The 56,357-nt window shown below is 50.7% G+C and carries 58 protein-coding genes and 2 pseudogenes (1 of these 60 running past the window's edge); 30 read left to right on the plus strand and 30 right to left on the minus strand.

Features of this window, described 5'->3' with window-relative positions:
* A protein-coding gene (gene wecB, locus R6H26_RS06540) for a non-hydrolyzing UDP-N-acetylglucosamine 2-epimerase (protein WP_404789362.1) crosses the window boundary here: on the minus strand, nt 1–981 show its 5' portion. 135 nt of this gene lie to the left of the window's left edge; 981 of the gene's 1,116 nt are visible here — the first part of the coding sequence; it begins with the start codon at nt 979–981; its stop codon lies beyond the left edge, outside the window.
* A 187-nt stretch (nt 982–1,168) separates the two neighbouring features.
* The gene (locus tag R6H26_RS06545; RefSeq protein WP_404789364.1) at nt 1,169–1,546 is read right to left on the minus strand and encodes a hypothetical protein; all 378 of its coding nucleotides are present in this window, start codon (nt 1,544–1,546) and stop codon (nt 1,169–1,171) included.
* Between the two features lie 688 nt (nt 1,547–2,234).
* On the opposite strand from R6H26_RS06545, the gene R6H26_RS06550 reads away from it, so the two are divergent.
* The 3 genes from R6H26_RS06550 to R6H26_RS06560 all read left to right on the plus strand — a co-directional run bounded on the left by R6H26_RS06550 (nt 2,235) and on the right by R6H26_RS06560 (nt 3,937).
* On the plus strand, nt 2,235–2,891 hold the full coding sequence (locus R6H26_RS06550) for a cytochrome b/b6 domain-containing protein (protein WP_404789366.1): 657 nt from the start codon (nt 2,235–2,237) through the stop codon (nt 2,889–2,891).
* Nucleotides 2,851–3,585 (plus strand): molybdopterin-dependent oxidoreductase, encoded by a 735-nt coding sequence (locus R6H26_RS06555; RefSeq protein ID WP_404789367.1) that lies wholly within the window; start codon nt 2,851–2,853, stop codon nt 3,583–3,585. The genes R6H26_RS06550 and R6H26_RS06555 overlap by 41 nt, the downstream gene beginning before the upstream one ends.
* 124 nt (nt 3,586–3,709) lie before the next feature.
* On the plus strand, nt 3,710–3,937 hold the full coding sequence (locus R6H26_RS06560) for a hypothetical protein (protein ID WP_404789369.1): 228 nt from the start codon (nt 3,710–3,712) through the stop codon (nt 3,935–3,937).
* Between the two features lie 29 nt (nt 3,938–3,966).
* On the opposite strand, the gene R6H26_RS06565 is transcribed toward R6H26_RS06560, so the two are convergent.
* From R6H26_RS06565 to R6H26_RS06580, 4 genes are all read right to left on the minus strand, one after another.
* The gene (locus R6H26_RS06565; RefSeq protein ID WP_404789371.1) at nt 3,967–4,749 is read right to left on the minus strand and encodes a transglutaminase domain-containing protein; all 783 of its coding nucleotides are present in this window, start codon (nt 4,747–4,749) and stop codon (nt 3,967–3,969) included.
* Between the two features lie 124 nt (nt 4,750–4,873).
* A complete protein-coding gene (locus R6H26_RS06570) occupies nt 4,874–5,386 on the minus strand; it encodes an Npun_F5560 family protein (RefSeq protein ID WP_404789373.1) in 513 nt (170 codons plus the stop codon).
* 111 nt (nt 5,387–5,497) lie between these two features.
* Nucleotides 5,498–5,815, minus strand: coding sequence for a 30S ribosomal protein S6 (gene rpsF / locus R6H26_RS06575; protein WP_404789375.1), 318 nt, complete (start codon nt 5,813–5,815; stop codon nt 5,498–5,500).
* A gap of 175 nt (nt 5,816–5,990) precedes the next feature.
* Nucleotides 5,991–6,470, minus strand: coding sequence for a Tic20 family protein (locus R6H26_RS06580; RefSeq protein WP_404789376.1), 480 nt, complete (start codon nt 6,468–6,470; stop codon nt 5,991–5,993).
* Nucleotides 6,471–6,768: 298 nt separating this feature from the next.
* On the opposite strand from R6H26_RS06580, the gene glyA reads away from it, so the two are divergent.
* The 6 genes from glyA (at nt 6,769) to R6H26_RS06610 (ending at nt 14,633) form a co-directional block, all read left to right on the plus strand.
* Nucleotides 6,769–8,052, plus strand: coding sequence for a serine hydroxymethyltransferase (gene glyA / locus R6H26_RS06585; RefSeq protein WP_404789377.1), 1,284 nt, complete (start codon nt 6,769–6,771; stop codon nt 8,050–8,052).
* A gap of 337 nt (nt 8,053–8,389) precedes the next feature.
* Nucleotides 8,390–9,970 carry a phosphoglycerate dehydrogenase gene (gene serA / locus R6H26_RS06590; RefSeq protein WP_404789379.1) on the plus strand — a complete coding sequence of 527 codons (1,581 nt, stop codon included), beginning with the start codon at nt 8,390–8,392 and terminating at the stop codon, nt 9,968–9,970.
* Between the two features lie 177 nt (nt 9,971–10,147).
* The gene (locus R6H26_RS06595; RefSeq protein ID WP_404789381.1) at nt 10,148–10,735 is read left to right on the plus strand and encodes a chromophore lyase CpcT/CpeT; all 588 of its coding nucleotides are present in this window, start codon (nt 10,148–10,150) and stop codon (nt 10,733–10,735) included.
* A gap of 97 nt (nt 10,736–10,832) precedes the next feature.
* Nucleotides 10,833–11,984 carry an NAD-dependent epimerase/dehydratase family protein gene (locus R6H26_RS06600; protein ID WP_404789382.1) on the plus strand — a complete coding sequence of 384 codons (1,152 nt, stop codon included), beginning with the start codon at nt 10,833–10,835 and terminating at the stop codon, nt 11,982–11,984.
* A 73-nt stretch (nt 11,985–12,057) separates the two neighbouring features.
* Nucleotides 12,058–13,227 (plus strand): glycosyltransferase family 4 protein, encoded by a 1,170-nt coding sequence (locus R6H26_RS06605; RefSeq protein WP_404789384.1) that lies wholly within the window; start codon nt 12,058–12,060, stop codon nt 13,225–13,227.
* A gap of 2 nt (nt 13,228–13,229) precedes the next feature.
* Complete coding sequence (locus R6H26_RS06610) at nt 13,230–14,633, plus strand: D-alanyl-D-alanine carboxypeptidase (RefSeq protein WP_404789386.1); 1,404 nt, start codon at nt 13,230–13,232, stop codon at nt 14,631–14,633.
* A gap of 47 nt (nt 14,634–14,680) precedes the next feature.
* Here the strand turns inward: R6H26_RS06610 and R6H26_RS06615 are convergent, their stop codons facing one another.
* From R6H26_RS06615 to lepA, 5 genes are all read right to left on the minus strand, one after another.
* Nucleotides 14,681–16,435, minus strand: coding sequence for an ABC transporter ATP-binding protein/permease (locus R6H26_RS06615; RefSeq protein WP_404789387.1), 1,755 nt, complete (start codon nt 16,433–16,435; stop codon nt 14,681–14,683).
* A 45-nt stretch (nt 16,436–16,480) separates the two neighbouring features.
* Nucleotides 16,481–17,011, minus strand: a complete 531-nt coding sequence (locus tag R6H26_RS06620) for a hypothetical protein (RefSeq protein WP_404789389.1) — start codon at nt 17,009–17,011, stop codon at nt 16,481–16,483.
* Between the two features lie 232 nt (nt 17,012–17,243).
* Entirely contained in the window at nt 17,244–17,543 is a 300-nt protein-coding gene (locus R6H26_RS06625) for a YkvA family protein (RefSeq protein WP_404789391.1), read from the minus strand.
* A gap of 142 nt (nt 17,544–17,685) precedes the next feature.
* Nucleotides 17,686–18,549, minus strand: a complete 864-nt coding sequence (locus R6H26_RS06630) for an SH3 domain-containing protein (protein WP_404789392.1) — start codon at nt 18,547–18,549, stop codon at nt 17,686–17,688.
* Between the two features lie 133 nt (nt 18,550–18,682).
* Entirely contained in the window at nt 18,683–20,494 is a 1,812-nt protein-coding gene (lepA, locus tag R6H26_RS06635; RefSeq protein WP_404789394.1) for a translation elongation factor 4, read from the minus strand.
* Nucleotides 20,495–20,724: 230 nt separating this feature from the next.
* Between lepA and R6H26_RS06640 the strand changes: the two genes are divergently transcribed.
* Together R6H26_RS06640 and R6H26_RS06645 are read left to right on the plus strand one after the other, a co-directional pair.
* Nucleotides 20,725–21,066, plus strand: a complete 342-nt coding sequence (locus R6H26_RS06640) for a metal-sensing transcriptional repressor (protein ID WP_404789395.1) — start codon at nt 20,725–20,727, stop codon at nt 21,064–21,066.
* 22 nt (nt 21,067–21,088) lie between these two features.
* On the plus strand, nt 21,089–21,379 hold the full coding sequence (locus R6H26_RS06645) for a hypothetical protein (RefSeq protein WP_404789397.1): 291 nt from the start codon (nt 21,089–21,091) through the stop codon (nt 21,377–21,379).
* 105 nt (nt 21,380–21,484) lie between these two features.
* Here the strand turns inward: R6H26_RS06645 and R6H26_RS06650 are convergent, their stop codons facing one another.
* The 4 genes from R6H26_RS06650 to R6H26_RS06665 all read right to left on the minus strand — a co-directional run bounded on the left by R6H26_RS06650 (nt 21,485) and on the right by R6H26_RS06665 (nt 26,188).
* Nucleotides 21,485–23,296 carry a type II secretion system protein J gene (locus R6H26_RS06650; protein WP_404789398.1) on the minus strand — a complete coding sequence of 604 codons (1,812 nt, stop codon included), beginning with the start codon at nt 23,294–23,296 and terminating at the stop codon, nt 21,485–21,487.
* A 610-nt stretch (nt 23,297–23,906) separates the two neighbouring features.
* Nucleotides 23,907–24,491 carry a Tfp pilus assembly protein FimT/FimU gene (locus R6H26_RS06655; RefSeq protein ID WP_404789400.1) on the minus strand — a complete coding sequence of 195 codons (585 nt, stop codon included), beginning with the start codon at nt 24,489–24,491 and terminating at the stop codon, nt 23,907–23,909.
* A gap of 266 nt (nt 24,492–24,757) precedes the next feature.
* Nucleotides 24,758–25,333 (minus strand): prepilin-type N-terminal cleavage/methylation domain-containing protein, encoded by a 576-nt coding sequence (locus R6H26_RS06660; RefSeq protein ID WP_404789401.1) that lies wholly within the window; start codon nt 25,331–25,333, stop codon nt 24,758–24,760.
* 63 nt (nt 25,334–25,396) lie between these two features.
* Complete coding sequence (locus tag R6H26_RS06665) at nt 25,397–26,188, minus strand: hypothetical protein (RefSeq protein ID WP_404789402.1); 792 nt, start codon at nt 26,186–26,188, stop codon at nt 25,397–25,399.
* Nucleotides 26,189–27,332: 1,144 nt separating this feature from the next.
* Between R6H26_RS06665 and R6H26_RS06670 the strand changes: the two genes are divergently transcribed.
* Nucleotides 27,333–28,523, plus strand: coding sequence for a GNAT family N-acetyltransferase (locus R6H26_RS06670; protein WP_404789404.1), 1,191 nt, complete (start codon nt 27,333–27,335; stop codon nt 28,521–28,523).
* Here R6H26_RS06670 and R6H26_RS06675 read toward each other — a convergent pair.
* Entirely contained in the window at nt 28,520–29,047 is a 528-nt protein-coding gene (locus R6H26_RS06675) for a DUF4330 domain-containing protein (RefSeq protein ID WP_404789406.1), read from the minus strand. The two genes, R6H26_RS06670 and R6H26_RS06675, sit on opposite strands and share 4 nt — an antisense overlap.
* Before the next feature lie 309 nt (nt 29,048–29,356).
* Here R6H26_RS06675 and R6H26_RS06680 point away from each other — a divergent pair, with 309 nt between their 5' ends.
* The 3 genes from R6H26_RS06680 to R6H26_RS06690 all read left to right on the plus strand — a co-directional run bounded on the left by R6H26_RS06680 (nt 29,357) and on the right by R6H26_RS06690 (nt 32,947).
* Nucleotides 29,357–30,490, plus strand: a complete 1,134-nt coding sequence (locus R6H26_RS06680; protein ID WP_404789408.1) for a GNAT family N-acetyltransferase — start codon at nt 29,357–29,359, stop codon at nt 30,488–30,490.
* Nucleotides 30,487–31,470 carry an NAD-dependent epimerase/dehydratase family protein gene (locus R6H26_RS06685; protein ID WP_404789409.1) on the plus strand — a complete coding sequence of 328 codons (984 nt, stop codon included), beginning with the start codon at nt 30,487–30,489 and terminating at the stop codon, nt 31,468–31,470. Before R6H26_RS06680 ends, R6H26_RS06685 begins: the two co-directional genes overlap by 4 nt.
* A 571-nt stretch (nt 31,471–32,041) precedes the next feature.
* Nucleotides 32,042–32,947, plus strand: coding sequence for a D-hexose-6-phosphate mutarotase (locus tag R6H26_RS06690; protein WP_404789411.1), 906 nt, complete (start codon nt 32,042–32,044; stop codon nt 32,945–32,947).
* A 41-nt stretch (nt 32,948–32,988) separates the two neighbouring features.
* Here R6H26_RS06690 and argF read toward each other — a convergent pair whose 3' ends face one another.
* Complete coding sequence (argF, locus tag R6H26_RS06695; RefSeq protein WP_404789412.1) at nt 32,989–33,915, minus strand: ornithine carbamoyltransferase; 927 nt, start codon at nt 33,913–33,915, stop codon at nt 32,989–32,991.
* A 168-nt stretch (nt 33,916–34,083) separates the two neighbouring features.
* Between argF and R6H26_RS06700 the strand changes: the two genes are divergently transcribed.
* Both R6H26_RS06700 and R6H26_RS06705 read left to right on the plus strand, forming a co-directional pair.
* Nucleotides 34,084–34,416, plus strand: coding sequence for a hypothetical protein (locus R6H26_RS06700; RefSeq protein ID WP_404789414.1), 333 nt, complete (start codon nt 34,084–34,086; stop codon nt 34,414–34,416).
* A gap of 70 nt (nt 34,417–34,486) precedes the next feature.
* Nucleotides 34,487–34,747: a YggT family protein gene (locus R6H26_RS06705; protein ID WP_404789416.1), complete on the plus strand. Its 261-nt coding sequence runs from the start codon at nt 34,487–34,489 to the stop codon at nt 34,745–34,747.
* 32 nt (nt 34,748–34,779) lie between these two features.
* On the opposite strand, the gene R6H26_RS06710 is transcribed toward R6H26_RS06705, so the two are convergent.
* Nucleotides 34,780–37,008: an AAA family ATPase gene (locus R6H26_RS06710; RefSeq protein ID WP_404789417.1), complete on the minus strand. Its 2,229-nt coding sequence runs from the start codon at nt 37,006–37,008 to the stop codon at nt 34,780–34,782.
* A 235-nt stretch (nt 37,009–37,243) separates the two neighbouring features.
* Between R6H26_RS06710 and R6H26_RS06715 the strand changes: the two are divergent.
* Nucleotides 37,244–37,441 (plus strand): annotated as a pseudogene (locus R6H26_RS06715) (photosystem I reaction center subunit IV); the annotation flags it as partial.
* 332 nt (nt 37,442–37,773) lie between these two features.
* Here the strand turns inward: R6H26_RS06715 and R6H26_RS06720 are convergent.
* From R6H26_RS06720 to sufR, 5 genes and pseudogenes are all read right to left on the minus strand, one after another.
* Nucleotides 37,774–38,214, minus strand: a complete 441-nt coding sequence (locus R6H26_RS06720) for a pentapeptide repeat-containing protein (RefSeq protein ID WP_404789418.1) — start codon at nt 38,212–38,214, stop codon at nt 37,774–37,776.
* A gap of 370 nt (nt 38,215–38,584) precedes the next feature.
* A pseudogene (locus tag R6H26_RS06725) lies at nt 38,585–39,574 on the minus strand (IS1 family transposase).
* 51 nt (nt 39,575–39,625) lie between these two features.
* Nucleotides 39,626–39,751 carry a type II toxin-antitoxin system HicB family antitoxin gene (locus tag R6H26_RS06730; protein WP_404789420.1) on the minus strand — a complete coding sequence of 42 codons (126 nt, stop codon included), beginning with the start codon at nt 39,749–39,751 and terminating at the stop codon, nt 39,626–39,628.
* A gap of 69 nt (nt 39,752–39,820) precedes the next feature.
* Entirely contained in the window at nt 39,821–40,888 is a 1,068-nt protein-coding gene (locus R6H26_RS06735; RefSeq protein ID WP_404789422.1) for a lecithin retinol acyltransferase family protein, read from the minus strand.
* A gap of 114 nt (nt 40,889–41,002) precedes the next feature.
* Nucleotides 41,003–41,650: an iron-sulfur cluster biosynthesis transcriptional regulator SufR gene (gene sufR, locus R6H26_RS06740; RefSeq protein ID WP_404789424.1), complete on the minus strand. Its 648-nt coding sequence runs from the start codon at nt 41,648–41,650 to the stop codon at nt 41,003–41,005.
* 233 nt (nt 41,651–41,883) lie between these two features.
* On the opposite strand from sufR, the gene sufB reads away from it, so the two are divergent.
* The 8 genes from sufB (at nt 41,884) to R6H26_RS06780 (ending at nt 48,662) form a co-directional block, all read left to right on the plus strand.
* Nucleotides 41,884–43,320, plus strand: coding sequence for a Fe-S cluster assembly protein SufB (sufB, locus tag R6H26_RS06745; protein ID WP_404789425.1), 1,437 nt, complete (start codon nt 41,884–41,886; stop codon nt 43,318–43,320).
* 12 nt (nt 43,321–43,332) lie between these two features.
* A complete protein-coding gene (locus R6H26_RS06750; RefSeq protein WP_404789426.1) occupies nt 43,333–43,923 on the plus strand; it encodes a Uma2 family endonuclease in 591 nt (196 codons plus the stop codon).
* A gap of 10 nt (nt 43,924–43,933) precedes the next feature.
* On the plus strand, nt 43,934–44,725 hold the full coding sequence (sufC, locus tag R6H26_RS06755; RefSeq protein WP_404789428.1) for a Fe-S cluster assembly ATPase SufC: 792 nt from the start codon (nt 43,934–43,936) through the stop codon (nt 44,723–44,725).
* Complete coding sequence (sufD, locus tag R6H26_RS06760) at nt 44,722–46,095, plus strand: Fe-S cluster assembly protein SufD (RefSeq protein ID WP_404789429.1); 1,374 nt, start codon at nt 44,722–44,724, stop codon at nt 46,093–46,095. Before sufC ends, sufD begins: the two co-directional genes overlap by 4 nt.
* Before the next feature lie 52 nt (nt 46,096–46,147).
* Nucleotides 46,148–46,378 carry an addiction module protein gene (locus R6H26_RS06765; protein WP_404789430.1) on the plus strand — a complete coding sequence of 77 codons (231 nt, stop codon included), beginning with the start codon at nt 46,148–46,150 and terminating at the stop codon, nt 46,376–46,378.
* The gene (locus R6H26_RS06770) at nt 46,375–46,677 is read left to right on the plus strand and encodes a type II toxin-antitoxin system RelE/ParE family toxin (RefSeq protein WP_404789432.1); all 303 of its coding nucleotides are present in this window, start codon (nt 46,375–46,377) and stop codon (nt 46,675–46,677) included. Before R6H26_RS06765 ends, R6H26_RS06770 begins: the two co-directional genes overlap by 4 nt.
* A gap of 18 nt (nt 46,678–46,695) precedes the next feature.
* Nucleotides 46,696–47,349 (plus strand): peptidase M15, encoded by a 654-nt coding sequence (locus R6H26_RS06775; RefSeq protein WP_404789434.1) that lies wholly within the window; start codon nt 46,696–46,698, stop codon nt 47,347–47,349.
* Nucleotides 47,350–47,411: 62 nt separating this feature from the next.
* Nucleotides 47,412–48,662 (plus strand): SufS family cysteine desulfurase, encoded by a 1,251-nt coding sequence (locus tag R6H26_RS06780; RefSeq protein WP_404789435.1) that lies wholly within the window; start codon nt 47,412–47,414, stop codon nt 48,660–48,662.
* A 25-nt stretch (nt 48,663–48,687) separates the two neighbouring features.
* On the opposite strand, the gene R6H26_RS06785 is transcribed toward R6H26_RS06780, so the two are convergent.
* The 6 genes from R6H26_RS06785 to R6H26_RS06810 all read right to left on the minus strand — a co-directional run bounded on the left by R6H26_RS06785 (nt 48,688) and on the right by R6H26_RS06810 (nt 52,901).
* Nucleotides 48,688–49,020, minus strand: a complete 333-nt coding sequence (locus R6H26_RS06785) for a DUF5615 family PIN-like protein (protein WP_404789437.1) — start codon at nt 49,018–49,020, stop codon at nt 48,688–48,690.
* Nucleotides 48,992–49,330, minus strand: a complete 339-nt coding sequence (locus tag R6H26_RS06790; RefSeq protein ID WP_404789439.1) for a DUF433 domain-containing protein — start codon at nt 49,328–49,330, stop codon at nt 48,992–48,994. Before R6H26_RS06790 ends, R6H26_RS06785 begins: the two co-directional genes overlap by 29 nt.
* Before the next feature lie 159 nt (nt 49,331–49,489).
* Entirely contained in the window at nt 49,490–49,828 is a 339-nt protein-coding gene (locus tag R6H26_RS06795; protein WP_404789440.1) for a DUF86 domain-containing protein, read from the minus strand.
* A complete protein-coding gene (locus tag R6H26_RS06800) occupies nt 49,818–50,108 on the minus strand; it encodes a nucleotidyltransferase family protein (protein ID WP_404789442.1) in 291 nt (96 codons plus the stop codon). Before R6H26_RS06800 ends, R6H26_RS06795 begins: the two co-directional genes overlap by 11 nt.
* A gap of 38 nt (nt 50,109–50,146) precedes the next feature.
* Entirely contained in the window at nt 50,147–52,507 is a 2,361-nt protein-coding gene (locus R6H26_RS06805; protein ID WP_404789444.1) for an NACHT domain-containing protein, read from the minus strand.
* Nucleotides 52,508–52,769: 262 nt separating this feature from the next.
* Nucleotides 52,770–52,901: a hypothetical protein gene (locus tag R6H26_RS06810; protein WP_404789445.1), complete on the minus strand. Its 132-nt coding sequence runs from the start codon at nt 52,899–52,901 to the stop codon at nt 52,770–52,772.
* A 31-nt stretch (nt 52,902–52,932) separates the two neighbouring features.
* On the opposite strand from R6H26_RS06810, the gene R6H26_RS06815 reads away from it, so the two are divergent.
* On the plus strand, nt 52,933–53,211 hold the full coding sequence (locus R6H26_RS06815) for a UPF0175 family protein (protein ID WP_404789447.1): 279 nt from the start codon (nt 52,933–52,935) through the stop codon (nt 53,209–53,211).
* Nucleotides 53,212–53,220: 9 nt separating this feature from the next.
* Here the strand turns inward: R6H26_RS06815 and R6H26_RS06820 are convergent, their stop codons facing one another.
* On the minus strand, nt 53,221–53,496 hold the full coding sequence (locus tag R6H26_RS06820; protein ID WP_404789449.1) for a GlsB/YeaQ/YmgE family stress response membrane protein: 276 nt from the start codon (nt 53,494–53,496) through the stop codon (nt 53,221–53,223).
* Between the two features lie 221 nt (nt 53,497–53,717).
* On the opposite strand from R6H26_RS06820, the gene R6H26_RS06825 reads away from it, so the two are divergent.
* From R6H26_RS06825 to R6H26_RS06835, 3 genes are all read left to right on the plus strand, one after another.
* On the plus strand, nt 53,718–54,113 hold the full coding sequence (locus R6H26_RS06825; RefSeq protein ID WP_404789450.1) for a Rieske (2Fe-2S) protein: 396 nt from the start codon (nt 53,718–53,720) through the stop codon (nt 54,111–54,113).
* Between the two features lie 169 nt (nt 54,114–54,282).
* On the plus strand, nt 54,283–55,563 hold the full coding sequence (locus tag R6H26_RS06830; RefSeq protein WP_404789451.1) for a site-2 protease family protein: 1,281 nt from the start codon (nt 54,283–54,285) through the stop codon (nt 55,561–55,563).
* A gap of 149 nt (nt 55,564–55,712) precedes the next feature.
* Nucleotides 55,713–55,997 (plus strand): type II toxin-antitoxin system VapC family toxin, encoded by a 285-nt coding sequence (locus R6H26_RS06835; protein WP_404789453.1) that lies wholly within the window; start codon nt 55,713–55,715, stop codon nt 55,995–55,997.
* The last annotated feature ends 360 nt before the right edge of the window (nt 55,998–56,357 follow it).

The raw sequence follows: 56,357 nt of genomic DNA on the forward strand, positions 1-56,357 counted from the left end.
GCGTTCTGCATTCGTACCGATCAGCTTTGCAGTGCCAGCGTAGACGGCCTCCGGGCGCTCGGTCGTGTCTCGTAACACCAAGACGGGTTTGCCCAAGCTGGGTGCTTCTTCTTGAAGACCGCCGGAGTCGGTCATGAGCAAGTAGCTGCGTTGGATCGCTCCCACGAGATCCGTATAGTCCAGGGGCTCGGTTAAAAAGACGCGCGGGTGATTCCCCAAAAGCTGCGTCAAGGGATCTCGAACGGTGGGGTTGCGATGGAGGGGTAAGACCAGGGCCGTATCGGGAAATTGCTCTAGAATTTGCAAGAACCCTTTTCCAATTTCTTGGAGGGGCTCGCCCCAGTTTTCCCGGCGGTGGACGGTGGCTAAAATGGTGCGGTATCGAGTCCAGTCAAAGTTGGGAATGGGGCACTCGGGTTCGGTTGCGGCTACCATCAGCAGCGTATCGATGACCGTATTGCCAGTCTGGTGAATGCCTGTCGCGATGCCAGAGCGCTTGACATTGTCTGCGGACAGCGTTGTCGGCGCAAAATGAAGCTGGGCAATCTGGGAAATAAGACGGCGGTTGGCTTCTTCTGGATAGGGATTGAATAAGTCGTCCGTTCTCAACCCTGCCTCGACGTGGCCGACTGGGATGAGTTGGTAAAAAGCGGCAAGGGCGGCGGCAAAGGCTGTAGTGGTGTCCCCCTGAACCAGAACTAGGTCCGGGCGATTTTCTTTGAAATAAACTTCTAACCCATCCAAACTGCGGCAGGTGATTTGAGTTAAGGTTTGACCGTGCTGCATGATTGCCAAGTCGCGATCGGCTTTTAGGTGGAAAAAATCCATGACTTGGGCCACCATCTCTCGATGTTGACCCGTCAGAACGATCTGGGTAGTGCAAAAGTCCGCGTCTTGAAACGCTTTAATGACGGGTACCAGCTTGATGGCTTCGGGGCGGGTACCCAAAACAATTGCAATACGAATTGGGACGGTTGCCATGAAATGCTCCAGGCTTAACAAATAACGATGACGGGCCGATCTTGCGTTTGCTAATTCTCGCGCGCTAATGTTGCTCGTACTAAATTGTCTCGCATTTTGCCATGAAAAAACCCGGTCGAGACCGGGCTGGGAAAACTATTGAGGCATGATAACGTTCGTACGTTAGCTTGCTAAATCATTTGACGAGCTATACGGGAGGGCGATCGCAGGTTAGCGGGCAGGATGCAAATACAGCCCCATGACTGGGATTGGCTTGCCCGTTGAGCCAGCGCAGCCACTGCACTTCGTGGGGATGAATGCCTTTGAGCGTTAACAGTGCTGCTCCGAACAAGATTACCAAAACATTAACTGAAAGAATAGCTCCTGCAACCACCAAAACCGCACTCGTCGGCAAAATTGCCTGAAGCGAAATGGCAAACAAAGAGCCGACGGTCAAAATTAAGAAAACTAGCGGAAACCCGACAACTAACCAACAAACGGTTAATGTAAAAGTCCAAATTAAGAAACTTCTAACCATCTTTACAGCTTGATTTTTAGGTAATTCTTGCGCTTGTGCCACTGTCATCGTTCAGCCTCCCGCTAGTTTTTAAGGGTTAATTTGAAACTATCTTTCGAATCAATTTTTCTTAGTATATGCAGTGCTTCTCAGAAAATGAATGGCTTGTTGTTAAAGTTTACATAAAAGGTGGCGATCTCTTAAGGCGGCAGCGGGTTCCGCAAGCTCGGGGATCGATGCGCGAACGGAAAACTTTATTATTTTTTTATACCTGGCGTTCGCTCGGGTTTTGAGATTGAGATACTAAGCAAAAATACTCATTTTTTAGGGTGGCTTAATTTTCCCCGATTTGCGTACAAAACTTAATCAAAAATTCTCAGAATCGAGTTGAAAAGAATCGGCTGATTTTGACGTGCCATTTTTGTCGCAGGATCTAAGTCCGTTTTCCCTCAGCGGTTTCTCATCTTCTGCTAAGGATTCTTCTAGCTTGTTTTAAGGAAGGTTTTCTAAGGTAAGGGGGCACCCAGCTTGAAAGGATATCCCTACGAACGCCGCTCAACGCATCTTCAAATCAACGATTATTGGTGCATCCCTTTTAGGGATCGGGCTTTTGGGTTCTGCTCCAGCCACGTTGGCGGAGTCTTAAATGCTACCTGTATGTACTCTGAGCAAAACACAGCTCAAAGGTCAATACTGTTACCGTCACAACAATGAGGTAAATCTTTACTGCTTATGATTCAGCTTTAGGATAGGACCGATGAGTTCAGATGCTTCTGTCCGTAAAAAAGGGCGATCGCTACCCAGTCAATCCTTTTGGGCCAAAACGTTTCACTGGTTGAATATCGTCAGCCTGTTGCTGATGATAACCAGCGGCCTGCAAATTTATAATGCCAACCCCGTCTTTGGCGGGCGCGGCGGGTGGACCTTTCCGTCCCCGTTTACTCTAGGCGGGTGGCTGGCAGGTGGCAGAAGCTGGCACTTTGCAACCATGTGGCTCTATTCGCTCAATTTGTTGGCCTATGGTCTTTATATTGTCCTGACGCGGCGTTGGCAGCGTCGGTTTGCAGATCGTCAAGATCTCAAGGCGCTCAAGGTCAGCCACAATGCCAAACGGAAGAACTACGCGCGGCATCGATTGGTCTATACCGCCATTATTCCGGTGCTGGTTTTGGCGATCGCCAGCGGCCTTGCCATGTACAAACCCGCCCAGTTTGCTTGGCTCGCCAGTCTGTTTGGAACCTGGCAAACCCTGCGAACGGTGCATTTCATTACGGTGCCGATCGTTGTGTCGTTCGCGTTTCTTCATTCTTTTTTGGCCTTGAAAGTGGGTGGGCTTCGCTTGGTTCGCTCTATGTTTTTAGGAGGTGCGAGTCGTGTTCGATCGGCAACGGGTCGCTTATCTGAAGATGCATAATCTATCGCGGCGTCAAATGCTTCAATGGTCCGGCCTATCCGGGATGGGGATGCTGTTGGGAAGCTGCGGTACGACCCTCTTGTCGGAACCGATCGGCCAAGCTTTCGACCCCTTTAATGCCCGCATCAATGCCTTGATGCAAAGCCAAAAGCCCGTACCGGAGTTTCCGGCCAGTGCCATCGAACCCGATGACAAGCTGCTGATCAATACCTTCGACATCACGCCTCAGATCGATCCCCTCAAGTTTCAGCTCGCGGTGAATGGCGATGTTGACAATCCCTTGGTGTTGAAGCTGGCGGACCTTCAGAAACTGCCCCTCACATCCATGACGATCCGCCACGTCTGCGTTGAGGGTTGGGCGGCGATCGTGCAGTGGGGCGGGGTGCGGCTATCCGAGTTGGCAAGGCTCGCGCAACCGAAGGCGACGGTGAAGTACGTTTACTTCAAATCCGCCGATGGCTACTACGAAAGTTGGGATCTGGCTTCTGCACTCCACCCTCAAACGCTGATGGTCTACCAGCGGAACGGTCGCCCGCTTGCAGTTGAGAACGGAGCGCCTTTGCGACTGGCCTCTCCGATCAAGCTGGGGTACAAGCAAAGCAAGTGGGTGACGCAAATTACCTTCGTCGAGCGGCTGATGCCAGCGAAAGGCTATTGGGAAGATTTGGGATACGAATGGTTTGGTGGACTGTAGGCGTTCGGCAACTCTTTAGCATTTCGTAGGGGCGCGAGGCTTCGCGCCCTTGCATCGTGTAGGCTTTTCAATGACACAATAGTTTTGGGCCGACGAATCCCCCTAACCAATTGAGTCTATAAATATGTGGAAAGTGACGATTCAATGCTCCGCAGAGGGCTGGCGCGACCATGCCGCTGCGTTTAAGGCGATCGCCGTCAAATATGCGGGCATTCCGCTCTCATCCAAAAAAATGCAGGGCGACGAGCGGCGCATTATGGAATATCAGCTCGAAAACGTCAGCGATGCGGAGGAATTTATCGAGGCCTGTGCGGCATTTCCGGGCTTTGTTGGCGTTTTCGAGTCGCTTTAGGGGGGAGCGCTGCGACGACTCGCTCGCGCCTAAGACGCTAAGTCAACCCACACATCCATTTCAAGGAGGTTTAAAACGCCGAACTGGGTTACAAATGCCACATCTGTCGCATCTCGACCGTAGGCGAGCGCAATTCGGTTGCCCTTGGGTTGCCCCTGGGTGGCATCGAAGGTATACCACCGATCGCCGACAAAGGCTTCAAACCAAGCGTGCAGGTCCATCGGTTTGAGATCGTAAAGATAGCCGACCACCATTCGCGCTGGAATATTGAGCGATCGACACAGTGCAATGCCCAAGTGAGTAAAATCGCGGCAAACGCCGATACGGGTTTCAGCCGTTTCCACTGCCGAAGTCGAAGCATCGCTAGTGCCGTAGCAGTATTCGACGTTGTTAAAAATCCAGTTTCGGATGGCTTCGACCTGCGCGTACCCTAAAGGGACCCCCTCTACGACCTGACCGGCCAGCACACCAGTCCGATCCGATTGGCAGTAGCGACTGGGGAGCAAAAATTGCAGCACGTCGCTAGGCAGCGCCTCGACTGGGATAAAAGGTGCCTCAAAGGCCGTATCGATTTCGTCAGCAGCTTCCGCCATAACACTGGTATGAAGCGAGAAATTACCTTCCGGCACGACCAATCTCTGACATAAATTGCCGTAAATGTCAGTGTATTCGGTCACGGGGATGCTGGGCTCCGTAATGTATTCCTCGCTCACGATCCACTGACCGTCCCCACTTCGGGGCCTCAACATAAATGTAGCCGCAGTGGGGCGATCGGTCTCAAACGAAAACTTACATCCTGCGTGAAGGCGCATTGTTTCTTCTCTTTCGGTAGGAGGCTATCCCATAGGATGCCCAACCGCAATCGATGGAGATCTGTCTGGATCTCTATGTTCGGCTGGATTTCGCTCGAACAAAATCTGTTGAAGAGAGGATGTTCTAGTTTTTTCGGCTCGTCCCTTTGGATTCGGGCAGCGATCGCGCGTTCGCCTGTTGCTGGAGTTCGCTGTGGAGTCGGCGGTTTTCAGTTTGGAGCGACTGAAATTTAGACTTGACCGCATCCAGACGGTCTGAAAATTTTTGCCGATACACTTCTGGTAGCTCTTGAATGATGCGCTCTAGCATCTGATTGCGATCGCTCAACGTTTGGCAAGATTTCTGCAAGCGGCTAATTTCCAGATCGCGCTTGTCGATTTGAGATTGATAGAACTCGATCTGCTGCTCCAGCCGCTTCAGATCCGTCCGTAAAACCTCTTCAGTTGTCGGCAGCGCCAGAGCAGAGGATGATTTAGAGGTTGCCGACGAACTGGGCGGCAAAGCAGGGGGATGGGTTTTTACCATCCGAAACAATTCCGTCGAAAGTTGGTCGATCAATCGATCGCGAAGCTGAAGCTGGTGACGGAGTTGAGCTACTTCTGGCTCAACCGCCTGAGGGAGATTGGCGTCGTTCACGCTGAGATGACTCCAGTACCATTGCCGTTAATTTACCATTTCACGACAAAACCCGGCAGTGCAGTTACTGAACCGGGCTTTGTTCCTCGATCGAGAGATCGGACGTCAGCGTTAAATAGCGGCCTCTTCTTCCGCAGGAGCAGCTTCCTCTGGTTTGACGGTTAGATAGCGAATGACATCGTCTCCGAGGCGCATTCCCCGCTCCATCACCGCTACAGCAGGGCCAGCAGCCTCGTAATTCATTTGAATGTAGACGCCTTCGCGGAATTTGCGAATTTCATAGGCGAGGCGACGTTTGCCCCGGTGCTGAACTTCAATATTCTCGGCTCCCTGCTCCTTGAGGAGGTTCTGATACTTCGCAATGGCTTGATCGACCGACTCTTCGCCCATGTCGGGACGCAAGATGTAGATCGTTTCGTAAGTGGTCATGAATTTGGCTTTCCTTATGGACAATATGGCTTTGTAACACGGGTTGCTATTTGCCAAGGACGCATTGACGCGAGACAAATAAAACCGTGCTAAAAGCAAGGCTTTACAATTTTAGACCAAACAAGAGACATTCTGCCGTCGCGTTCTTAAGAATGTTTGACGCGCGTCCGCGACCTCAGCGAACCTGCATGTAGACCGCTTCCGATAAGGTTGGGATTTCGGCATACAATCCCCGCAAAGATTGCACGACTGAGAAGACGACAATAGCCAACACCCCAAGGAACACCGAACTGGATAGCGCGACGACGAGCAAATTAGAGCTATCGGCCCGGCCCAAGATGGGTAGGATCAGGTCAAACACGAACATCAAAATATCGACCAACAGTGCCTGCATTGTATTAAAGCGAATAAAGTGCGGTACCTTCTCATTTCGCACGACCAGAAAAAACAGCGCAAAAAAGACAATGAGGCTGGCAAAAGGGACAGTGCGATAAACCAACACCACCGGAAATAATAGAGGTGCGAGCACGTTGCCTAATGCAGGGAATTCCTGAAGAACAGAGCCTGCAAAGGCTACACTACTGGTGAGAGGCAGTAAATAGGGCAAACTTGCGAAAATTCGATCTTGGATTGTTGTCGAACCGCGCCAAGACATGGCTATTGCTCCTAGGCTGAAGGGACACAGAGTCGTTAGTATTTCAATATGTTAGTTGGATTTTCACCTGCTGCGGCAGAAAGCTTGTGGTCTTGCTGTTTTGAGCGCTGCTGCGATCTTCAAAAGCCCTGCTAGGAGTCCATCATAACTTTATCCAAGGGAGTAAGCTATGATGTTTTAGCGCGACTTTTGAGACGCTGCAAACGATACCAAAGCCACTGCGTCAGCGAGCTAGTCCCAAGCCCTAAGGTTGCAGAACGCTACGGATGTGTCGATCGAGTAAAGAGGATTTTTTTCTGTGACGAAGACAAACCTTGACTTTTTAGCCAGTACAGACCCAAAGGTTGCCGAAATACTCCAGCAAGAGCTGCAGCGCCAGCGCGATCACCTCGAGCTTATTGCCAGCGAGAACTTCACCTCGGCAGCGGTGATGGCGGCTCAAGGTTCGACGCTCACCAATAAATATGCCGAAGGTTTGCCGGGTAAGCGCTACTATGGCGGCTGCGAGTTTGTAGATGCGGTGGAGCAGATCGCCATCGATCGCGCTAAGGCGCTTTTTGGCGCGGCCCACGCGAACGTACAGCCCCATTCCGGCGCGCAGGCAAATTTTGCAGTTTTTTTAGCCCTCTTGCAGCCCGGCGATACGATTCTGGGCATGGATCTATCCCACGGCGGACACCTCACCCACGGCTCTCCCGTTAACGTTTCGGGGAGGTGGTTTAAGGTCGTTCAGTACGGCGTCGATCCAGACACCGAGCAATTGAATTACGAAACCGTCCGTCAGATTGCTTTGGAGCATCGACCCAAGCTCATGATCTGCGGTTACTCGGCCTATCCCCGCACGATTCACTTTGATAAATTCCGCGAAATTGCCGATGAAGTGGGTGCCTATCTTCTCGCGGATATCGCTCACATTGCGGGGCTAGTGGCGGCTGGCTTGCACCCCAATCCCCTCCCGCTCTGCGATGTCGTGACGACCACTACCCACAAAACCTTGCGAGGCCCGCGGGGCGGCTTGATTTTGACTCGCGATGCCGAGCTGGGCAAAAAGCTCGATAAAGCCGTTTTTCCCGGTACTCAAGGGGGACCGCTAGAGCACGTTATTGCGGCAAAGGCAGTGGCCTTTGGCGAAGCCTTGCAGCCGGAATTTAAGACCTATTCCGCTCAGGTAATTGAAAACGCCCAAACTTTAGCCGCGCAGCTCCAACAGCGCGGGTTCAAGATCGTATCGGATGGAACGGATAACCATTTGTTGCTGGTCGATCTGCGCTCCATCGGAATGACGGGAAAAGTTGCAGACCAGCTTGTCAGTCAGGTCAACATTACCGCCAATAAAAACACCGTTCCATTCGATCCAGAATCGCCGTTTGTGACGAGCGGATTGCGGCTGGGATCGGCAGCCATGACAACTCGAGGGATGGGCGCTTCAGAGTTTGTTGAAATTGCCAATATCATTGCGGACTGCCTGCTCGGACCCGAAGATGAGGCGGTCAAGCGGGACTGCCGCCAGCGGGTGGCGGCGCTGTGCGATCGCTTTCCGCTCTATCCGCATTTGAGCGCGCCGATTCCTACATTGGTCTGAGGCCGCGCCTGCCCAACAACCTGTATTGCCCCTTGGATTCAACCCCAAGGGGATTTTTAGTGGTTTTGGCCTAGCGCGATCCGCTCGCGGAGGCAGCGTTTGTGCGGGGGCTTTGATAAAGGCGGTGAATTTCCCCTGGGCGATCGCAGTAAACTTAAAGCTTCAGTGATAAGGTTATTGGTTGTGGCAATTTGACCATTACAACTTGCCAGTAATCCTTGCAGCCTAGGGCTGAACCTGAAGAACTTTATAGCCTCGCTCGTTTGCGGGCGAAGATTGAATTCAAAGGTTTTTAGACTTGTCACTATAAACATGCCGTCGCTGCAATCTGCTAACTATGCCTAAGGTTCTTGTCTCAGATCCCATCGATCGAGTTGGTCTCCAATTACTAGAACAGGTCGCACAGGTAGATGTGCGCACTGACTTATCCCCCGACGAACTCATTCAAGTCATCCCCGATTACGATGCTTTGATGATTCGTTCCGGTACCCGCGTTACTAAAGATGTCATCGAGGCAGGGGCGAAGCTCAAAATTATTGGCCGCGCTGGCGTGGGCGTCGATAACGTCGATGTTCCTGCCGCAACCCGTAAGGGGATCGTGGTGGTCAATTCTCCAGAAGGTAATACGATTGCAGCCGCAGAGCACACCTTGGCACTGTTGATGGCCATCTCTCGCCATATTCCCGATGCGAATCAGTCCGTGAAAGCGGGCAAATGGGAGCGCAAGAAATTTACCGGGGTCGAGCTTTACAAGAAAACCCTCGGCATTGTGGGCTTGGGCAAGATCGGTTCCCACGTTGCAGCAGTGGCGCGGGCTATGGGCATGAAGCTACTGGCCTACGATCCCTATCTCTCCAACGAGCGGGCGGAGCAAATTGGCTGCCGTTTGGTCGAGCTAGATTTCTTGTTTCGGGAAGCGGACTACATTACGCTGCATTTGCCTAAAACCCCCGAAACCCAGCACCTGATCAATGCTGAAACCTTGGCGAAGATGAAGCCCACGGCTCGCATCGTCAATTGCGCGCGGGGCGGCATTATCGACGAAGCGGCGATCGCCGAAGCCTTAGAAAAGGGCGTCATTGCTGGCGCTGCCCTGGATGTATTCGAGAGCGAACCGTTGGGCGAGTCCCCCTTACTGCACGTCAAGGGAGATCTGATTCTCACCCCTCACTTGGGAGCCTCCACAGAAGAAGCTCAGACCAACGTGGCGATCGACGTGGCGGAGCAAATCCGAGACGTGTTGCTGGGCCTGACGGCTCGGTCTGCGGTCAATATCCCCGGCCTGCGCCCTGAAGTGATGGAGCAACTCAAGCCATCCCTGATGCTGGCCGAAACCTTAGGAAACCTGGTGGGTCAACTGGCGGGCGGGCGCATTGAATCCTTGGAAATTCGGCTTCAGGGCGAAGTGGCATCCTTCGATGCCCAGCCGATCGTCGTGGCCGCCCTCAAAGGGTTGCTGACCCCTGCCTTACAAGAGCGCGTAAACTACGTCAACGCTGCCATCGAAGCCAAGGATCGCGGCATTCGGGTCATCGAAACCCGCGATGCTTCGGTGCGGGACTATTCTGGGTCGATTCATTTAATGGCGAAGGGTCCGCGGGAAACGCGTTCGGTCACGGGAGCGCTGCTCAACCAAGAGGAACTCCGCATCACCAACATTGACGATTTCCCGATCAACGTACCGCCGACTCGCCACATGCTGATTACCCAGCATAGAGATATGCCAGGCATCATCGGTCAGATTGGCTCGCTGTTGGGGCAATTTAACGTCAATATTGCCAGCATGCAGGTGGGCCGCAAGCTCGTCCGCGGGAATGCAGTGATGGTGCTGAGTCTTGACGATCCCCTGCCGGAGGGCGTGTTGGCTGAAATTGTCAAGGCCAATGGCATCACCGATGCTTATATTGTGAATCTCTAGCGGTTCTCAGTCGGATTGAATACGACATTTTGTAGGGGCGCGAGACCTCGCGCACCTACAGGGCATGATGGCTCAGCTTTTGCAGCAGGGTATGTTTTGACATCGATCGAGCGGGTAGCTCAAGGCGTACAATAAATTCCGGAATGAATCCTAACGCGCGAGTAGCCAATACTCCCCATGACTCACACGACAGACATCAGTACCCTGGTTCGCTGGATGGCAGGCGATTTTTCCAATCAGGCCCAAGCCATTGACAACCCTCCGTTTTTCGCCCACATTCGGGTTTGCATGCGGCCACTGCCCGCAGATTTTCTGACGGGAACTTGTTTGTTTCTAGAGCAGGCTTACGACTTTGCTTTGGACCAACCCTACCGCCTGCGAGTACTTGAATTCTTGTCCCTTGAAGACAAAATTCTGCTGCATAACCATTCCTTAAAGGAAGGCGAGCGGTTCTTTGGTGCGGCCCGAAATCGAGAACGACTTTGCGAAATTCAGCCGGACGACATTGTGGAAATGCCGGGATGCAGCATGGATGTGGAATGGACTGGCCATAGCTTTATCGGGCGGATTCAGGGGAAAGGTTGTAAGGTGAACTGGAAAGGTCAAGATACTTACCTGGACAACGAATTCGAAATCAGCGCAGATCGACTTTTGAGCCTCGATCGAGGTCGAGATCCCGTTACCGACGAACGCGTCTGGGGTTCGATCGCAGGGCCGTTTCAGTTTAGTCGGCGCGCGAGTTTTGCCGATGAGGTTTCGATTTAAAATCAATCTTTGACCGGGATGTCAACTGGCCCCAATCCTGGTACTTTGAGTAGAAGGCTGTTATGCCGATAGAAAACACCTAACAAAAAGTGGCAACATGAAGGTCCTCGTAATTGGTGGTGATGGCTACTGCGGTTGGGCAACGGCTCTATACTTGTCGAACCGAGGCTACGACGTTGGTATTTTAGATAGCTTGGTGCGGCGGCATTGGGATAATACGCTTTGCTTGGATACCCTAACGCCCATTGCCCCAATTCAGCAGCGCATTCAGCGGTGGAAAGACCTGACTGGAAAGTCGATCGATCTCTTCGTCGGGGATATTACCAACTATGCGTTTTTGAGCGGCGCGATGCATCAGTTCGAGCCGCAGGCTGTGGTGCACTTTGGGGAACAGCGCTCGGCTCCTTTTTCGATGATCGACCGCGAGCATGCGGTGCTGACCCAAACCAACAACGTGGTCGGTACCCTCAATTTGCTCTACTGCATCCACGAAGATTTTCCCGATTGTCACCTCGTGAAGCTCGGTACGATGGGCGAGTACGGTACGCCTAATATCGATATCGAAGAGGGTTACATCACCATCGAGCACAATGGCCGCAAAGACACCCTGCCCTATCCCAAACAACCTGGCTCGTTCTATCACCTGAGTAAGGTTCACGATAGCCACAATATTAGCTTCGCTTGTAAAATCTGGGGGCTTAAAGCTACGGATCTCAATCAAGGGGTCGTGTACGGTGTGCTCACGGAAGAGACGGGGATGGACGAGCTGCTGATCAATCGGTTGGACTACGATGGCGTATTTGGAACGGCGCTCAATCGGTTTTGCATTCAGGCGGCCATCGAGCATCCTTTGACGGTTTACGGTTCCGGCGGTCAAACCCGCAGTTTCTTGGATATTCGCGATACGGTGCGCTGCGTGGAACTGGCGATCGCCACGCCCGCTGAGTCTGGGGAGTTCCGCGTTTTCAACCAGTTCACCGAAATGTTCAGCGTGGGCGACTTGGCCCAGATGGTGAAGAAAGCGGGTTCTGCTTTAGGGGTCAATGTCGAGATCGATCGCATTGAAAACCCTCGCGTCGAGAAAGAAGAGCATTACTTTAATGCCAAAAACACCAACCTGCTCGATCTGGGATTGCAGCCCCATTATTTGTCCGATTCCTTGCTCGACTCGCTGCTCAACTTTGCGGTTAAATACAAGCACCGCGTCGATAACGCGCAAATTCTGCCTAAAGTTCGCTGGAAGGGCTAAGTTTTGACATGCAATTCATTAAAGCTTTATCCCTGCTGCTGACCTCAGTGTTGCTTAGCATTTGATGGACTGTATGCGGATTGCCCTTTTTACCGAAACTTTCCTTCCCAAGATCGATGGCATCGTCACCCGGCTGTGTCAAACCATTACCCATCTCCAGAGCGAAGGGCATCAGGTATTGGTCGTCTGTCCCGAAGGCGCGCCGACAGAGTACAAAGGGGCGCAAGTGCATGGGGTTTCTGGATTTCCCCTACCGCTCTATCCAGAGCTGAAAATGTCCCTGCCGCGTCCCTCTATTACCTATGCTCTGGATCGGTTTAAGCCGGATTTGGTGCACGCAGCCAATCCGGCTGTGTTGGGTCTGTCGGGGATTTTTTATTGCAAGTGGCGCAATGTGCCGCTCGTCGCTTCTTATCACACCCATCTGCCGCAGTACCTTCAGTATTACGGCCTGGGGATGCTAGAGGGATTGCTGTGGGAACTACTCAAGTTGGGGCACAATCAGGCCCACCTCAATCTCTGTACCTCCTCCGTGATGGTTGAAGAATTGGCATCCCACGGCATCCAACGGCTGGCGCTCTGGCAGCGCGGCGTCGATATCGAGACGTTCCAGCCCAGCCGCGCGACGGCTGCTACGCGGGAGCGCTTGAGCCAAGGTCATCCTGAAGATCCGTTGCTGCTCTACGTCGGACGGCTTTCAGCCGAAAAAGCCATTCACGAAATCAAACCCGTTCTAGAAGCCATTCCCAACGCTCGCTTGGCTTTAGTGGGAGATGGGCCGCATCGGAAGGAGTTGGAGCAGCTTTTTGCGGGAACCCATACGTACTTTGCCGGCTATATGAGCGGCATTTCCCTCGGCGATGCGTTTGCGAGCGCCGACGCGTTTGTGTTTCCTTCGCGCACGGAAACCCTGGGTTTGGTGCTGTTGGAGGCGATGGCGGCGGGCTGTCCGGTAGTGGCGGCAGCTTCGGGTGGGATTCCAGATATCGTGCAGGATGGGGTGAACGGTTATTTGTTCGACCCCCATGACGAGTTGGGGGCGATCGCCGCAACCCAACGCCTCCTGAGCCAAACCGAAGAGCGCGAAACCCTCCGGCGCAATGCCCGTGCCGAAGCCGAACGCTGGAGCTGGTCGGCAGCGACGCAACAACTGACGCAGTACTATCAAGGCGTCTTGGCGCAGGCTCGGACGACGGTGCCTTCAGCCCAGGCCTACTGGTCTAAAGACAATCCGGATCGATAAAAATGCCGCTTTTCCCGGACGCACCCTCAACCCAACGACAGATCGCCCGCACCCGTGCGAGGGCAGACCGACACTCGGGGGCGATCGCCCATCGGTTCCGGCGGATCGCGATCGCCGTTTGCTGCGTAGCGCTTTCCAGCGGCTGCCAAAACCCGTCGCCCTCAACCGTCGCGCCTGCCGTTCCATCGCCATCGCAGCCGCCGCCCTCTCCCCTGCCGCCGCTTCTGGCGACCGCCCTAATACCCTCCGCTGCCGAACTCAAGCCCGCGATCGCTACCTTTATCGAAGGGACGGCTGCAAGCAGCACGCTTGCTAATGCTCAAGGCGTGTGGCTCCAAGACGATCGGGGGTTGCTAGCCGACTATCAAGGCACCGTGCCCTTATCGGCAGCGTCTCTCACGAAGGCAGCGACTTCTCTGGCCGCGCTACAAACCCTCGGGGCGGGCTATCGCTACGAGACCCAAGTGGGGTTTACGGGTGCCGTCCAGAATGGGTTGCTGAAGGGAGATTTGATCGTTCGAGGCGGGCAGAATCCTTTTTTTGTCTGGGAAGATGCGATCGCCCTTGGAAATTTCCTGACGCGGCAGGGTATCCGTCAGATTGACGGAAATCTCGTCATCCAAGGCCCGTTTTATATGAATTTTGAAACCCAGACGGCAGCGGTGGGAGCCGCGCTGCGGCAGGGGCTAGACGCAAACCTATGGCCCCAGGAGGCGCTCCAACAGTACCAAACGTTGCCTGCAACGACGCCAAAGCCGCAGGTAACCATTAAGGGTGGCATTGTCGCCGTCGAAAGCGCCCCAGCCCAAACCCAATGGATGCTCCAGCACCGCTCTCTGCCGCTGGCGAGCTTGCTGAAAAAAATGAATCGCTACAGCAACAACCCGATGGCCGATACGATCGCCAATAGCATAGGCGGCCCGAAGATTGTGGCGCAACAGGCGATCGCCGCAACGGGCGTCGGCCCTTCGGAAATTCAGCTCGTCAATGGTTCCGGCTTGGCGGTCGAAAACCGGATGTCGCCCCGCGCCGTCTGCGGCATTTTTAGAGCCATCGATCGGCTGGTGCAGGCTCAAGGGATGACCGTTGCCGATATTTTTACAGTGATGGGTCAAGATGAGAGCGTCCTAGACCAGCGCCCGCTGCCCGTGCAGTCGGTCCTGAAGTCGGGCACGCTCGATACTGTGAGTGCCTTGGCGGGTGCCCTGCCCACCCGGCAGGGGGTTGTGTGGTTTGCCCTCATGAATAATGAGGGCGACGTGGAGGCGTTTCGGAAGCAGCAAGAAACGCTGCTCAGCGCGCTCGACCGCACTTTAGGCCCATCTAAACTCCCTTTGCCCGCGCTCAAATCTACGATTCCAGAACCGCCTGCTAGTGTTTTCGAGCAGCTTTGGGTGAAACTTTGACGGAAGGTAAAGCTCGCAATTAAAGGCCCGCAATTAAAGACCCGCAATTAAATGCGAGTGACTGCACCTTCAGCGATCGCGGTCTCCGCCTGACCCTCTGCCGATTCGGGACCCTCTACTGGCTTGATTTGACGGGTGGAAAAATCTAGAATCCCTTGGTGATAGCGATCCAGACTTTCTCGGTGTCCCACGCTCAAGAAGGTGATGCCGGAGTCTTGCAATTGTTGGTAAAGATGGGCTTCGTTGGTGGGGTCGAGGGCGCTGGTGGCTTCGTCTAGCATTGCATAGGTCGGCGTGTTGAGTAGGAGCCGCGCAAAAATGAGGCGCTGCTGCTCGCCGAGGGACAGAACTTCAGCCCAATCCCGTTCGGCGTGGAATCCTCCTTGTCGCGCTTCGAGTTCCGGCAGGTTCACCCGAATCAGCACTTCTCTGAGCTGTTCTTCTGTAACGTCGGCATCCGTGTTGGGGTAGAGGAGCTGGTCCCGCAATGTGCCCAAAATCATGTAGGGACGCTGGGGTAAGAACAGCATTCGTTCGAGCGGGGGACGCAGAATTTTGCCGCTCCCGGCATCCCACAGACCGGCGATCGCCCTGAGCAAAGAACTTTTCCCGCAGCCGCTCGGGCCCTTAACCAAAAGTCCCGCACCGCTCGGCAACTCAACGGATAGGTTTTCGATGAGCGTTCGTTTCCGATTGGGGGTTTGGAGCGTCAGGTTCTGCAACGCCAGCCCTTCAGTTATTTCGGTTGCGATGGTGGGTCGATCGGGTTGTCGGACCGTTTGCGCGCCTTCAGTTGGCGGTTCTATGCTTTCTGCAAACGTATAGAGGCGTTCCACTCCAGCTCCAAAGGTCGCAAGGGACTGAAATCGCGCCACGATTAAGTTGAGGGAGAAAAAGACGCGAATAAACGCTCCTTGGGCTTCGGATACCTTGCCAACTTCTAGTTCGCCTGCAAAAATGCCGGGGGCTACTACAATGGCGGGCAAGATGAAGGGAATAAACTCGTAGGCATTGGTGAGGATATTGAGGTTCAGCTCCCAAAAAATCAGGCGTTTGAAGTTTTCGAAAGCTTCCCCAAACCGACCCTTGACCTGCTCCGCTTCGCGCGATTCTCCTTGGTAAAAGGCGATCGCCTCGGCGTTCTCTCGCACGCGCACCAAGCTGAAGCGGAAGTCTGCTTCTTTTCGCAACTGTTCGAAATTCAGCCGCACTAAAGATCGACCGAAGACGCCGACCGTCGTGAGGGTGCCGATCGACGCGTAAAGCACCAAAAAGGCAATGAGCGGTTTGGAAATATTCCACAGCACGCCGCTAAAGGCAGCGATCGCCAAAAGCGAATCGACGCCTGCCAGTAAAAGCGTCAGCGATTCTTGCGTAAAGCTTTTGACGTCTTCGGCAATGCGCTGGTCGGGGTTGTCGATGTCGGCGTCGGAATGGCTGAGGTTGTAAAAAGCGCGGTTCGCAAAGTAGCGATCTACAAAGCGATCGGTCAACCAGCGCCGCCACTGGAGGCCGAGGCGATCGCGCAGGTAAACATAGCCTGCAAACAGCGGCGCGTACACCACCAGCGTCCCGGCAAAAACCAAAATCGTCTGCCAAAACCGAGCTTCATCTTGAGCGGACAGGGCCGAAATCAGCGCGCCGCGCTTGTTGTTGAGCAGGACGCTCAGCCCCGTGTAACCCAAAGACATCAGCACCACCAGCAACAGCAAGCCCCGCGCCTGCCATTTTTCTTCGCTGGTCCAGTAGGATTTGGCAATGGTCCAAAATCGCTTGACGACGCTGAGGTTGAAGCGCTCCATTGGGTTCCTCGCTGTAGTGATGACTCCTAAGACTTCAATCGAACCCTATCCTTCCGCAGGTTCCACGTAACCCTGAATGTTTTCGAGGTTGTATCGGCGCAGCAGCCCCGTCGCCTCCCCCACGAAGGTATCGGTTCCCCGCGCGACGATCAGGTATTTACCCGCGTTGAGGCGGTTGCGATAGGCGATCGCATCGCCGCTGCCTGCGGTCCAACCCGTCAGCGTGCCCGTCAAAAAAGCGCCTAAGGCGGCAGCTGCAGCTGCAAACACCCCGCCCAAAATGTGATTTCCAACCGCGCCGATCCAGCTAATCAGCTCAATCCCCGTCAACATATTAAAGAGATAGCCCGCCACAAAACCAAAGGGCACCACCCAGTTGGCTAGGCGATCGACCTGCGTTTGGGCGACCCGATCGGGATCGATGAGGCCAAACTCGTCGGCGCTCTTGTAGCCACGGCCCAAAATATCCAAGCGATCGATCGGTAAATTTGCGTCTTTCAGATCCAGATAGGCGGACTCTGCCTCCATCCGGTTTGGCAATACGGCAACGAGATAACGGGTGGCTGACGGAATCATATCGGCATCCTTACAACGGCTGGGGCGATCGGGGCATCGTTCGGGGCCTAAACCGCCCGCGACGCGCGATCTATTCCCAATGTAACAATATATTAAGGAGCCTGCCTAAATTCTCAGACTATTTCGGCCCCGTTCAAAAAAACGGCCAACCTGCAAAGGCTGACCGCAGAACGTTTTATTGAGCCCGACCGACTGCTACCGCTCGCAAGCCGGGCGATCGAGCGATCCGATGCTAGTCGATTTCAACGGCTTGAACGTCTACAGAACCAACTGTTTCGGCGACTTCTTGCGGCGATCGTTTTTGTTTGAATTTAGCGCTGCGTTCCTTGAGAACTTGAGCTAATTCCGTCGCCAACAACGTCACGACAATCGCATCGTCAATTTGACCGATAAAGGGAATAAAATCTGGTGCAATATCAAACGGACTGAAGAGATAGAGCATGGTGCCCGCAATGACCCACCATCGATACTTAGGATTGGCAACTAAACCGCGATACCAGCCGTAAACCGATTCGAGAGAGAAGGTTGTCATTGATGTCGTCCTGTGTTCGACTGCTTACCTTTCTATGGTGCCAAAACCCTCTTTGCAAATCGAGCCTTTCAATTGCGGTTAACCGTAGCAGTTTTGGGAGAGAAAACCTCACTGGGGTCTGCAACAATTTGCCATTCTTCCCTTATTTTGGAGCTTCTTCTGGCGCATCTGGAGGCGCTGAAGCAGTTTCAGGTTGTTCTTCCAGCGTATTGCCAAGGGCGGCGGTGGTTAAGGTGGGCGTTCCTTCGGTCGGCACGACAACGGTAACTTTTAAGTCCCTGCCATAGCTGTAGGTTGTCTGTTCGCCAGAGTTTTTACTCTCTACTGGCACCGAATCTAAGGCAAGTTGCTGGCTCTTGCGGTTGAATAAGTTTAAACGCAGATGGCCGGCTTTGCTAAAGATCCGCACGGCATAGGTTGGCGTTTGAAACGACACGATGTCCGATTGGGAGGCCGCTTCAGTCTGCGTCGATGCGGGTTCGGGTGCGGGGGGTGCGGGTTCGGCTGCGGGGGATTTTGTCTGCTCTGCGGGTTTGGGCGCTGCTGTTGCGGGGGCGGCTTTCTGAGGTGCGGCGGCAGATTTTGGCGGCTTGAGCGGGATGGGTGCGGTTGGTTTGGTCGGAGGGGCAGTCTTACTTTGTTTTGCGACGACCTTAGCCGTACTTTGAGAGGCAGGTTTCTGAGTTGCTGCAGTCTTAGATTTTTCCAGCACTTTAATTAAATCGCCGCGCACCCAGCCCAGTTGGCCCGATCGCAGGACTTTGACGCGATACCAAACAACCCCGTCGGTCGCTTTGCTGGTGCCGAGGATCTGAACGCGATCGCCCGGTTTTCCTTCTGCTGCAATATCAGACTGGGTACTGGCCGCAGACCGCAAATTAATTTGGGCGTTTGCCTCTTTCGCGGCGAGTTCGCCTTCCTCTGCCTGCACTGGAGAGCTATAAATAGACAACCCCGCGAGACTGAGCGCGGCTGTTCCTAACGCTATGGATCGACGCAAGTCCATCGGATCCTCCCTACAATGTTTTACTCATGCCCATTTTGACCTACGCCGGAGACAAGGGAGTGCCTCGTTCCCTTAAGAATCATTGCTCTTCGATCGGTAAACGCGCGGGTTTGTTCCGCTCCGGCTGCGGGTTTTATTCGTCTTTCAGGCGCAGCACCGCCATAAACGCCTCTTGAGGCACATCTACGCGCCCCACAGACTTCATGCGTTTTTTGCCCGCCTTTTGCTTCTCCAGCAGCTTTTTCTTCCGGGAAATATCGCCGCCGTAGCACTTCGCCAGCACGTCTTTGCGCAACGCCGGGATGCTTTCGCTGGCAATGATCTTAGACCCGATGGCCGCCTGAATGGGGATCTTAAACTGGTGGCGCGGAATCAGTTCTTTGAGCTTGCTGACCAACGCGCGACCCATATAGTAAGCTTTGTCGCGATGCACGATCGCCGCGAGGGAATCGACCGGGTCGCCGTTGATCAAAATGTCCATCTTCACCAGCGTATTTTCGCGATAGCCGATGACGTGGTATTCCATGCTGGCATACCCCCGCGATCGCGATTTCATTTGGTCGAAAAAGTCTGTGACCACTTCGGCGAGGGGTAGCTCGTAGGTGACGGTGGTGCGTCCTTGGGCGAGGTACTTCATGTCCTTAAATTCCCCGCGTCGGCTTTGAGCCAGCTCCATCAAGGACCCCACGTACTCTTCCGGGGTAATCATGTCCACCTGGACGTACGGCTCCTCCATTTTTTCGCGGGCTTGGGGTTCGGGGAGCTTGCTGGGGTTGTCGATCAGTTCTATGTCGCCCTTGAGGGTTGTAACCCGATACACCACGGACGGAGCGGTAATGATGAGGTCGAGGTTGTACTCTCGCTCGAGGCGCTCCTGCACGATTTCCATGTGTAAAAGTCCCAAGAACCCGCAGCGGAAGCCGAAGCCCATCGCGCTGGAGGTTTCCGGTTCGTAGCGCAGGGCGGCATCGTTGAGGCTGAGGCGCTCTAACGCTTCTCTGAGTTCGGGAAACTGCGCTGCATCGATGGGAAACATGCCGCAAAACACCATCGGTTTGGCTTCGACGTACCCTGGCAACGGTTCCGCTGCGGGTTTGGCCGCGAGGGTGATGGTGTCGCCGACGCGAGCATCGGCAACGGCTTTAATGGCGGCGGCAAAGTAGCCCACTTCTCCTGCGTGGAGTTCGTCGACGGGTTTCTGGGTGGGGGACAGGACGCCCAGTTCGTCGATCTCGTATTCCTTGCCCGAAACCATCAAACGGACGCGATCGCCCTTCTTGACATTTCCATCCATGACGCGGAAATACACCACCACGCCCCGATACAGGTCGTAGTAACTGTCAAAAATGAGGGCGCGCAGGGGCTGGTCTACCGTATCGGCAGGGGGCGGCACCTTTTGGACGATCGCCTCTAAAATTTCGGAGATGCCAATGCCCTCTTTGGCGGAGGCTAAAATCGCATCGCTGCAATCTAAGCCGATAATTTCCTCGACTTCTCCCGCCACGCGATCGGGTTCTGCCCCAGGCAGGTCGATTTTGTTGAGAACGGGGATGATTTCGAGGTTGTTTTCTAAAGCCAGATATACGTTGGCGAGGGTTTGCGCCTCGACCCCTTGGGAGGCATCCACGACGAGCAAGGCTCCTTCACAGGCGGCAAGGGAGCGAGACACTTCGTAGGTAAAGTCAACGTGACCCGGCGTGTCGATGAGGTTGAGGACGTAGATTTGGCCGTCGGCAGCCGTGTAGTTCATCCGCGCGGCCTGGAGCTTGATGGTAATACCGCGTTCGCGTTCCAGCTCCATGTTGTCGAGGAACTGCTCTTTCATGTCTCGCGAGCTGACGGTTCCGGTGGCCTGGAGGAGGCGATCGGCCAGGGTGGACTTGCCGTGGTCGATGTGAGCGATGATCGAAAAATTGCGAATCCGAGAAACGGGAACCTCAGTCATAAGCCTGCATGCCAACCACCACAAAGAATCGGCGCAATGTTGCCGCAAATTACATTCTGACAAACTTTAGCGCTTCATGACGATTTTCCCCTAAAGTCTTATTCGAGGGAGGGATGCTGGGGGTTGCAGCGCGGGGCGCTTGAAGGGCGAGGCGTTAAATGTGCAAGCACTGTACTGTATGAATTTCAGCTATATTGGTAAAGCATCCCAGCCGTTTTTGCTCAAAGTTTTTGGATAAATCAGCCGCCCGTTCATCGAGTCATTCCCACGCATTGCCCTCAACCGACAGCAGTCATACTCACGTCCATAGCGAGGAGTCGCTGCGGGGCATCATCAATCGGCTTTCGCGGGTTGAGGGGCATGTGCGCGGCATTAAGACAATGGTGCAGGAGAGCCGCCCTTGTCCAGATGTGTTGGTGCAAATTGCGGCGGTGCGCGGTGCCTTAGACCGGGTGGCGCGCATCATTTTGGACGAGCATTTGACGGAATGCGTGGCCAGAGCTGCTGGGGCAGGCAACATCGATGCAGAAATCGCTCAGCTTAAGGCAGCGCTCGATCGGTTTTTGGACTAATTTGATGTAGGAAAATGGAAAGATGACGACTGAACGGTGGACAGATGAGATGCTCGATCGGTTAGTGGGCAGCATTAGCACCTTGGCCGAAGTGTCTGAGCGGAATACCTGTGACATCTCAGACTTAACATCTTCGGTTGAGAGTTTGGCTAATATAGCTCAGATTAACCAACAAAACTTTGAGGTCATCTTTACCGAGCTGCAACGTCAGAGTGCAGACATCCGAGAAATGCAGGCTGAAGTAAGAGGACTTCAGGCTGAAAATTGCCGTATTTTGGATCGGCTGATTAATCGCAATGGTGAAGATAGTTGATAAAAGAAAACAGTAGGGAAGATGTTCCTCCCTACTGTTTTTTATGTTGTCTCAATTGAATAAGTTTTATTCAATTCGATCGACGAACGACTTGTATTGGCAATGTTAACTCTTGGCTGTCACAGGAGCAACAAGTTTCCAAGCAGGGACATTAACAGTGGTTTCTTTACAAGGAGTGCCTGGAACAGGGGTGCAGACAAGCACTCCTGTATTTTTGTTATAGAGCTTCTCGTCATTTGCTGTAGAGTTGCCAGGGGTGCAACCATCAGACCCATTGCCGAGACCATTATTGCACTTACCCTTATCTGTACTAGTCGTCGTTGACGAACTTGAAGTTGACGAACCTGAAGTTGACGAACCTGAAGTTGACGAACCTGAAGTTGACGAACTTGAAGTTGACGAAGTCGTAGTAGGTGTGATTTCAGCCAATACAATCAGATCTTGCATATCGTAAGTCGATTGAGTTTTATTTGTCGTATAGAACTCGTACAGATAAATAACCTGATTAGACGGAAGCGTAATTTTGCCATTAGAGACAAGATTATTGTTCTTTAGAACATCTGCTACAGAGGTCTGTGCAGCGTATGGACTGACACTAGGAACATCATCGCCATTCTTTAAGACTGCAACCGTAGGACTATAAGTGGTAGTAGTTACGACAGGTGTTTGAACCGCCTTTTGCTCATAGCCTTTGAGTGTGCCATTTTTTTTGTAAATCGGCTTGGTGAGGTCATCTACATATGTAGTATTGTATGTGGTAGTAGTCTCCGTGCGCGTATTTAAGTCATTTGAATTGGTAGAAGTGGGGCAGTAACGAATACCTTGTGAAGAACTGGTGTTGTAGGTATTGGGGCTACTAGCAAGATGGCTACATCCAGTGATTGAGAGACTAGTATCGCCTGTAACAGTGAAGGTCTGGCTTTGATTCACTGCTGGTAGCGCTGAACTTGTGACGGTACCGCCGCTAAGGTTTATGGTTCCAGAAACTTGATCGGCTTTATAATATTCAATGGCAAGCGTTTTGATTGTTATGGTTGACTGTGTAGGAACTTCAACATTGCCATTCGAAATCGTGAAGATAGGGGGTGCGGGAGGCGTTACGGTTGGGGTGTCAGTAGGAGTGTCCGTAGGGGTGTCGGTTGGGGTAGTTGAAAAAGCAGAAAGATCGGCAGTAGCACCGCTGTTGGGGGCATAGGATGAAGCGATGACTGTTGTTTTTCTGGATGAAGCATCCATTCCAATCTTGAAATTCTCCGCACCATTTAGAACCTTAGCAATCTTTCCATTCTGGAAAATCTGTGCGGATTTTCCTGACGAATCTACGCAAACTTTAAAGCCATAATCTCCAATTCCAGTTTCCCCACTCGCACATGATGGTGCAGTTCCAGCATCAGCAGACTGAATCTGGTCGACAACAGCTTCAGCAATCCAGGTGTCGGGGGTATTTGCATCTGCATAGCTTCCATTAGCGTTATAGGCAGGACCCCAGCGATAGATTACCCTTGGCCCTTTCCACTTGCCTGCTGCAGGCTTTGCAGCAAAGTATACGATAGGCGTTGAAGAACCGCTGGGAAGATTAATCATCAAAACTTTTGTAATGCTTCCATCGACCTTGCCAGCATAAGCTGCTTCAAAGGAAGCAGGAAGCGTAACGGAGTCGATGTCACTCACAACCCCATTGCCCTGTCTGATTTCAGCAGCCATAAAATCGCTAGAGCGGTTTAATTCTGTTCTTCGATCGCTTCTTGCATTGGTTGCCGTGCTCGTACTAATCATGCTGGCAACTCCATAACCAGCACCTGCAACAACAATGGTAGTCAGAGCGCCGCCAATCATCAAATCCATCAGTGCAAAGCCACGGTTAGAAGACTTTTTGAAGGTCTTACGCTGCAACCTGTTCGCTAAGTTAATTCGCATAATGCGTTTGTTCCTCTCAAGAGTAGTAGTAATCGTGATTAAAGTGGGGTCGAGTAAGCGGTATTGATTAAGCCAGAATGCGATATGGAATGGTACGGGTTACAACGCCATCCCCTGACCGTAAAGCCAAGGTTCCAAAAAGGAAATAAAAAAAGATTGATGCATAACTCGCCACCTTAGTTGAGTATAAAAATCTGTTTCGTCCCCCCAAAATGCTGCTTTTAGCTCAAAGTTAATTCAAAAAGCAACATTGCTATTGCAAGTCAGTTGTTATCAGAAGTACTTCACCTCAACAAGGTCTTGCTATATTTATTCTATTTTCAGAGAAAAATATCTTTATGGCATTCGTAAAAACACGGATCTTTTCGATCTGAAACACTTTTAAAGTATGCATAAATGTTATTGCTATTTATCTATCTATTTATGCATCTATTATTTTAGATAATACTTCTAAATAAAATTAAGTGGAGCATTCATGCAACATAAAATCTTAGAATCTTAGATAGAGGTTAAAAAGGTTCGTGGACATTACACTAGACGATCTCTTCGCCCCTATTTCTTGTAGCTCAATAAGGCTTTGTTCTGGGGTTAAACGTGTAAATTGCTACAACTATGTTGCAATACATTGATTTGCTACAGCTTCTAACTCAGCATCTGTAGAATCACTGTCTACAGTCAACGGCAACGTACCCGTATAATTACCATTTTTGATATCAGCCATTCCCTTAGAAACAGCTATGCACTTCTTGATGCCGTTCGTTGTGTTATCATTCCGGTAAACTATAATGGTTGCCGTTTCCGGGGTTATGTTTACAGTTCCTACGGCAAGAAACGTTATGGTTGTGCCAGTACTCCCACCAGTTCCGGCAAGTTGAAGATTGCTATTTGAAATGCCAACATCTTGATTTTCTTGAATATTTCTAGTTCCTTTAGGCAAGCATCCTGCATCTGGAGAACTCACTTGAGTTTCTGTAATCAAGACACTGCAGGATTTATTTTTTCTGGCTGCTGTTGACTTCGCTTCCTCTAAGGCTCCTTCAATTTTGGTGGCTATATCAGTAATTTTCTTGTTATTAACCCATGTCATAAAACTGGGTAGAGCTATTGAAGCAACAATGCCAGTAATTAATATCGTGACCAACGCTTCAATCAAAGTAAATCCTAGGTTTTGATTTTTGCTCGTTCTGCTCTTCACTTTTGCCTCTGTATAATCAAGATAATGAATTAAAGATTTTGCTTTTAAAAAAGTTGCTTTTACTCATGGAACTTAATTCATAAATTATGACTATGATTATTTTGCTGTTTTTTTATGAAAATTGAATTCAAGACTTGCTTTAAAGATATTTTTAATATTATTTCAAATCGTAAGTTCATAAACTATTGTATCAATCTTCCCTTTAAGTGATGGAGGTGGCTAGATCGATCGTTATTACTTGAAATAATCCAGATAGAGTTCATCTTTTATCTACAATAAAAAGAGGCTCCAGGAATAATCTCCGTATAGAAAGTCGAGATCGGATCTGTTGTCGTCGTCCCTCGGAATAATTGGTAATTAATCTGAAGGATATTGTAGGGCACAGTACTATTCACAGTCGCAGTTCTGACTAAGCTATAGGTTTTAGTGCCTGAAAGGCCACTTTTTGTAACAGGCGTGGTACTGCTAATAAGTCCAGTACTCATTGTTTGATCTTTTAAAAGCTGGGCATAGCCTTTTGTGGGATCTGTGCCAGGATTGCATAGGTCGGAAGCAGTGTTAACTGTGTATTTGGATGAAGCGCTATCATAGCCCATTGCAACACTTCGGTTTGCAATCTCTGAAATCTCTTCAATGTCTTGCTCTATTAGTCGAGTTGCATCGGCAACTTCGTCCCCGCGTATTTTTATGGAGGTTGCCATTACAATCGCCTGCATCGAAATGGCTGTAAAGATCGAGACCAAAAGAATGCCAACCACAACCTCGATCATAGTAAACCCTTGGGCAGTTTGGCGCTTTAGCTTTCCCTGCATGAGGTGTGATTGATATTTCATCAAAAACATAGCAATACCTACAAAGTCTATAAATAGTTGAAACTTCAGCGTGCTCGAAAAATGGGCGAGTAATTAGCTGTCAGACTGGATTTGCCATACGCTGCTTGGGCCAATGCTAGGATTGAGCGGGGGGACGGTAAGACCTGTGACTGCGTAGTCTGATGTTGTCGTGACTGCTGTGCTCCAAGTTGTACGGGGCGAGTTTAGAATTGTCGTACCAGATACTCCCCCATTCCAATTTTGAACCCAGTAAATGCTGGTGTTTGTAGCACCACTGCCGCAGTCTTGAGTGGTTGCAGTGCCGCTATTCTCAAAGTTCACGGTGTATCCTGGCAGGTGGAAAAATACGTCGCAAGTCGCCGTACTGCGATCGAGCGTTAAAGTTGGTGATGGTGTGACGCTGGCAGATTGGGGATATATTCTGAAGTCAAAGGGGCCGCAATTTGTAAGACTTCCACTTGCCCCACATTGATTGACAATAACTTTATCTCTTAAATCAATATTGCCTGTCACCCAAAGCCAAACTCTTTTGCCTGGAGCAATCTTCAACGAACTGTCAAAGGAGTTCACAATGTACTTATAAACTCCATCAGTATCTGCCGTATCGCTCGCGCGAGGAAGTTCCTTGCCAGGGACGTCAGTATTGGATGAGATGTTATTTAGCGTGTAAAAAGTTCCTGTTGTTGGTATGGCCTTAGCCGAAGGCATGGTCTGAGGCGTTATGATATTGAGGTATTTAGAGCCACCGCTGGGAAATGTAGCGTCTGTAGCAGAGGCACAAGTACTGGAAGTACGAACCGCATCGGACTGAATTTGTGGGCTACCCGTTATGGAACCCGTTACCCACACAGCAGCAGCAGGCACTTCGTTAGAGACGGCAATTGGAATAGTTGCTTGTATCCTCGATTTAGCCTCACTAGCCTGGCCTCTGTTTACGATTCCTTCAACAGTTAATATGCCTGATGAGCCAGTGTAGCTAACGAGTCTATATTCTCCAATTGTTCCAGCAGATTTCCAATCGTTGGTTGCAAAAGCAGTGACAGCAGTTCTGTCATCAGGACATAGGTTTGTAATATTATTGGGGTACCCCCAGCTAGTCCCTGTCGTATCCGTACATGTTCCGTAGCCAGAGCTAGGCCAGGCAGCGCAGGCTTGAGTTGTTATAACTGCTCGGTAGCGATTCAGAAAATCTTGGATTTTGACAGCACCGTTTTCGGCGGCAATACGCGCCTGTGCAGAGAGTCTCTTATCGACAGAAACAGATCCATCATTCTGCGACTTCACTACAGCTGTCATTGCCAACAAAAGCATTACTAATCCCATTCCTAGCGCGATCGGGATGGCAAACCCCTTTTCGGTATTGGTCGTCTTAACGGAATTAGGAACTTGATTTCTCATAGCAGATCGCATCGGTACAGTCCCTGACTGAAGTCCAAACAGGATTAAGAATTGAGTGACTATATTATTTATTCCCCAAAACTAAATTAATCTGACAATATTAGTGACCGTATTTTTACGGATTTATCTTGAGTGTAAAGTTTCTATTTATGTATCAATGATGTAGATTTTTTTGTCTAAACAGTTAAAGTGTGGCATTTTAATCTTTTTTGCTAAATATCATTGTCATTCGCTTGCGATGTGTATGGATGCTACTCGTGCAGACTTGTAAAAGTCGTTAGGCAGTTCTTAGGAAACAGGACAGAGGTCAAGCTGCTAGCTAGCTTTTTGATGTTCTCTTCGCCTCAAAAGCTGCATCTCGATTGTTGCAACGCCCATATTTTTAATTCATTTCAAGGTAAGTCATACTTTATGTGGCTTAAGGCCATTTCCAGGAAAAAGCTTGCCGCTGGCTTCGACTCCGCTCAGCCAGCTAGAGACTGTTCTCTGAGGTTATTGGAGGGTATAACCTTTCCTGTACATCACCTAAGCTGAAAGTCAGAAAAATTACACCCCCACCTCATAACGGCAGAATGCATTACCTTATAAACAGTCTTCGCGCCCTAGTCACATGATCGAAGCGGTCAAACCTCAATATCAAATTGCCTGGATTAATACACTTACCGAAATTCCGCAAGCTGCGTGGGATGTCCTAGCCCTGCCGCTCAAAACGCCCTTTCTAGAATGGGAATGGCTGACAAACCTAGAAACCTCTGGCAGCGCAACAGCTAAAACAGGCTGGCTCCCGAACCATCTCACCCTCTGGCGCGGGCAAACCCTCATTGCCGCAGCGCCGCTCTACGTCAAAAGTCACAGCTACGGCGAATTTGTATTCGACCAAGAGTGGGCCGATGTCGCCCGTCGAGTGGGCCTGAACTATTACCCCAAACTATTGGGAATGACGCCCTTCACCCCTGCCGAAGGCTATCGCTTCTTAATTGCGCCCGGAGAAGATGAAGACCTGCTGACGGATTTGATGGTGCAAGCCATCGATCGATTCTGCCAGCAAAACCGCATCTCCGGCTGTCATTTTTTGTTTGCCGATCCACAGTGGAAAGCTGCTCTTGAAGCGCGTGGCTTCGCGACTTGGCTCCACCATAGCTACATCTGGCAAAATAGCGAATTCGACAGCTTCGATGACTACCTGGGTGCCTTTAATGCCAACCAGCGCCGCAATATCAAACGAGAGCGCAAAGCCGTCGAGAGCGCAGGTCTGACCCTTAAGGTCTTTTCCGGCGAAGACATTCCCGAATCGCTGTTTCCGCTAATGCATCGCTTTTACAACGACACTTGCGAGAAATTTATGTGGGGCAGCAAGTACCTCACCCAGCAGTTTTTTCGGCAGTTGTACCCCAACTACGCCCATCGAGTCATGTTTGTCGCCGCCTTTGCGGAAGGGAACGGGCAGAAACCGATCGGGATGTCGTTTTGCTTGACCAAAGGAGACCAGCTCTATGGCCGCTACTGGGGCTGCGATCGCGATATCGACTGCCTCCATTTCGATGCCTGCTACTATACGCCTATCGAGTGGGCGATCGCCAATGGGATTCAGCGCTTCGACCCAGGGGCAGGGGGACGGCACAAAAAGCGTCGGGGCTTTCCGGCCACGCCAAACTACAGCCTGCATCGCTTTTACCATCAGCGCTTCAGCCAAGTCTTTCAGCACTACATCGGCGATATCAACGCCGCCGAGCGAGAAGCGATCGAGCAAATCAACCAAGCTTTGCCCTTAAAACTCAACCCATCCGCTGCCGAGCGTTAGCTTTTAGAAAGCGGTTCCACGACTACGCCAACTACGCTGGCTGGCGTTTCCACCCCCGCGCTATCGATCACAACGGTCGAGCCGACTCGGATGCGTTTGACCCCCAGAAAAAATCCGCTTTGATTGGAGTAGCCCTTGCCCTCCAGTTTTAAGAGGAGATTGGACCCAAAGCGCATTTCTGGTCTGGGATCGGGTTGAGGCGCTACATTGCCGTTGGGTTGGGTGGCCACGACCGTACCGGGTACCCTCTCGATCGACTTGAGGGTGAGGGGAATGAGGGCTGAATTTTTGATCGAAACTTTCACCTCCGTACCAGGCCGGAGAGTGGATTCGATATCGGTGGTATTGAGACCCGCAATGTTGGCTTCCAGCACGACTGCACGCTGTGGCAAGCCGATCTTGACGAGCGGCAATCCTTCAGGCCCAGGCCAGAAGAAGAGGTAGATGAAGGCGATCGCCAAAACGGCGATCGCGCCTAGATTCATCCATTGGGCTGGACCCGAGCGGCGGTTTAGGGATGTCACGATGGCCTCTGGCTGACAACTCAGCGCCGTCTGCGACGACGTATTGGCGTCAATCGTAGCAAACCTTGGCCCCTCTCACCTGAGAGAATGTCAATTTTGCAATGGGTCGCGAAACATTGACCGGAAAGAATTCAGACAGCCTTAGTTGCTCGTGTTGCTGAAATCGAATATTCAATCGAAGCAGTCCTTCGCTTCTTATAAGCTCGAATTTGGGAGAAAGGAGAACTAGCCAGTAAGCTAAGGGTTATCGTCTCAGCGATGATTAGGGCCGTCGCCCTCGCTGTATCCCTTCGATCCTTGCTTACGCCTATGATTTCGACTTTATCCACCGACCTTCGAGCCGTCTCAACCCCCGCCGACCTCGAGCTGTTTCTGGATGTGCCCGAGCGCGTCTATACCAACGATCCTCACTGGGTGCCGCCCTTAAGAAGCGCGATCGCCGCCCAACTTGCCCCCGCCAATCCCTTCCGCACCTACGGTACCCTGCAAGCCTTTGTTGCCCTCGTCCAAGACAAGCCCGTCGGACGCATCGTAGCATCCATCAACCAACGTCTCATCGAACGCGAAGGCGAACCCATTGGGCTATTCGGCTACTTTGAGTGCATCCCCGACTTAGAGATTGCCAAAGCATTGTTTGCTGCCGCCGAGCAATGGCTGCGAGATCGAGACATCCATCGCATCCGAGGCCCCATCGATCTCTCCACCCACAATAGCTGCCTATTCTTAGTCGATGGATTCGACTCCCAGCCCGCAATGATGATGCCCTACAACCCGCCCCACTACCCGCAGTTTTTGGAACAACTGGGCTGGCACAAAGCCAAAGACGCCATCGCCTATGACTTTCTCCTCGATCGCGAGCTTTCCAAACCCTTCGAGAAAGGCTATCGCATCGCCTGCCAGTCCGGCGTGACCTTTCGCCCCATCCACACCAAAGGCCAAGACTTTGCCGATGACTGCGAAAAGATTTATGACCTGTTCAACCGTGCCTTTGCCAACAACTGGAGTTCCACACCCCGCACCTTAGAAGAATTTTTGGAAGAAGCCAAAAGCCTTCAGTCCTTGGTAGACCCTGACCTCTTTCCCGTCGCGGAGTACGACGGCGAAATGATTGGGTTCTGGATGGGTTTGCCGGACTACAACATTGCACTCAAGCATGTCGGCGGAAAGCTTGACTGGATTGGGATTCTTAAATTTCTTTGGTACCGCCGCAAAATCGATCGAGCGCGGGTGATTGCCGTCTGTTCGCTGCCGGAATATCGCCGCAAAATGGTGCCGCTCGCGCTGATTTACTTAGGGATGCAGGGCGGTCTCAAAAAAGGTAAACCCTACCAGCGGGCAGAACTCTCTTGGGTCTTTGAAGACAATTATGCCTCCCGAAAACTGATCGAAGCCGCAGGCGGTAAGATTTACAAGACCTACCGGATTTACGAAAAAGTCCTATGAAAGCGCTAGTCACAGGAGCAAACGGCTTTACCGGATCCCATTTAGTCAAGGCATTGGTGGCGCGGGAGGTAGAGGTTATTGCCTACGTGCGCCCCTCCAGTCAGTGCGATCGCCTTTCATCCCTCCCCATCACCTACGCCTACGGCGACATTACCGACCGAGCCGCCTTAACGGCTGCAATGACAGGAGTCAATACTGTTTTTCACACCGCCGCCTACGTAGAACTGGGGTTAGTGGATGCTGCGGCAATGGAGCGGGTAAACGTCCGAGGCACTCAAGCCGTGCTGGCCGCAGCTCGAGCTGCGAGCGTCTCCAAGATGGTGTATTGCAGCACGATCGGCGTATTTGGCGATACCCAGGGACAGGTGGTGGATGAAACCTTTGCGCGCACCCAAACCGATTTTTCTTCGGCCTACGATCGCACCAAGTACCTGGCTCAACAGGCCGTCGATGCAGCAGCCCAGGAGGGACTGGACGTCGTGAGCGTTTTACCCTCCGGTATTTTTGGCGCAGACGACCCTCACTTTGGGCCAGTCGTGCAAACCTTCCTCAAAGGACGGCTCAAACTTTGGGCCGGGGGCGATCGCATCACGGGCATCGTCCACGTCGATGACTTGGTAGAAGCCATGATTTTAGCCGCAGAGCGAGGGCAAATCGGCGAGCACTACATTATTTCGGCTGGGGAAATGACCACCCGCGACATGTTTCGGCAGTTTAGCCAGCAGTCCGGCATTCCAGCCCCAGCGGAAGCCCCCGAAGCACTCGTGCGGTTCCTGGGCCATCTTTTAGACCCCATCGGCAGGCTGTTGGGCTGGCAGCCCCCCCTCAGCCGCGAACGAGTGCGCTACATCTACGATCGCTGCGTGCGGGTGGATGCCTCTAAAGCGCGATCGCAACTGGGATGGAAACCCCGATCCGCTCGGGAAACCCTCCAAGAACTGCTGCCGTTGAGAGTGCCTGACGCCACCAACAATACGTAAGTTAACGAAAGATTAACAACTGTAAACTCCATCGAACTTTGGTTTCAAGCTACTGACACCTAAGAGCGGGAGTGTTAGTTTTAATTCAGGCACAAGGAAATCCGCAAAAAGGAGACCTAAACCACTTGAAATTGATTCGAAAACGTCTGCGATTAGAGTCTGTGCCTCCTAGCTCTAATCCTATAGGCGGTAGGCTATCCCCTTCATGAGCTTACCTATCGAATGCGGCAGTTGAGGATGGCTTCTAGCCTTCAATAAGAAGCCTCAACTCAGCCGAAGCCGTCCTGGCTAAAGGGCGTAAGTTCAGACCTAGAGACAGACTATCGTCGCTCTGTAAACCCTTAGTAAGACTTCGTTCGCTAGATTTGTTTCTTTTCTGAGCATTCTTAAATTTGAATTTGATTTTTATCCTGGGTCTGGCTCCTTAGCTGGACCCTTTAGCATGCTTGCACGAGCCTGAAATTGAGCCTGCGGACGCTGTGTAGCGATCGCCCCGCCTCAAAAGCCCGCCCTTAACCGCGAGCAGATAAGCTTAAGTGAGGCACAATCGTTAGACCTGTCAGGAGTTCGTATGAGTATCGAGCAATTAAACACCCAGTACGGACTGGCAGACCAACTCAAGTTTTTTGAAGGCAAAGGCGGATTTCCCTTTATCGAAATTTGCAATAAAAGTGCTAAAGCCTTGATTTCCGTGTATTCCGGCCAAGTATTGTCCTTCCAGCCCGCATCCGAACCCGAAGACCTGCTGTTCTTGAGCAGGCAAGCCTATTACCAAGACGGAAAAGCTATTAAAGGCGGTATTCCCATCTGTTGGCCCTGGTTCGGTCCAGATCCTGAAGGGTTGGGGCGCTCCAGCCACGGATTTGTGAGAAATCGGCTGTGGACTGTTGTCAGCACGGAAGCGATCGCGGATGCTGAAACAAAAGTAATCCTAGGGCTATCGGACACCGCTGAAACCCAAAGCATCTGGCCGCAGTCCTTCGAACTGGCGATTGAGGTTACGGTCGGCAATACCCTCACCGTGGAACTCGTAACCCGCAACCGGGGCGATCGCGCCTTCTCGATCTCTCAGGCATTGCACACTTACTTTAAGGTCGGCGATATCCGTCAAGTGCGGGTTCTGGGCTTAGAGGACGGACAATATCTAGACAAAGTCGATGGTGGCACTCGAAAGACCCAGCAAGGTTCTATTGCGATCGACCGAGAAGTCGATCGGATCTACATGGATGTCAAGGGCGAGTTAACCATTGACGATGCGGCCCTCAATCGTCAGATTCAGATCGCCGCTTCTGGCAGTAAGACTGCGATCGTCTGGAATCCCTGGGCTGAGATTTGCGCGGGAATGGCCGACCTCGAAGACGACGACTATCGATCGTTTGTCTGCGTCGAAACCGCAAACGCCGCAAACGAAATCGTGGAAATTCCCGCGCGCGGCGAGTATCGATTGCGCGCAACCTACGCCGTGCGGCAAAGGTAAGATCGGTCGATTGAAGGTATGGGGCGCGGGCAAAGCCCGTCTCAAGCGATATCCAATCCCAAAACAGATGCCAATAATGCCTTTTGGGTGTGCAATCGGTTTTCCGCTTGATCCCAAATCCGCGAGGCAGGCCCCTCCATGACCGCATGGGTAATTTCTTTCTCGCGGTAGGCGGGCAGACAATGGAGCACGATCGCCGCAGGATCTGCTAGGGCCAGTAATTCTGCATTGATTTGATAGGGCATAAAAATCGGGACCCGATCGTCGGCAGAAGATTCTTGCCCCATACTGGCCCAGACGTCGGTGTACAGGATATGGGCACCCTCGGCAGCTTGGTTTGGATCGGTCGTGACGGTGACGGAAGCGCGATCGCCCGCAATGTCCCGAGCCTTTGCCACGATCTCCGGCAAAGGCGAGTAGTCTTGGGGCGTTGCCACTCGAATGTTAAGGCCCACTAACGCACAGCCCAGTAGCAAAGAATGGGCGATATTATTGCCATCTCCGAAATAGGTTAGCGTCAGGCCATTAAAGGTCCCAAATGCCTCAAACACCGTCTGTAAGTCAGCCAAAATCTGACAGGGGTGTTCGAGGTCGGTGAGGGCATTGATGACCGGAATCTTGGCATAACGGGCAAAGGTTTCGACCTCGGATTGCTCGAAGGTGCGGATGGCAACCACATCTAAGTATCGATCGAGGACTCTGGCAGTGTCTTCAATCGGTTCCCCCCGTCCCGCTTGAGTCAGGTTCGCGTTGAGGTCTAAAACCTGTCCGCCCATGTGGCCCATCGCGACGGAAAAGCTGACGCGGGTACGCGTTGAGGCTTTAGAAAACAGCAGACCCAACACGTTAGTACATCTAGGCCGCACCTTCCCGGACTTGAGCTGTGCGGCAAGATCGAGCAGAAACAAAATTTCTTCGGTCGATAAATCGGCAAGGCTGAGTAGATCGCGACCCTTGAGTGCCCCCATGCCAACGTCCTTCGGCTACGGTTAAGATGAGCAGTGTCTTACGAGGCGCTAGCATCTGTCAAGGGGTTGAGACATTTCATCGGACCTAATCTTTCTCGTAAGAGAACTTGGCTTTGAGTTCAGGTTAAAAGGTAAGCTAGAAAATATTGCGAATCGAACAGTTGGCACATGAGTAATCAAGGCGGCGATCGCTTTGCGGGAGGCTTTCTCGCAGGAGCTATTTTTGGATCCGTTGTGGGCGGCCTAGTTGGAACTTGGGTTGCAACGAAGCTCAGCGAAGCGGAAAATGACGAGGCACTCGCGGAAGGCGGGCCAGCCAGCATCGCCAAAGAGCAGTTCAAGCGCATCCGGCAGCGAGTGCTCAACGCGACCGAAGAACCGACCGTGGAGGAAGCCCGTCAAGGCTTGGAAGATAAAATTTCTCAGCTCAACGATGCCATTGACTTAGCTCGGCAGCAGTTGAGTAAGGTCAACGGCAGCGGAACGCCGGAAGAGTTCTAATCTCCGATCCTCAAAACAACGCTTTTGAATCGACTAAACTAGGAGTAGCGTTCGATTATGCAGGAATATTATGTCAACTGACGTTTTATCTGTTTTAGGTGGCGGACTAAGGCAGTTTATTGCTATTTATACAGTCATCATCTTTATCCGATTAATTCTCACTTGGTTTCCTACCGTGAACTGGAGCAGCCCTCCTTTGGTCGTGCTGAGCCAACTCACAGATCCCTACCTCAATTTATTTCGCTCTTTGATTCCACCGTTGGGAGGGCTCGATCTGTCTCCCATGCTGGCAATCTTCTTGCTGCAAATCGTGGGCGGGTTGATTCCTTAAGGGTTGCAGATCTAGAGCCAATATTCCTTTGGTTAGAACGCTTCCGGATAGGCCGCGATATAGGCGATCGCCTTTTTCCACCGTACCGTTTGCCGGGTCAGCGCCTGCGTCAAGCGATCTCGAATGTCCTCAACCTCTGTTTGAGAAAGGGTTTGGCGGAGGCGATCGCCGTAGGACAAGCGCTCGGTATCTGCCGCAAACCAACGCTCTATCAATTGAGGCGCGATGTAAAGTTCGTGGCCTGCTCGCTCGACTTCGCAATGGGTTTTAAATCCAGCCGATTCAAAGGCATTTGAGATATCCTCGATCTCCCAATTCAACCGCGAATCCCCCTTTTTGGCGTCGTAGATCTGCTCCTCGGCCTTTACCCATCGCTTCCGAAGTTTGGCGTCAATGCCGTCCTGCGGGATGAGGTCGTAGAGCCGCTGGCTGCAACGCGGAAGAGTTTCTGCTAGGACAATGCGACCTCCCGGCTGAAGTAGCGCCGCCAATTGAAGCGCGATCGCCCGTTTGTCTGACTCATTTCCCAGCCCGTTGCGGCCTACAATCCAATCAAACTTCACCTCAGGAGCCTCTGCATTCAAGACTTGCCCGACCTGGGCGATCGCGCCAAACAACACGATCGGGCGCTGCAGCGCGCTCGTACCCTCCGTTTGGGCGCGGAGCGCGATAGCTTCGGTTTCGGTTTGCGCGTAGGTATAGACACCCCCTTCTGGAACTTGCCGCAGCGCCTCCCAGGTCAGCAAACCGCTGCCCGCATTGAGATCCAAGACAACGTGGTGTCGCTGAATTCGCGTTTGTGCGAAGAGGCGATCGCGCACCTGCCCCAAGTATTCTCCCGCTTGACTGAGCGTTCGCTGGAGCCAGCGCTCTCGAGCAGAGTTTTTGGGACTATAGGTCAATATTTCTGGAGAACCTAAAGGCTCGCCCTCCATCGCTACAGCGAGCTGAGCCTCGCGACGGCGGGACGTTTGGATGCGGATTTGACCTTCGTAACCTCGATCTGAAGGCTGGTAAAATACCTGTCCCTGAAGGTCGCCGGGGAGGTACTGCTGCGCGACCCAATGCTCTCGATAGGCGTGGGGATAAACGTACCCAGCCCCATGTCCGAATCCTTCCCGATCGCGATTGCCATCCTTGAGGGGGTTGGGCACCTCCGCTTCCCGCTCTCGCTCCACAGCCGCTAACGCATCGAAGTAGCCCAAGACTCGGTTGGATTTAGGCGCTGTCGCTAGATACAGTGCAGCCTGTGCTAGGGAATATTGCCCCTCCGGCAAGCCAATGCGGTCGAACGCGCGAGCGCAGCTGTCCACGATCGCCACTGCCTGTGGATCGGCCAATCCCACATCTTCGCTGGCTAAAATCAGCATTCGCCGAAAGATAAAGCGCGGGTCTTCTCCGGCATAAACCATGCGGGCCAGCCAATACAGGGCTGCATCGGGGTCGGAGCCGCGCAGGCTTTTGATAAAGGCGCTGATGGTATCGAAATGGGCGTCGCCTTCTTTGTCGTAAAGTACGGCCCGTTTCTGAATTGAGGCTTCGGCAATCTCTAGGTCGATCCGAACGACGCCTTGGGCATCGGGTGGGGTGGTTTCGACGGCAAGTTCTAACGCATTCAGGAGACTGCGGGCATCGCCGTTGGCAATATTAACCCAGTGATCTAGGGCTTCCGGGGTAACTCGGACGGGGCGATCGCCGTACCCCCGCTCCTCATCCGTCAAGGCTCGATGCGCGACCTGGCGCAAGCGATCTGCTGTCAGAGGCTTGAGCTGAAAGAGGCGCGAACGGCTCACGAGCGCCTTATTGACTTCGAAGTAGGGATTTTCCGTCGTGGCTCCAATCAAAACGATGGTGCCATTTTCCACCCAGGGTAAGAGCGCGTCCTGTTGCGCTTTGTTAAATCGATGGACCTCATCCACAAACAAAATGGAGCGCTGACCGTAATGGCCGCTCCGCTCCTTTGCTGTGGCGATCGCCTCTCGAATCTCCTTAACCCCGGCTAACACTGCATTGATGGCCACAAAATGCGCTTGGGTTGTATTCGCAATAATTTGAGCCAGCGTGGTTTTGCCAGTTCCGGGAGGACCGTAGAAAATCAGCGAAGACAGCCGATCGGCTTGAATGGCCCGACGGAGCAAACGGCCATGCCCCACAATGGCATCTTGGCCCACAAACTCGTCTAACGTTCTGGGGCGCATCCGCGCCGCTAGCGGCGCGTCCGTGAGGTTGAGTTGTTGCAGTCGATGTTCGAATAAATCCATGCCACTTTCGACGCCGCGTTCGACAGTTCCCTATTGCGCCAACGCTTCAATTTATCCGTGCCGTTTCAACTCCATCCTAAAGGGTTCTCCCCCAGCAATACTGAAATCATCCTTTTGGGAGAGAATATTCGGTCCGGGGAAGCGAAGATAATGTGTACCTAGCCTTAGGGTTGAGTCTAGCTTCCGGGATTCAGCGTCGAGGGTTTTGCAGCCAACCTAATGAGAGGAACATCCTATGATTCAGCGCGGATCTAAAGTCAGAATTCTTCGACCAGAATCTTATTGGTATCGTCAAGAAGGAACGGTTGCCTCGGTGGATCAAAGCGGCATTAAATACCCCGTCATCGTACGCTTTGAAAAAGTTAACTATGCTGGCGTGAATACGAATAACTTTGGCCTGCACGAGCTTCAAGAAACGCAAACCTCCACTAAATCTGGCAAAAAACCTGTGGAACCAGCATCTATGGGCACTGGTAGAGCAACGCCTGTAGAAGAAGCCGCACGCATGACGGGTCAATCTTCTGATGCTGAGGGCCAACCCTCTAATGCTGAAGTAAGACCCGGCGCAGCGCCTGAAGCGCCGGGTGCAGAGGATACGAGCATGCAAGGCTCGCCCAATCAAGGAACTGAATCTAACTAAAAGTTTGCCTTTAGCCTAAATCGTTATAAGTGCGATCGCTATCAGCCATGCAAACAACCCGTTTGTCTTTTCAGATGTTGCTATAGAACGAAAGACAGACGGGTTACTGCTGTATGAGTTTGGCTTTAGTTCCGGCAGCCGCCAAAACCAAAGAATCCTTCAAAATTGGTCTCTTTTTTGATCCCGTTGGGCATGATTGCATTGCAAACCTTTGCATCCCCGCGCTCTAGTTCTCGATAGTCAATCATTGCGTCTCTGAGATTGGCTTCAGAAAAATCCGTATCCTGAATGATGGCATTTTTGAAATTGACTGCTCTGAGATTTGCACGTTTAAAGTTGGTGTTTTGCAAATTAGCGCCCGATAAATTAGCAGCCTCCAGGTTTGAATCCTTTAACTTTGCGTCTCTAAGGTTGGCATTGCGCAGATCCGCCCCCACCAGATTGCATCGCTCGCACTCTCCCGTTTGCTTTAAGCGTTGCAAGTCCCCAGCATCTGCACCGCGAGCAGCCTGAACCATGCCTAGGACAGCGCTCAGGGTAGCGACTGTATAGAGCATTCGCTTCATCTTGTGAACTCCTTTAGATCGATGAGTGTCTGACACGAGCTATCTTCTAGCTTTTGAGATATAGCAGTTTTAGCGGTACTATTCCAAGTCACACTCAGTATGCAAAGGAAATCAATGCGGTTGTGTGACGCAACCATACCCGCAGCGGCGATCGTCGTCACTGCTAAAAAGTCAGTTTATAGCTCGACTTCGCCGTTTTGTTAGCCCTTGCGATTTGAGCAACGATACAGCATAGAAAGATTTCCTTAAGTCTTGAGCGTCTAGTTACTACCTCTCTTTTATCACTTTCGCCGGAGTAAAATAGGAATGAAGGCTAAAACTAGGGAGGGGTTATGACAGCGCCTAGAGACCCCAAACTGGCACTGCCCTGCTAAGGCGTGATGAACTTAAATCCTCTGGAGGATAGGAGTTCGAGCATTGTGATAGGCCGCTCAAGATAGCCCATCGCCATGGCTGGGGTCTGATTTTTCTCCAGTCCCCAATGGGGTCTAACCCAATTATGAATCAACCGCTGCACGTTCAAAGCTCGCTGTAATCCTTCCACGACTTTGGCATAGTGATTCTGCCGTCTGCGATAAGCACTTGCTCTACGTCGCAGCGAACCATTGTGAGCTTCATTGTGATTGGCGTGAACCTCTGATTGAGGACTAATGGCCGTAAAAGGATGTTCTGTTCTGAACCATTCAACATGAGGCTGGCCCTGAGACCCTTTAATCTTCATTGCGACTTCTAAGCCTTCTCAACTTTCCGATATTCGTAGGTTGGGGGCGTTTCTCTTGGGCCTAGATACACACTCGCTAGCTTCCATAATTCTTTGCCATAGCGTCGTTCTCCGTCTGTAAACCATCGAATCCATTCACTGGGGCTAGCCCAATCCCATGCGGCTTTGACTCCTTTCTCAAACAGGGACGCATCTTTGAGTCCGGCTTGAGCTTCGACCCAATAGCGACTGGTTCGCTCAATGAAATGAATTGTCCAGCCCTCAGATGATTCCGGGGGGAAGGTTCTCGCCCACGCGAGTATAGACTTCATCTCCTTCGAGTGTCACTTCACTCCCTTCGGGTGCAGGGGGCGACCAATTTGAGACCTGGGCGGATAGGCGCTTCTCCCAGGTGGCGATACTTCCTCCTGATTTTTCCAGCACTCGCCCTGTGGCTCTGATGCCAAGCCCTTCACTTCTGATTTTCAGCGCAAGCGCGATCGTTTCGGGGGCGGTGCGCAGTCTTGCCATTGGCGTGCCGCTTCGCTCGTTGAACCGTCGTCCGCATTCATTACAACGGTAAGTCTGTATGATTTGTCCACATGCTTGGTCTTTTCCATTTCTGACCACACGTTCACTCTCGCAATATACACATTGCATTGCTCCATAACCTACTCTACGTGAGTATTACAGCAATCACGTTTTAACTGCTCAGTGCCGATTAGCTCTGGCTTCTTCAAGGGTATCGCCTTGGGTATTAGCTCCAGGTAATTCTTCGACAAATTCAATATACCCTTCAGCGACTTTCTGAAAAACCTTAGTTAATTTTAGCTGCATTGTGTACTCTCCAAGAACGCATTGCGAACAACGTCAATATGTGTGGAAAACAAATACTGATGATCGTAGTTAAATTTGAGCTATGGCAAAGATTTCTTCGATGCCAACAATAATGGAATAATCAAGAGAAAAATTATATAATAACTCTTCTTCACATTCATTTTTCTGAGTTTTTTTGCTTGATTTTGAAGGGAACAGTCTTGAAGACACACAATTTTTGGATATTAATGCAGGATAATGAAAGCAGTGATACTCACAAAAAGCTTTTCTTGAATAATTTCCAAGATTGAAGCTAGGGTGACAGATGTATCCACCTCCTATTGTGCGTTCGTAAATACTATGAGCCGTAATTTCAAAAACCTCATTTCTCATAAAGACATCAATTGATTTATTTTGATAACCAATTAATAAGTAAGAGGCAGATTCCAGTAAGTTGGATATTAATGCGAGGCTGAAAATATCGACAAAGACTTTTCTTGCTAAGAATAGATTTTCTCTAGAAAATCTTCCTTTACTAAGATGCTTTAGAAGCCCAGTATAATATTCATGCATCTCACTAAAAACTCTGATGCAATCTAAAACTAATCTCTCGTCTGATATGTCAATTGCGTCTAGTAGTCTTCTGGTCGCTGCACGAAATTTAGACTCTTGCATAAGATCTATTTTGAATTCAATTCGATCTAGTTGAGCTTTAATGCTGCTTAACTGTTTTAAGACACCATCCAGTTGAAATTTGATTTCGTACAAACTTGATATAACTTCATTTAATAGAAGAACTGAAATAGTTTTACTTATAACTCCTGAGAACAAAGTCTTCTGAATTTGTTCGCTTTGATGATTTCCTGTTTTGCACCAACGAGAAAAATGTTCGCAATTGTTGAATAAAAGATCGTATTTCTCCTCTCCTGTTCGACTTTTCGCTCTTTCTACTACAATTTCAGGAGAATCACATCGTTGATATTTTTTCGTAAATAACGTTCTTCCACCTCGAAAATCTTCTAATGTCGTCTGGCAAATAGTTGCTTGAGATTTTTCTTTGATACTACCGCTGTAGTGAATAACAGATCGATCGCCACAGTCAATGCCATGATGAGTGTAGCCAGTACGATAAACGTAGATGTGATCGCCAAGAGTCATATTAGCTAACTTGCTTCAAAAGACCAAAAGACAATGCTGCCTTAGTATTCCCTAGTATTAAGCTTAATTATCTGCTAACTAATTTTTTTGTTTAAGATAAATTATAGCTTTGCTCTATTTCGATTGAATCAAATATCCGCAACGATGTTCGCCATTTACAATCCAGTGGGTGCGCTCGACTTGACAGTCTTGAAGCGCCACGGCAAACATTTCTAACTCATGGCCGCAAACGCTCGGAAACGATTCCGCAACGTGGGAAATGGCGCAGTTGTATTCCGTCAAAATAAATTGGGTAGCAGTCGCAGGCTCAGCATCTTCTGGAATCTGATAAAACTCTGCCATGTAGCCTTCGGCTTGCCGTAGTCGGACTAACTCCGCCACCCGCTCCGCCAACGAACCCTCTCCCAACTCCCGCTGATACTCGATCGCCTTTCGCTGCCACTGCTGCCGCAAAATCGACTGCATTCCATCGGGGCCTACGGTTTCAGCCAGGGTGTCCAGTAAATCCAAAGCAAAATCATCGTGACGGTTGGGGAGGCGATCGCGGCCTTCCCGACTCAGACAATAGACATGCTGCGGTCGTCCCAGACCCGACTGATTGTTTTTGAACTCAATCAGCCCTTCCGTCTCCAAATCTTTTAAGTGACGGCGAACCGCCTGCGGACTCACCGCAAGCCACTCGGCTAACTCCTGGGCCGTCGCCTGACCCCGCTTTAACAGATGATGAAGGATATCTTGTTTGGTGGAGGCTGTGGTGGTCACAATTTTCTCTTCCAAGACTTTGACAACAGGTTTGTTGCTAAAGTAGTCTTATAAAAAGTTACGCAATGTCAGTGTTGTTTTAGTCATTATACACGCGCCGCAGTAAAAGCCAGCAATGGCCGCGAGCTGCAATTCTAGGTAGGGCATAGGTTTCAGCCTAAAATAGGTCAGATCTAGAAGCGCATTTAGGCCCAAGCCTCCCCTTAAAAGACTATTCAGAGAGAACGCATCCCATGACTGCAACCGTCCAATCCCTGGTCAATCAGCCCTATAAGTACGGCTTTGTCACCGATATTGTATCGGAGCAGATTCCCGCTGGACTCAGTGAGGATGTGGTTCGGCTGATCTCGGCGAAAAAGAATGAGCCGGAATTTATGCTGAACTTTCGGCTGAAGGCCTACCGTCAATGGCTCAAGATGGATGAGCCGGAATGGGCGCACGTCCATTACCCCGCCATCAATTACCAAGACATTGTCTATTACTCTGCGCCTAAAAAGCAGGAGAAAAAATCGAGCCTGGATGAAGTTGATCCGGCCCTGCTCGAAACCTTCGAGAAGTTAGGCATCCCCATCTCCGAGCAAAAGCGCCTCTCCAACGTGGCCGTGGATGCCGTCTTCGATAGTGTCTCCGTGGCGACCACCTTCCGCGCCAAGCTGGCGGAAGACGGTGTAATCTTCTGCTCCATTTCCGAAGCAGTGCATGACTACCCCGAGCTAGTCGAAAAATATCTCGGCAGCGTCGTACCTGTCGGCGACAACTACTTTGCCGCGCTGAACTCTGCGGTCTTTAGCGATGGCTCCTTCGTGTTTATCCCCAAAGGCGTGAAATGTCCGATGGAGCTTTCCACCTATTTCCGCATCAATACCGAAGGCGCAGGTCAATTTGAGCGCACGTTGATTATTGCCGAAGAAGGCGCTCAGGTGAGTTACCTGGAAGGCTGCACCGCCCCGATGTTCGACACCAACCAGCTCCATGCCGCTGTGGTGGAACTGGTCGCCCTCGACAACGCCGACATCAAATACTCCACCGTCCAAAACTGGTACGCGGGCGACGAAAACGGTAAAGGCGGCATCTATAACTTCGTGACCAAGCGCGGCCTTTGCGCTGGAAAAAACTCCAAGATTTCCTGGACTCAGGTAGAGACGGGTTCCGCCATCACCTGGAAATATCCAAGCTGCGTCCTCGTGGGCGACAACTCCATCGGTGAGTTTTACTCTGTGGCGTTGACCAACAACCTCCAGCAGGCCGATACGGGCACCAAAATGGTTCATATCGGCAAAAATACCCGCAGCACCATTATTTCTAAAGGGATTTCGGCGGGGCGCTCTCAGAACAGCTATCGCGGCCAAGTCAAAATCGGCCCCAAAGCGGAGGGGGCGCGGAATTACTCCCAGTGCGACTCAATGCTGATTGGCGATCGCGCTGAGGCCAACACGTTCCCGTACATTCAGGTGCAGAACAACGCCGCCAAAGTCGAACACGAAGCCTCCACCTCCAAAATCGGCGAAGACCAATTGTTCTACTTCAGCCAGCGCGGCATCTCCGCCGAAGATGCTGTGTCGATGATGATCAGCGGCTTTTGTAAGGACGTGTTCAACCAATTGCCGATGGAGTTTGCGGTGGAAGCCGATCGCCTGTTGAGCCTGAAGCTAGAAGGTTCGGTAGGGTAGGGGGACAGCGCCATGGTGCAAGCACTACCAGCAATCCAAAGATCGACGCAATCCAGCCTGATTGAGGGGGTTTCCTGGGAGAGTTTTGAGGCGATCGAAGCGGCCTTCTCTGATGTCGCGGGAATTCGGCTGGCTTATTTGGATGGCGTGATAGAGTTTATGCCGATTAGTAACGAACATGAAGAGTTGAAATCAACCATAGGTCGCCTCCTAGAAGTTTATTTACGCGCTAAAGGGATTCGGTACTATATTCGCGGTGGCCCTTCTTTGGGCACCAAGGAAGATTCTGCTCGTCGTCAGCCGGATGAGTCTTACAACATTGGTTCCAAAAAAGATCGCGCTGACATTGCCATTGAGGTGGTCTTGACCAGCGGCGGTGTAGACAAGCTGGAATCTTATCGGCGCTTTGGGGTTCCTGAGGTTTGGTTTTGGCAAGACGGTAGCTTAAGGCTTTATGCCCTGAGGGATGAAAGTTATCAGCAAATTTTTGTCAGTCAGTTTTTGCCAAATTTAGATCTTGGCAAACTTGTTGCTGCTGCCAATCTTCCCGACCAATACGATGCGGTCACGGAATACATGAATGATTTAAGTCAAGAAAGTTGAGGTTGATTGAGTGATCGTTGAAAATAGCGACGTTATTTTATCCGTCAAAGACCTGACCGCCGAAGTTGGCGGTGTTGAAATCCTGAAAGGACTCAGCTTAGAAATCAAAGCAGGCGAAATTCATGCCATTATGGGGCCGAATGGCTCCGGCAAAAGCACGTTCTCTAAAGTCCTTACTGGGCATCCTGCCTACACTGTCACAGGCGGCGAAGTCTTCTTCAAAGGCCAAAACCTCTTCGACCTAGAACCCCACGATCGCGCTCGTGAAGGAATCTTTCTTTCCTTTCAATACCCTCTTGAAATTCCAGGGGTGAGCAATCTCGACTTTTTGCGGGTTGCCTATAACTCTAAGCAAAAACACAAAGGACTCGAAGAAATTGATGCCTTTGACTTTGACGATCTCATTCGTGAAAAACTGGAGATTGTCAAAATGAACCCCGCTTTTCTCGACCGGAGCGTCAATGAAGGCTTCTCCGGCGGTGAGAAAAAGCGCAATGAAATTCTGCAAATGGCGCTTCTAGAACCTACTCTTGCCATCCTGGACGAAACGGATTCTGGATTGGATATTGATGCGCTCAGAATTGTTGCCAATGGTGTAACCCAACTCACCACGCCTGATAATGCTGTTTTGGCGATCACCCACTATCAACGCCTGCTCGACTACATTGTGCCCGACTATATCCACGTCATGGAAGGCGGTCGGATCGTCACCACGGGTGGTAAAGAACTGGCCCTCGAACTGGAAGCGCGCGGCTATGACTGGATTACCGACAGCGAACCCGTAGAGGTAGGTGCGCGATGAGTCTCCAAGTCACAAACCTCGAAGCAGAATTGAAAGAACCGATGTCTTTGGTGAGTGAAGGCGATCGCCACACCTACCTAGCCAAACTCATCAAATTGCGCTCCGGCGCAAAAAGAGCAGATTGGCTGCAAAGCATCAACGATCGCGGCCTCAACCTCCTGAGCGACCAAGCACTCCCTGGCACTCGCGATGAAGATTGGCGATTCACAGATCTGTCTGCACTGTATCGAACGAACTTTCAGCTTGCCCAGCCTGCGACTGTCACCGCCACTGCTTTAGAAGCTTGGACAGCCTCCGATCTTTCTATCAGAATTGTCTTTGTCAATGGCTTCTTCTCTCCCGAACACTCAACCCTAGATGCATTGCCGTCTGGGATAACTGTTCAAGCGCTTAATGGTGCAGTTGAGATTGCCCAAGACTATCTGGCTAAACAACAGGGGATGAATGAGGTCTTTACCGCCCTCAATACCGCCAGCTTCACCGATGGCGTTGCGATCCGGGTTGGAAAAAATCAGGTTCTTGAAACGCCCATTCACTTGCTGTTTTTGACCGTTCCTAGCGCTGAGCCGACGATGATTGCCCCCCGCACCCTCGTCATTGCCGAGTCTGGAAGTTCTGCCACGCTCATTGAAGAATATGGGGCGATAGCTAGCTCTTTCAGAGCGGTGACGCACCAAGAGTCCGGCGAAGGAACTTATTGGACAAATGCCGTCACTGAAGTTTCTGTAGCTGAAAACGCCCAACTGCGCCATACCCGCACCCAACGGGAGTCCGCCACAGCGTTTCACATTGGCAAAACTGCCGTCACTCAAGCCCGCGATAGTCGGTACGCACTGACTGCACTGAGTGTGGGCGCGCAGATCTCCCGTCACAATCCAGAAATTGTCCTGACGGGCATCCAAACCGAAACCCACCTGAATGGACTTAACCTCGCTGTTGATACTCAACTGAGCGATACCCACTCCCTCATTCACTTTGCCCAACCGCATTGCATTGCCAAGCAGTTGCACAAGTGCATCGTAAATGACCGAGCGCGAGCGGTTTTCAACGGCAGAATTGAGGTACCTCAAGCCGCCCAGCAAACCAACGCCGCGCAACTCAGTCGCAATTTGCTCTTGTCTCCTAAAGCACGGGTGGATACAAAACCCCAGCTTGAAATTGTGGCAAACGACGTGAAGTGCGCCCACGGAGCCACGGTCAGCCAATTGGACGATGAAGAAATCTTTTATCTCCAAAGTCGCGGTCTGGATCGCAAAAATGCCTGCGATATCCTCGTGAAAGGGTTTGCGGCTGAAATTACCGAGAAAGTGCCTTCGGTAGAACTGCGATCGCGCCTTTTGCAATCGGTTCTTTCCTTGATTCGCGATTAGTGGCCTGTGTTTTGTTAGTTTTAGATGCGCATGAGAATCAGGAGGTTTAGTGATGACTGAAACCGCAGAAAAATTAAAAACCGAGCTTTCGCAACTTTCGATCGAGGAACGTGCGGAGTTGGCTCACTTCCTGATTCACTCTCTAGATGAGGGAGGCGATTATGATGTAGAGAATGCTTGGGATGTCGAATTAACGCGAAGGATGCAAGAGATCGATAGTGGAACTGCTTCCGGGAAGCCATCTAACCAAGTATTTGCTGAGTTAAAAGAGAAATACTCGTGAAGTCTGTCATTATTCACAGCGAAGCAATCAATGAGTTAGATGCTGCAATCTCTTACTATGAGGAGCAAAAAGTAGATCTGGGTCTTGATTTTTTGGCTGAGGTGGAACAGGCTCTTGACAAAATTCAGCAAAATCCAAATTTAGGAGCAGTCTATAAAGCTACAGGGTTACGTCGATACGTCATTCAACGATTTCCTTTTCTCATTTTCTATGCAGAATTTGAATCGTTTATCTGGGTCGTTGCGATCGCCCATGGGAAACGTAAACCTGATTACTGGAAGAAACGACGATTAGAGTAGTGCTGGATTAAGTTCAACATGAGAAAGCCAGAAACCATTAAAGCGTTAGAAGAACTGGGACGTGTCCAACTGTCAAAAAGTTTTTTCATGCGCGAGTTTCTCTATTCTGAAATCTCTCAAGTAAAGAAAATCCCAAATATCCCAGATGACCCAGAACTAGCAATTCTTGCAGGAAAGAATTTATGCGAACATGTTTTAGAGCCAATTCAGCATGCACTAGGTCGCATTAGTATTCGCTCTGCCTTTCGTTCTTGTGAAGTTAACCAAATAGGTTCGGAAACAAAAGAAAACTGTTCAACCAATGATAAGAACTATGCAGAGCATATTTGGGATGCCAAAGATAAACATGGATTCATGGGAGCAACTGCCTGCATTATTGTGACCTCATTTATTCCGTACTATGAACAAACTAACGATTGGATTACATTAGCTTGGTGGATTCATGACCATATCAACGCCTATGCAAATATGACTTTTTTCCCAATATATGCAGCTTTTAATATTAATTGGAATGAGAATCTAGAATATGAAAAGTTTATTTATAGCTATGTTGAAAATCCACATTCTGGAAAAAGCAGTGGGTATTTAACAAAGAAAGGTATGGAAAACTTTGAAGGATCTCATGAGGATTTTTATCGAGAATGGATCGGTCAGATCCACCCAGTTAGCTAATGCACAGTCAATTGTTTTAGCTTGCTTCTCTAGATTTACTTAGCACTTCTGCGGAACTTACTATGATTGCTACTCAAGAAAAAACTTTAGCTGATGAACGCCGCCTAGACTTCCCGATTTTGTATCAGGAAGTCAACGGGAAGCCTCTGGTGTATCTCGATAACGCCGCCACCTCCCAGAAGCCCTTGGCGGTTTTAGAAGCCATCCAGCACTATTATCGCCGTGATAACGCCAACGTCCATCGCGGCGTACATACCCTTAGCTCCCGCGCCACCGATGCTTACGAAGGCGCGCGGGATAAAGTTGCAGCCTTTGTCAATGCGGCATCTCGTCAAGAAATTATCTTCACCCGAAATGCCACCGAAGCCATTAACCTTGTCGCCTATGCCTGGGGACAAACCACCCTCAAACCTGGGGACGAAATCATTCTTTCGGTGATGGAGCACCACAGCAATCTAGTGCCTTGGCAAATTGTGGCCCAGCGCACCGGAGCTGTCCTGAAGTTTGTCGGGCTGACAGAAACTCAGGAGTTCGACCTAGCGCAATTCCGATCGCTGGTTTCCGATAAAACCAAGTTGGTCTCTGTGGTCCATGTGTCCAATACCTTGGGCTGCATCAACCCCGTGGAGGAGATTGTGGCGATCGCCCACCACCACGGCGCAAAAGTCCTGATCGATGCTTGCCAAAGCGCACCTCACCTGCCCCTGGACGTACAGGCGATCGACTGCGATTGGCTGGTGGCTTCGGGACACAAAATGTGCGGGCCGACGGGTGCTGGATTCCTGTACGGAAAGTTAGATACCCTCCGCGCCATGCCACCTTTCCTAGGTGGGGGGGAGATGATCGTGGATGTGTTTCTCGATTGCTCTACTTATGCGGACTTGCCCAATCGATTTGAGGCGGGAACGCCTGCCATTGGCGAGGCGATCGCCCTGGGTGCTGCCGTTGACTACCTGACGAATATCGGCATGGACAAAATCCATGACTACGAACAGGAGTTGACCGCTCATTTATTCCATCGCTTAGCTGAAATTCCCGAACTGAAGATTCTTGGCCCTAAGCCCAAAGCCGATGGGAGCGGTCGCGCTGCTTTAGCGTCTTTTACGGCGGGCGAAGCCCATCCCCACGATCTCTCGACTATTTTGGATGATGCGGGGATTGCGATTCGGTCTGGACATCACTGTACGCAGCCACTACATCGGATTTTGGATATCTCTTCTTCTGCGCGGGCTAGTCTGTATTTTTACAACACTCGTGAGGAGATTGATGTGTTTGTAAAGGAGCTGAAAGAGGCGATCGCATTTTTTGGATGATGCTTGGGGTGGGCGGCATCTCAATCTATAAAAATTCGACTTGTCCTCGCATTTCTTCTGGCGTCAACACTTCGTAAATTAAAGCGAGCTGTTTTACAATGTCTCCCACGGATTTAGCATCTTTTCGGCAATAGGCAATACCAGGATGATTGGTTTGAACGCTGGCGATTTTGAGAAAGTCGTCATCGTGAGTTACGATAACTCGTCCTTCAGCCTGAGCAAACTCCAATTGAGCTTCGTCGCTTTGTCCTAAAAGTTTTGTTTCTGGGGTAGTAGAGACTTCTATCTCCATGCGACGAAGGGCTGCTGCGATCGCATTACTGACATTTTCATCTAGGTGAAAACGAATCCGAGCCATCGTTTCGTTTTAGCGCCGCCAATTTTTGCTGTAGAGGTGAGGGGTGACTTTCACGAAATTCTTCAGCGAAAGTTTCTGCTTCTGCAATACTTTGCTCGATTTCGGTCTGGTGATCGTAGTAATAGGACAGCGCGGCGTGCAATGCAGCTAGGGAAAGATCGTATTCCTGAGCGATTTGCTCAAGCGGTTGACTCATCTTAAGGTGCATGATTGCGATGTCTGCCACGGTGATCCGCCGTCCGCTAATCCGTGGCTTGCCTCCTCGAACCCCGAGTGTAATTTCAATATGTTGATTTAAGGTACTGACCATAAAGTTAGACTTGGGTACCGTCATTTTGAGTCTAGCTTAAAGCGGCTTATGTTGTGATAATTTGCGGCGATCGCGTTTTTGGGGTGATGCTTGGGGTGAGCTAATGGGGTAATGGATTGGGGTGCGATCGCCGTCTCAGTTCCTGCCTTTGGCTTACGCCTACTCTTCCTGAACAATCTGCTGCATTTGCTCCAATAGTTCTGGCACTTTATTTTGCACGATGTCCCAAAGGGTCTCATTCTCAAGGCTAAAGTAGGCGTGGGCTAAGATATCGCGGAGGCCAGCGATTTTGCGCCATTCTACGGCTGGATATCGATCGCGGACTTCGGGAGGAATTTGTTTGACGGCTTCGCCGATAATCTGTAGGTTCCGAACGACTGCATCGTAGGTGCGTTCGTCTGCCACAAAGTCTTCAAGGGACATGTTGAGGGTGTAGCGTTGCACTTTGGCGCAGCTTGTACGGATGTCTTCAAGGTAAAGCTGAAGGCTACGCGACACGAATGGCTTCCTTTTCGACGGCTTGTCGGATTTGGGGTTTCAGCATTTTATGACTCACTAAGTCTACGCTTTGACCGAGGCGATCTTCGAGGTAGAACTTAAGATCCATGTAGCGATCGAAGGTTGGAGGTTCTGAGAATTCGACGAGGATGTCTATATCGCTTTCGGGATGTGCTTCATCACGGGCAACGGAGCCAAAAATCGCTAGAGATTTGACCCCAAAACTCTTGAGGGAATGTTCGTGTTTTTGCAGGATCGATATTGCTTTGTCTCGTTTCATGGCACTCATTGCTTCTTGACAGGGTGATCCTCTAAGAATCATTTCTTTTTTGCTAACTTCCGTTTTTTGATTTCAGAAATAGGCAATAACAGTGTATCTTCAATTTCTGTACGGACGCTGCGCTCAACATAACAGTTGCTGTTGAGACAGTTAACTAAGAGTAAATTGATGTCAAGGTATTGCTGTAATAACGCAATTTGATTTGAAGTGAATTTCCAATCATGCCCAATATTGAGGAATTTGATCATCGTAGCTCTAAGTACTTTCGCCCAAGCTTGCCCCTCAGCCTCCCACCATGACTTGAATTGATCGCTATTTTTTAATACAACGGCTCTAAGCTGTTGAAGCTGCTGGTTCAATTCACTATCTCTGTCAAAGTGCAAGGCTAGTTCGAAAGCGAAACTTAAATCTCTTGCGCGGTCGGTCTTATGTCTGTAGGTGCCATTAGGAGTATGAATTATGCAGGCAATACTATGAGTGCGATCAGTTTCAACGGTCTGGGTACTGGCCAGAATCATGGCAAGTTGATAGTCAAGAGTAAGATCACCATAGCGGTAGAGGCAGACATCATGTTCGAGGGCACCTGCGAGAGCGTAAGGGAGGCCAAAGGTGCCTTCGCGAGTACGAGCGAGGGTAAAGGCAAGTGAAAAGTAATAGGCTCTGACTGCTGCAGATTTATAGGGTACCTCCACAGTATTTGTTTTTTGCTGAACCCACTCTAGAAATTTCTGCAATATATCTTCTTGCGTTAGCAATGTATCAATTTTCTGTTTCATGAGCTGCAATAGGCAATCCGCACTTGGCAATATCTCTGCCACCAGCAGAAGTACTTCGCGCCAGCGTTTGTCAGTCACCCGTTGTGCCAACATCTGTAAAGTTTCGTCTTCTACAGAATAAGGATTACAACTGGCTGCTATTTTCCGCGCCGTAAAGTATTCCTGAAACGTCAAATGCGAGAATGAGTAAATTCCTTGAGAGCGCCCGATTAAAAGGCCATGTTGACCCTCAATTGACCTCAGAACCGCTTCACTATCAATATCAAGCTGTTTAACATCAGTATCGACACTCGGTAAATTTTTAATGTATTGACTGATATGCCGCTTGGCAATCTCTTCTCCAAAAAAGTATCGCCCCTCCTCAAAGGTTTGGTAAGCCAGTTGACTTAGTAAATCCTCTTTGCGATCTGGTGTAAGCTGTCGATAAACGATATCGCGGTCAATCCCACGTTTTGCATCCCACCCTTTGAGCAACACGTTCAGACCTTCCTTGTAAAGCCCAGCACGACTATCAGAAAAATAACCTGTCTCTTCAAATCCTAAACATAGAAGGGTTAGGAGCAACGGATTAGTTGCCAGTTCCCGGATTCGGGGTCTTTCATTAAGTTTGCGCAAAAAGGATTCCGTTCGTTCTGGGTTTCTGAGTTCAAACCATTTTGTTACAAATACCGCAATCTGCTGATCGTCAAAATCGGCAATTTCTACTTCTGTAAATTGTTCGAGCTTGAACTCCTGAGTCGCAATCCGGCAAGTCAACACATAAAAATTCTTGTAAAACTGCTCGGAAAAGCGACGAATATCTTCAATCACACGAGAGCAGTCCGCTTTTTCAACCTCATCCAACCCATCCAGCAAAACTAAAGCGCGCCCTTCATAAAGCAAAGTCTTAGCTTTACTCTCAGCATCTTTTACCCTGCACTCAGCTAATTGATTAGCAATGTAAGCAAACAACCCTGGATGTTCTTGGTTTTCAGCAAACTGCTTCAACGGTACAAAAATAGGCACCAAACTCGGATGAAATGTTCCCAAATTACACTGGGTCACTATCCGTTTCAAAAACGTGGTTTTTCCAGCTCCTGGCTTGCCTAATACAATCATTTTCTTGAACCGATCCACCGCATCTAAACCAGGCACACGCTCCACTTTCCGTAAATCGCTAAAGCCAAAACGGTCAAAATCTTCTTCTAGACAGTTTGCTTCCAATTCCTTTAAGGCAAGACGTTTATGTCCAGTAATTTTTTCCAGAATATTGACATCTGTATAAATATCTCCCAAGCCAATAGGCCGAGTCATACTCAAAACATTCATCCAGCCGCATCGTTCATGAATCCAGGGCTTAATCTGTGCCCGTACCTGCCGCACTAGTTCGTCAATCTCTAGAACTTCTCCAGCCTCTTCTTCTTGACCAGCCTCCGCAATCTCATGCTCCGCTAGACCAAGCTGAGTACAAATTTCTAAAAATACTTCCGCATCAATTGGATTTCCCTGAGATAAACTCCAGATGGTCTGCCGCGAACATCCTGCTACATCTGCCAGAAACTTCTGCGACCATCTCTTGCGTTTCAGCGTTGCTCTTAGAGTTGCGATACCCGATGGAGATGCCTTAAGAGATCGTCTTGCCATGCAGTTATAAATGGATTAAACTGACAACTATTACATCTTGACATAAAATGTCAGGCTTTGTAAGCCCAAAAATGTTAAACATCGTCTTTGACACTTTGACACAAAGTCAAACGTGTTTGCTGACAACGGCTTCAGCTTTTTGACCGATAGTTGAAATGTTAATACGCCTTCAAGGAGAGCAACACCCCGTGCCAACTGAAACCGAAATTGCCCTCATCGTCATCCTTATGCTCGTTACAGTTTTCGCTCGTCTAGTTCTAGGTCAACCGCCCACTCCCAAACGATGATCCATGAGGATGCGATCGCTTTGCAGGGGAAAGGGCGATCGCACGTCCAACTTTGGCGAGTTAGAGCTTGGCGATCGCGCCCCAAAAAACACTCCAACCCCATCCATGCCTTATGCTAAAAATATCGCGTGCATGAGAATGGATTATCTAATGCGCCAGTACCTAGAACCCCTAAGCTTACAAATCTCCCCCAACTCCCTCAGTCAAGGTGAACCAGCCATTCGACAGGCGATCGCCCTGCAACTCTACGCTCAAAATATATTTACCCTTGGCCAAGCGAGACGATTAGCAGACCTATCCGTCTGGGAATTTCAGCAACTGTTAGCCCAATACAAAATTCAGCGTCATTATGACGAAACTGACTTAGAGCAAGATATCAACTCAGCGGTCAGCCATCTGCTAACGGTTGACCGCTGAAACCTTTAACTAGGATGAGGTGCGGGTGAATAAGCCCCATATAAAAATCGCCACGAGCGCACCCACAACGGCCAGTGCAATACTCGGCACGCTAAAGGCATTAGAGGCAGCTAGCGCAAATTTTCTTTCGAAAACAAGGCTGTGGAGCAGTCCACCCAAAAAAGCCCCCACAACACCCAAAATCATCGTACCCAAAATACCGCCCCCTTGGGTGCCGGGATAGATGAGCTTGGCGATCGCACCTGCAACCAACCCTAAAATAATCCAAGCAATTAGATTAAACATGGGAAAAATTCTCCTAAATCACTTAGGCAACAATCCCCCCTAATGTCTGTGCTTAGATTATATTTGGAAACTCTTAAATAACAAAGCATCGAGCATTCTGAAGTCTATAGGCGCGCAATCGATCGCCCTAGATGCGGCCATTAACAACCTGCTATCCCGATGGGCGTCAGCTCCACCACTCGGCGTTAAGGTTTGAGAAACCTTGCCGTATCGGTTCGCGTATGATGCTTAAATTGAAGCAAATCAATGAGGATCTCTATATGGGCTGGACTAAAGCATGTGCTGTCGATGCTCTAGCACCGGGCGCTCGACAGGTGGTTAAAGTCGGCGATCGCAAAATTCTGTTGCTCAATCAAGCTGGCACGCTCCATGCCGTAGACAATGCCTGTCCCCACCTCAAGCTGCCGATGCAGAAAGGAAAAATAGAAGGGTGTACCATCGTTTGCCCTTGGCATCGCAGCAGCTTCGATCTTAACTCTGGAGAGGTCGCGAACTGGACGCCGTTCCCCCCCGTGGTCGGAAAAGTATTGGGGAGCATGTCAAAGCCCAAGGCTCTCGCCGTTTTTCCCACCCGCATTGAGGATGGCAATATCTGGATTGAAGTGGAGGGAGCGTAGGCGCGGCTGCGGCCAATCGGGGTCAAAGGCACGAAATAGGGCAACGGTAGGGGCGACGGTGGATTTTTCAATCGTCGTCCGATGGGCGTTGCCGCTGCGGTTGATACCCATTTGACAATGCTTTCGATTAATTTTATCTACCATAGAAATGTGGCTGTTTTCAGTCGCCTTGACTGCTCGAGACATCACGGTCAACTTTGGCAAAGGTATAGCAATGCAAGGGCGCACTCGTTCGGGTTGGCAAGTAGGGTCCATTTTTGGTATTCCGCTGATTATTGACTCATCCTGGCTGTTTATCGTGGGTCTCGTGACCCTCGCCAATGGCTTGGCTTGGCAGGAAGAATACTCGACGTGGGAAGCCTGGCAGGCTTGGGGTGCGGGCTTTGTAATGGCGCTGTTGTTGTTTGCGTCGGTTCTGCTCCACGAACTCGGCCATAGCCTAGTGGCAAAATCCCAGGGGACTAAGGTTAATTCCATTACCCTCTTTTTGTTTGGCGGTATCGCCTCCATCGATAGCGAAGCCAAAACGCCGGGGAAAGCCTTTTGGGTGGCGATCGCCGGACCGCTCGTCAGTCTTGGCCTGTTTGGCTTGCTGGGCGGCGCGAGTCGATTGATCGCACAGCAGACCCCCTGGCATGTCATCAGCAACGAGTTATCCCACATGAACTTAGTGTTGGCGCTCTTCAACCTCATTCCAGGCTTGCCCCTAGATGGCGGTCAGATTCTTAAGGCACTCATCTGGAAAGTGACTGGCAATCGGTTTAAGGGAGTGCACTGGGCGGCGCGAATGGGACAGGCGTTGGGTTTGCTGGCGATTGTCTTGGGCATGTCAGCGACGCTGATGGGCCAGGCGGGTGGAATTTGGATCGCCCTTTTGGGCTGGTTCGGCCTCCGCAGTGCCTCCAGCTACGATCGCTTTACTGACCTTCAAGAGGGTTTGCTGAAGCTACAAGCCAAAGATGCCATGACTCGCGACTTTCGAGTGGTAGATGCGGAGCAGTCGGTCCGGGCGTTTGCCGATAGTTACGTCGTCGAAGCAAACCACGCACCCGCCTATTTTGCCGCTTCTGGAGGACGATATCGGGGTTTGGTCAACATAGACGACCTCAATACGCTAGAGCGCAGCGAATGGGAGCAGCGCCGCGTCCGAGAGATTGCCCGCTCTTTTGCGGATATTCCTACTGTCCGCGAAACGACTTCGCTTCCCGAAGTGATTCAGCGTCTCGAACAGGAGCAAATTCCGTTTATTACAGTGCTTTCTCCCGCCGATGCGGTGTCGGGGATTGTCGACCGAGGCGATATTGTCAGAGCCGTGGGCGCTCAGATGAACCTTCAAATTCCGTCTGAAGATATCTTGCGGATCAAACAAGAAGGGGCTTTTCCGGCATCTTTCCAGCTTCAGGCGATCGCCAAGGCCGTTCTCCCCGATCCCAATACAAAGTCTCCCTAAGCTGAGGGAAGCAGGATTGATATTGGATTCATTCCAGAAGGAGAGATTGGCAAAAAATCGGCAGCCTGGGCTATGGGAAGGTCAGGTGGTGATGGCTGAGGATTTTGATGATGCCTTGCCCGATGAGATTTTAGCTGGCTTTATGGGGTATGAGACTTCTGCTTGATACGCCTGTATTGCTTTGGTGGTTGGCTAATAATCCAAATCTGTCAGCCTATGCGAGAACGGTAATTGCTGATTCAGACAATCAAATTTTTGTGAGTGCTGTCAGTGCTTGGGAAATTGAGATTAAAAGGGCGATTGGGGAATTGGTGGCTCCTGAAGATTTATTAGGGGCGATCGCTGCGAACAATTTTGAACCGTTGGTTATCAAAATTGCACACAGTTTACTGTTGAGGGAGTTACCATTGCATCATGATGACCTGCTTGGCTGAATGCCGATGGCTCAGGCCCTTTACGAAGATCTAACTTTGCTGAGTGGTGACCGAAAAATTTGCTCTGTATGAGTGAGGTTCCTAAAATTTATGCGTAGGAAGGCGAGCTTTTCCTCTGCAAAACCATCCAAAGGGGCGATCGCGCTGAGGAAGTCAGCGTTTACACTGGCGTATGTCATCCGCTGCTCTATCGCCAGCGAGCTACAACGATGATGGCATTGTTCATCCGTAGGGCTATCAATCTGACTACCTCTTGTTAAAAATCTATTAAAATTTAGGTACCCTTTTTATATTGATGCATCTTATCTTCATCTTTTGGGAATTCTGAGAGTTCAATAAATCCACAAGCCACCCACCAGA

Source organism: Altericista sp. CCNU0014 (assembly GCF_044923475.1).
Lineage (GTDB): Bacteria > Cyanobacteriota > Cyanobacteriia > Thermosynechococcales > Thermosynechococcaceae > JAAURS01.

Excerpts from the sequence above, each read along its gene's own strand:
- R6H26_RS06545 (WP_404789364.1), bottom strand. The coding sequence starts at position 1,546 with ATGACAGTGGCACAAGCGCAAGAATTACCTAAAAATCAAGCTGTAAAG.
- R6H26_RS06550 (WP_404789366.1), top strand. The coding sequence starts at position 2,235 with ATGAGTTCAGATGCTTCTGTCCGTAAAAAAGGGCGATCGCTACCCAGT.
- R6H26_RS06560 (WP_404789369.1), top strand. The coding sequence starts at position 3,710 with ATGTGGAAAGTGACGATTCAATGCTCCGCAGAGGGCTGGCGCGACCAT.
- R6H26_RS06565 (WP_404789371.1), bottom strand. The coding sequence starts at position 4,749 with ATGCGCCTTCACGCAGGATGTAAGTTTTCGTTTGAGACCGATCGCCCC.
- rpsF (WP_404789375.1), bottom strand. The coding sequence starts at position 5,815 with ATGACCACTTACGAAACGATCTACATCTTGCGTCCCGACATGGGCGAA.
- R6H26_RS06580 (WP_404789376.1), bottom strand. The coding sequence starts at position 6,470 with ATGTCTTGGCGCGGTTCGACAACAATCCAAGATCGAATTTTCGCAAGT.
- serA (WP_404789379.1), top strand. The coding sequence starts at position 8,390 with ATGCCTAAGGTTCTTGTCTCAGATCCCATCGATCGAGTTGGTCTCCAA.
- R6H26_RS06595 (WP_404789381.1), top strand. The coding sequence starts at position 10,148 with ATGACTCACACGACAGACATCAGTACCCTGGTTCGCTGGATGGCAGGC.
- R6H26_RS06600 (WP_404789382.1), top strand. The coding sequence starts at position 10,833 with ATGAAGGTCCTCGTAATTGGTGGTGATGGCTACTGCGGTTGGGCAACG.
- R6H26_RS06605 (WP_404789384.1), top strand. The coding sequence starts at position 12,058 with ATGCGGATTGCCCTTTTTACCGAAACTTTCCTTCCCAAGATCGATGGC.
- R6H26_RS06610 (WP_404789386.1), top strand. The coding sequence starts at position 13,230 with ATGCCGCTTTTCCCGGACGCACCCTCAACCCAACGACAGATCGCCCGC.
- R6H26_RS06615 (WP_404789387.1), bottom strand. The coding sequence starts at position 16,435 with ATGGAGCGCTTCAACCTCAGCGTCGTCAAGCGATTTTGGACCATTGCC.
- R6H26_RS06620 (WP_404789389.1), bottom strand. The coding sequence starts at position 17,011 with ATGATTCCGTCAGCCACCCGTTATCTCGTTGCCGTATTGCCAAACCGG.
- R6H26_RS06625 (WP_404789391.1), bottom strand. The coding sequence starts at position 17,543 with ATGACAACCTTCTCTCTCGAATCGGTTTACGGCTGGTATCGCGGTTTA.
- R6H26_RS06630 (WP_404789392.1), bottom strand. The coding sequence starts at position 18,549 with ATGGACTTGCGTCGATCCATAGCGTTAGGAACAGCCGCGCTCAGTCTC.
- lepA (WP_404789394.1), bottom strand. The coding sequence starts at position 20,494 with ATGACTGAGGTTCCCGTTTCTCGGATTCGCAATTTTTCGATCATCGCT.
- R6H26_RS06645 (WP_404789397.1), top strand. The coding sequence starts at position 21,089 with ATGACGACTGAACGGTGGACAGATGAGATGCTCGATCGGTTAGTGGGC.
- R6H26_RS06650 (WP_404789398.1), bottom strand. The coding sequence starts at position 23,296 with ATGCGAATTAACTTAGCGAACAGGTTGCAGCGTAAGACCTTCAAAAAG.
- R6H26_RS06660 (WP_404789401.1), bottom strand. The coding sequence starts at position 25,333 with ATGTTTTTGATGAAATATCAATCACACCTCATGCAGGGAAAGCTAAAG.
- R6H26_RS06670 (WP_404789404.1), top strand. The coding sequence starts at position 27,333 with ATGATCGAAGCGGTCAAACCTCAATATCAAATTGCCTGGATTAATACA.
- R6H26_RS06680 (WP_404789408.1), top strand. The coding sequence starts at position 29,357 with ATGATTTCGACTTTATCCACCGACCTTCGAGCCGTCTCAACCCCCGCC.
- R6H26_RS06685 (WP_404789409.1), top strand. The coding sequence starts at position 30,487 with ATGAAAGCGCTAGTCACAGGAGCAAACGGCTTTACCGGATCCCATTTA.
- R6H26_RS06690 (WP_404789411.1), top strand. The coding sequence starts at position 32,042 with ATGAGTATCGAGCAATTAAACACCCAGTACGGACTGGCAGACCAACTC.
- argF (WP_404789412.1), bottom strand. The coding sequence starts at position 33,915 with ATGGGGGCACTCAAGGGTCGCGATCTACTCAGCCTTGCCGATTTATCG.
- R6H26_RS06700 (WP_404789414.1), top strand. The coding sequence starts at position 34,084 with ATGAGTAATCAAGGCGGCGATCGCTTTGCGGGAGGCTTTCTCGCAGGA.
- R6H26_RS06705 (WP_404789416.1), top strand. The coding sequence starts at position 34,487 with ATGTCAACTGACGTTTTATCTGTTTTAGGTGGCGGACTAAGGCAGTTT.
- R6H26_RS06710 (WP_404789417.1), bottom strand. The coding sequence starts at position 37,008 with ATGGATTTATTCGAACATCGACTGCAACAACTCAACCTCACGGACGCG.
- R6H26_RS06720 (WP_404789418.1), bottom strand. The coding sequence starts at position 38,214 with ATGAAGCGAATGCTCTATACAGTCGCTACCCTGAGCGCTGTCCTAGGC.
- R6H26_RS06730 (WP_404789420.1), bottom strand. The coding sequence starts at position 39,751 with ATGCAGCTAAAATTAACTAAGGTTTTTCAGAAAGTCGCTGAAGGGTAT.
- R6H26_RS06735 (WP_404789422.1), bottom strand. The coding sequence starts at position 40,888 with ATGACTCTTGGCGATCACATCTACGTTTATCGTACTGGCTACACTCAT.
- sufB (WP_404789425.1), top strand. The coding sequence starts at position 41,884 with ATGACTGCAACCGTCCAATCCCTGGTCAATCAGCCCTATAAGTACGGC.
- R6H26_RS06750 (WP_404789426.1), top strand. The coding sequence starts at position 43,333 with ATGGTGCAAGCACTACCAGCAATCCAAAGATCGACGCAATCCAGCCTG.
- sufD (WP_404789429.1), top strand. The coding sequence starts at position 44,722 with ATGAGTCTCCAAGTCACAAACCTCGAAGCAGAATTGAAAGAACCGATG.
- R6H26_RS06765 (WP_404789430.1), top strand. The coding sequence starts at position 46,148 with ATGACTGAAACCGCAGAAAAATTAAAAACCGAGCTTTCGCAACTTTCG.
- R6H26_RS06775 (WP_404789434.1), top strand. The coding sequence starts at position 46,696 with ATGAGAAAGCCAGAAACCATTAAAGCGTTAGAAGAACTGGGACGTGTC.
- R6H26_RS06780 (WP_404789435.1), top strand. The coding sequence starts at position 47,412 with ATGATTGCTACTCAAGAAAAAACTTTAGCTGATGAACGCCGCCTAGAC.
- R6H26_RS06785 (WP_404789437.1), bottom strand. The coding sequence starts at position 49,020 with ATGGCTCGGATTCGTTTTCACCTAGATGAAAATGTCAGTAATGCGATC.
- R6H26_RS06790 (WP_404789439.1), bottom strand. The coding sequence starts at position 49,330 with ATGGTCAGTACCTTAAATCAACATATTGAAATTACACTCGGGGTTCGA.
- R6H26_RS06800 (WP_404789442.1), bottom strand. The coding sequence starts at position 50,108 with ATGAAACGAGACAAAGCAATATCGATCCTGCAAAAACACGAACATTCC.
- R6H26_RS06805 (WP_404789444.1), bottom strand. The coding sequence starts at position 52,507 with ATGGCAAGACGATCTCTTAAGGCATCTCCATCGGGTATCGCAACTCTA.
- R6H26_RS06810 (WP_404789445.1), bottom strand. The coding sequence starts at position 52,901 with ATGGATGGGGTTGGAGTGTTTTTTGGGGCGCGATCGCCAAGCTCTAAC.
- R6H26_RS06815 (WP_404789447.1), top strand. The coding sequence starts at position 52,933 with ATGGATTATCTAATGCGCCAGTACCTAGAACCCCTAAGCTTACAAATC.
- R6H26_RS06820 (WP_404789449.1), bottom strand. The coding sequence starts at position 53,496 with ATGTTTAATCTAATTGCTTGGATTATTTTAGGGTTGGTTGCAGGTGCG.
- R6H26_RS06825 (WP_404789450.1), top strand. The coding sequence starts at position 53,718 with ATGATGCTTAAATTGAAGCAAATCAATGAGGATCTCTATATGGGCTGG.
- R6H26_RS06835 (WP_404789453.1), top strand. The coding sequence starts at position 55,713 with ATGAGACTTCTGCTTGATACGCCTGTATTGCTTTGGTGGTTGGCTAAT.